The 53,804-nt window shown below is 66.3% G+C and carries 61 protein-coding genes (1 of these 61 running past the window's edge); 33 read left to right on the forward strand and 28 right to left on the reverse strand.

Annotation, left to right across the window (positions count from 1 at the left end):
• The 5 genes from DDZ14_RS12175 to folD form a co-directional block, all read left to right on the forward strand.
• On the forward strand, window positions 1–127 hold a 127-nt coding region (locus DDZ14_RS12175), incomplete at its 5' end, for a formate--tetrahydrofolate ligase (protein WP_146193132.1).
• A gap of 68 nt (window positions 128–195) precedes the next feature.
• Window positions 196–495 carry a chorismate mutase gene (locus DDZ14_RS12180; protein WP_109425358.1) on the forward strand — a complete coding sequence of 100 codons (300 nt, stop codon included), beginning with the start codon at window positions 196–198 and terminating at the stop codon, window positions 493–495.
• 48 nt (window positions 496–543) lie between these two features.
• Window positions 544–669 (forward strand): hypothetical protein, encoded by a 126-nt coding sequence (locus tag DDZ14_RS20145; RefSeq protein ID WP_255417505.1) that lies wholly within the window; start codon window positions 544–546, stop codon window positions 667–669.
• Complete coding sequence (locus DDZ14_RS12185) at window positions 666–1,217, forward strand: class I SAM-dependent methyltransferase (protein ID WP_109425261.1); 552 nt, start codon at window positions 666–668, stop codon at window positions 1,215–1,217. The genes DDZ14_RS20145 and DDZ14_RS12185 overlap by 4 nt, the downstream gene beginning before the upstream one ends.
• On the forward strand, window positions 1,214–2,107 hold the full coding sequence (gene folD / locus DDZ14_RS12190; protein WP_109425262.1) for a bifunctional methylenetetrahydrofolate dehydrogenase/methenyltetrahydrofolate cyclohydrolase FolD: 894 nt from the start codon (window positions 1,214–1,216) through the stop codon (window positions 2,105–2,107). The genes DDZ14_RS12185 and folD overlap by 4 nt, the downstream gene beginning before the upstream one ends.
• Before the next feature lie 11 nt (window positions 2,108–2,118).
• On the opposite strand, the gene DDZ14_RS12195 is transcribed toward folD, so the two are convergent.
• Window positions 2,119–2,556 carry a PaaI family thioesterase gene (locus DDZ14_RS12195; RefSeq protein ID WP_109425263.1) on the reverse strand — a complete coding sequence of 146 codons (438 nt, stop codon included), beginning with the start codon at window positions 2,554–2,556 and terminating at the stop codon, window positions 2,119–2,121.
• A gap of 175 nt (window positions 2,557–2,731) precedes the next feature.
• On the opposite strand from DDZ14_RS12195, the gene DDZ14_RS12200 reads away from it, so the two are divergent.
• Window positions 2,732–3,433, forward strand: coding sequence for a LytTR family DNA-binding domain-containing protein (locus tag DDZ14_RS12200; RefSeq protein WP_158275519.1), 702 nt, complete (start codon window positions 2,732–2,734; stop codon window positions 3,431–3,433).
• Here the strand turns inward: DDZ14_RS12200 and pdeM are convergent.
• From pdeM to DDZ14_RS12270, 14 genes are all read right to left on the reverse strand, one after another.
• Window positions 3,397–4,095, reverse strand: a complete 699-nt coding sequence (gene pdeM / locus DDZ14_RS12205) for a ligase-associated DNA damage response endonuclease PdeM (protein ID WP_109425265.1) — start codon at window positions 4,093–4,095, stop codon at window positions 3,397–3,399. The two genes, DDZ14_RS12200 and pdeM, sit on opposite strands and share 37 nt — an antisense overlap.
• A 39-nt stretch (window positions 4,096–4,134) precedes the next feature.
• A complete protein-coding gene (locus DDZ14_RS12210; RefSeq protein WP_109425266.1) occupies window positions 4,135–6,540 on the reverse strand; it encodes a ligase-associated DNA damage response DEXH box helicase in 2,406 nt (801 codons plus the stop codon).
• Between the two features lie 83 nt (window positions 6,541–6,623).
• Entirely contained in the window at window positions 6,624–7,934 is a 1,311-nt protein-coding gene (locus DDZ14_RS12215) for an ATPase (RefSeq protein ID WP_109425267.1), read from the reverse strand.
• 154 nt (window positions 7,935–8,088) lie between these two features.
• Complete coding sequence (locus DDZ14_RS12220) at window positions 8,089–8,589, reverse strand: prepilin peptidase (RefSeq protein ID WP_109425268.1); 501 nt, start codon at window positions 8,587–8,589, stop codon at window positions 8,089–8,091.
• A gap of 4 nt (window positions 8,590–8,593) precedes the next feature.
• Window positions 8,594–9,451: a lipopolysaccharide assembly protein LapB gene (locus DDZ14_RS12225; protein ID WP_109425269.1), complete on the reverse strand. Its 858-nt coding sequence runs from the start codon at window positions 9,449–9,451 to the stop codon at window positions 8,594–8,596.
• Window positions 9,452–9,469: 18 nt separating this feature from the next.
• Window positions 9,470–10,060 (reverse strand): tetratricopeptide repeat protein, encoded by a 591-nt coding sequence (locus tag DDZ14_RS12230; RefSeq protein WP_109425270.1) that lies wholly within the window; start codon window positions 10,058–10,060, stop codon window positions 9,470–9,472.
• Between the two features lie 34 nt (window positions 10,061–10,094).
• Window positions 10,095–11,102: a type II secretion system F family protein gene (locus DDZ14_RS12235; RefSeq protein WP_109425271.1), complete on the reverse strand. Its 1,008-nt coding sequence runs from the start codon at window positions 11,100–11,102 to the stop codon at window positions 10,095–10,097.
• A 7-nt stretch (window positions 11,103–11,109) separates the two neighbouring features.
• The gene (locus DDZ14_RS12240) at window positions 11,110–12,078 is read right to left on the reverse strand and encodes a type II secretion system F family protein (protein WP_109425272.1); all 969 of its coding nucleotides are present in this window, start codon (window positions 12,076–12,078) and stop codon (window positions 11,110–11,112) included.
• 5 nt (window positions 12,079–12,083) lie between these two features.
• Window positions 12,084–13,538: a CpaF family protein gene (locus DDZ14_RS12245; RefSeq protein WP_109425273.1), complete on the reverse strand. Its 1,455-nt coding sequence runs from the start codon at window positions 13,536–13,538 to the stop codon at window positions 12,084–12,086.
• Window positions 13,539–13,555: 17 nt separating this feature from the next.
• Window positions 13,556–14,800: an AAA family ATPase gene (locus tag DDZ14_RS12250; RefSeq protein WP_109425274.1), complete on the reverse strand. Its 1,245-nt coding sequence runs from the start codon at window positions 14,798–14,800 to the stop codon at window positions 13,556–13,558.
• 228 nt (window positions 14,801–15,028) lie between these two features.
• Window positions 15,029–15,679, reverse strand: a complete 651-nt coding sequence (locus tag DDZ14_RS12255; protein WP_109425275.1) for an OmpA family protein — start codon at window positions 15,677–15,679, stop codon at window positions 15,029–15,031.
• A 5-nt stretch (window positions 15,680–15,684) separates the two neighbouring features.
• On the reverse strand, window positions 15,685–17,061 hold the full coding sequence (locus DDZ14_RS12260; protein ID WP_109425276.1) for a type II and III secretion system protein family protein: 1,377 nt from the start codon (window positions 17,059–17,061) through the stop codon (window positions 15,685–15,687).
• A 190-nt stretch (window positions 17,062–17,251) separates the two neighbouring features.
• Window positions 17,252–18,094, reverse strand: a complete 843-nt coding sequence (cpaB, locus tag DDZ14_RS12265; protein ID WP_109425277.1) for a Flp pilus assembly protein CpaB — start codon at window positions 18,092–18,094, stop codon at window positions 17,252–17,254.
• 351 nt (window positions 18,095–18,445) lie between these two features.
• The gene (locus tag DDZ14_RS12270) at window positions 18,446–18,625 is read right to left on the reverse strand and encodes a hypothetical protein (protein ID WP_109425278.1); all 180 of its coding nucleotides are present in this window, start codon (window positions 18,623–18,625) and stop codon (window positions 18,446–18,448) included.
• A 363-nt stretch (window positions 18,626–18,988) separates the two neighbouring features.
• On the opposite strand from DDZ14_RS12270, the gene DDZ14_RS12275 reads away from it, so the two are divergent.
• From DDZ14_RS12275 to DDZ14_RS12310, 8 genes are all read left to right on the forward strand, one after another.
• On the forward strand, window positions 18,989–19,801 hold the full coding sequence (locus tag DDZ14_RS12275) for a lytic transglycosylase domain-containing protein (protein WP_369914967.1): 813 nt from the start codon (window positions 18,989–18,991) through the stop codon (window positions 19,799–19,801).
• 92 nt (window positions 19,802–19,893) lie between these two features.
• Window positions 19,894–20,442: a YeeE/YedE thiosulfate transporter family protein gene (locus DDZ14_RS12280; RefSeq protein ID WP_109425279.1), complete on the forward strand. Its 549-nt coding sequence runs from the start codon at window positions 19,894–19,896 to the stop codon at window positions 20,440–20,442.
• Window positions 20,443–20,445: 3 nt separating this feature from the next.
• Window positions 20,446–21,036: a DUF6691 family protein gene (locus tag DDZ14_RS12285; RefSeq protein WP_109425280.1), complete on the forward strand. Its 591-nt coding sequence runs from the start codon at window positions 20,446–20,448 to the stop codon at window positions 21,034–21,036.
• Window positions 21,037–21,151: 115 nt separating this feature from the next.
• The gene (locus DDZ14_RS12290; RefSeq protein WP_109425281.1) at window positions 21,152–22,144 is read left to right on the forward strand and encodes an XdhC family protein; all 993 of its coding nucleotides are present in this window, start codon (window positions 21,152–21,154) and stop codon (window positions 22,142–22,144) included.
• Window positions 22,144–23,145 carry a molybdopterin-binding protein gene (locus DDZ14_RS12295; protein ID WP_109425282.1) on the forward strand — a complete coding sequence of 334 codons (1,002 nt, stop codon included), beginning with the start codon at window positions 22,144–22,146 and terminating at the stop codon, window positions 23,143–23,145. Before DDZ14_RS12290 ends, DDZ14_RS12295 begins: the two co-directional genes overlap by 1 nt.
• Window positions 23,146–23,271: 126 nt before the next feature.
• The gene (locus tag DDZ14_RS12300) at window positions 23,272–23,757 is read left to right on the forward strand and encodes a (2Fe-2S)-binding protein (protein WP_109425283.1); all 486 of its coding nucleotides are present in this window, start codon (window positions 23,272–23,274) and stop codon (window positions 23,755–23,757) included.
• Between the two features lie 47 nt (window positions 23,758–23,804).
• Window positions 23,805–26,174, forward strand: coding sequence for a xanthine dehydrogenase family protein molybdopterin-binding subunit (locus tag DDZ14_RS12305; RefSeq protein WP_109425284.1), 2,370 nt, complete (start codon window positions 23,805–23,807; stop codon window positions 26,172–26,174).
• Between the two features lie 13 nt (window positions 26,175–26,187).
• The gene (locus tag DDZ14_RS12310; protein ID WP_109425285.1) at window positions 26,188–26,976 is read left to right on the forward strand and encodes a xanthine dehydrogenase family protein subunit M; all 789 of its coding nucleotides are present in this window, start codon (window positions 26,188–26,190) and stop codon (window positions 26,974–26,976) included.
• A 135-nt stretch (window positions 26,977–27,111) separates the two neighbouring features.
• Here DDZ14_RS12310 and DDZ14_RS12315 read toward each other — a convergent pair whose 3' ends face one another.
• From DDZ14_RS12315 to DDZ14_RS12325, 3 genes are read right to left on the reverse strand one after another with little or no spacing between them, the layout of a single operon-like run.
• Entirely contained in the window at window positions 27,112–27,540 is a 429-nt protein-coding gene (locus tag DDZ14_RS12315) for a DUF6691 family protein (RefSeq protein WP_109425286.1), read from the reverse strand.
• Window positions 27,540–27,965 (reverse strand): YeeE/YedE family protein, encoded by a 426-nt coding sequence (locus DDZ14_RS12320; RefSeq protein ID WP_109425360.1) that lies wholly within the window; start codon window positions 27,963–27,965, stop codon window positions 27,540–27,542. The genes DDZ14_RS12315 and DDZ14_RS12320 overlap by 1 nt, the downstream gene beginning before the upstream one ends.
• 7 nt (window positions 27,966–27,972) lie before the next feature.
• On the reverse strand, window positions 27,973–28,836 hold the full coding sequence (locus DDZ14_RS12325; RefSeq protein ID WP_109425361.1) for an MBL fold metallo-hydrolase: 864 nt from the start codon (window positions 28,834–28,836) through the stop codon (window positions 27,973–27,975).
• Between the two features lie 89 nt (window positions 28,837–28,925).
• On the opposite strand from DDZ14_RS12325, the gene DDZ14_RS12330 reads away from it, so the two are divergent.
• The 3 genes from DDZ14_RS12330 (at window position 28,926) to DDZ14_RS12340 (ending at window position 29,860) form a co-directional block, all read left to right on the forward strand.
• Entirely contained in the window at window positions 28,926–29,243 is a 318-nt protein-coding gene (locus DDZ14_RS12330) for a helix-turn-helix transcriptional regulator (protein ID WP_109425287.1), read from the forward strand.
• A 66-nt stretch (window positions 29,244–29,309) separates the two neighbouring features.
• Entirely contained in the window at window positions 29,310–29,627 is a 318-nt protein-coding gene (locus tag DDZ14_RS12335; protein WP_109425288.1) for a TraR/DksA family transcriptional regulator, read from the forward strand.
• A gap of 14 nt (window positions 29,628–29,641) precedes the next feature.
• Window positions 29,642–29,860 carry a hypothetical protein gene (locus DDZ14_RS12340; RefSeq protein WP_109425362.1) on the forward strand — a complete coding sequence of 73 codons (219 nt, stop codon included), beginning with the start codon at window positions 29,642–29,644 and terminating at the stop codon, window positions 29,858–29,860.
• Window positions 29,861–29,881: 21 nt separating this feature from the next.
• Here DDZ14_RS12340 and DDZ14_RS12345 read toward each other — a convergent pair whose 3' ends face one another.
• Window positions 29,882–31,090, reverse strand: coding sequence for an acyl-CoA dehydrogenase family protein (locus DDZ14_RS12345; protein WP_109425289.1), 1,209 nt, complete (start codon window positions 31,088–31,090; stop codon window positions 29,882–29,884).
• Between the two features lie 99 nt (window positions 31,091–31,189).
• Between DDZ14_RS12345 and DDZ14_RS12350 the strand changes: the two genes are divergently transcribed.
• Entirely contained in the window at window positions 31,190–32,221 is a 1,032-nt protein-coding gene (locus DDZ14_RS12350) for a phosphotransferase (RefSeq protein WP_109425290.1), read from the forward strand.
• A gap of 110 nt (window positions 32,222–32,331) precedes the next feature.
• Window positions 32,332–33,027 (forward strand): alpha/beta fold hydrolase, encoded by a 696-nt coding sequence (locus DDZ14_RS12355; protein ID WP_109425291.1) that lies wholly within the window; start codon window positions 32,332–32,334, stop codon window positions 33,025–33,027.
• On the opposite strand, the gene phaZ is transcribed toward DDZ14_RS12355, so the two are convergent.
• Window positions 33,024–34,298 (reverse strand): polyhydroxyalkanoate depolymerase, encoded by a 1,275-nt coding sequence (phaZ, locus tag DDZ14_RS12360; RefSeq protein ID WP_109425292.1) that lies wholly within the window; start codon window positions 34,296–34,298, stop codon window positions 33,024–33,026. The genes DDZ14_RS12355 and phaZ overlap by 4 nt on opposite strands.
• A 101-nt stretch (window positions 34,299–34,399) precedes the next feature.
• Between phaZ and DDZ14_RS12365 the strand changes: the two genes are divergently transcribed.
• The 6 genes from DDZ14_RS12365 (at window position 34,400) to DDZ14_RS12390 (ending at window position 39,692) form a co-directional block, all read left to right on the forward strand.
• Window positions 34,400–36,202 (forward strand): alpha/beta hydrolase, encoded by a 1,803-nt coding sequence (locus DDZ14_RS12365; protein ID WP_109425293.1) that lies wholly within the window; start codon window positions 34,400–34,402, stop codon window positions 36,200–36,202.
• 109 nt (window positions 36,203–36,311) lie between these two features.
• Complete coding sequence (locus DDZ14_RS12370; RefSeq protein WP_109425294.1) at window positions 36,312–36,758, forward strand: phasin family protein; 447 nt, start codon at window positions 36,312–36,314, stop codon at window positions 36,756–36,758.
• A gap of 199 nt (window positions 36,759–36,957) precedes the next feature.
• Window positions 36,958–37,413 (forward strand): phasin, PhaP, encoded by a 456-nt coding sequence (locus DDZ14_RS12375; protein WP_109425363.1) that lies wholly within the window; start codon window positions 36,958–36,960, stop codon window positions 37,411–37,413.
• Between the two features lie 187 nt (window positions 37,414–37,600).
• Window positions 37,601–38,008, forward strand: coding sequence for a phasin family protein (locus tag DDZ14_RS12380; protein WP_109425295.1), 408 nt, complete (start codon window positions 37,601–37,603; stop codon window positions 38,006–38,008).
• A 114-nt stretch (window positions 38,009–38,122) separates the two neighbouring features.
• Complete coding sequence (gene phaR / locus DDZ14_RS12385; protein ID WP_109425296.1) at window positions 38,123–38,698, forward strand: polyhydroxyalkanoate synthesis repressor PhaR; 576 nt, start codon at window positions 38,123–38,125, stop codon at window positions 38,696–38,698.
• A gap of 22 nt (window positions 38,699–38,720) precedes the next feature.
• Window positions 38,721–39,692: a LysR family transcriptional regulator gene (locus tag DDZ14_RS12390; protein WP_109425297.1), complete on the forward strand. Its 972-nt coding sequence runs from the start codon at window positions 38,721–38,723 to the stop codon at window positions 39,690–39,692.
• Window positions 39,693–39,702: 10 nt separating this feature from the next.
• Here the strand turns inward: DDZ14_RS12390 and DDZ14_RS12395 are convergent, their stop codons facing one another.
• The gene (locus DDZ14_RS12395; RefSeq protein WP_109425298.1) at window positions 39,703–40,899 is read right to left on the reverse strand and encodes a DegT/DnrJ/EryC1/StrS aminotransferase family protein; all 1,197 of its coding nucleotides are present in this window, start codon (window positions 40,897–40,899) and stop codon (window positions 39,703–39,705) included.
• A 198-nt stretch (window positions 40,900–41,097) separates the two neighbouring features.
• On the opposite strand from DDZ14_RS12395, the gene DDZ14_RS12400 reads away from it, so the two are divergent.
• Window positions 41,098–41,814 (forward strand): hypothetical protein, encoded by a 717-nt coding sequence (locus DDZ14_RS12400; RefSeq protein WP_146193133.1) that lies wholly within the window; start codon window positions 41,098–41,100, stop codon window positions 41,812–41,814.
• 10 nt (window positions 41,815–41,824) lie between these two features.
• On the opposite strand, the gene DDZ14_RS12405 is transcribed toward DDZ14_RS12400, so the two are convergent.
• Window positions 41,825–42,526 carry a TIGR04283 family arsenosugar biosynthesis glycosyltransferase gene (locus DDZ14_RS12405; protein WP_109425300.1) on the reverse strand — a complete coding sequence of 234 codons (702 nt, stop codon included), beginning with the start codon at window positions 42,524–42,526 and terminating at the stop codon, window positions 41,825–41,827.
• Between the two features lie 64 nt (window positions 42,527–42,590).
• On the opposite strand from DDZ14_RS12405, the gene DDZ14_RS12410 reads away from it, so the two are divergent.
• Complete coding sequence (locus DDZ14_RS12410; protein WP_109425301.1) at window positions 42,591–43,361, forward strand: folate-binding protein YgfZ; 771 nt, start codon at window positions 42,591–42,593, stop codon at window positions 43,359–43,361.
• A gap of 3 nt (window positions 43,362–43,364) precedes the next feature.
• Here DDZ14_RS12410 and DDZ14_RS12415 read toward each other — a convergent pair whose 3' ends face one another.
• Together DDZ14_RS12415 and DDZ14_RS12420 are read right to left on the reverse strand one after the other, a co-directional pair.
• Window positions 43,365–44,159, reverse strand: a complete 795-nt coding sequence (locus tag DDZ14_RS12415; protein ID WP_109425302.1) for an inositol monophosphatase family protein — start codon at window positions 44,157–44,159, stop codon at window positions 43,365–43,367.
• A 135-nt stretch (window positions 44,160–44,294) separates the two neighbouring features.
• Window positions 44,295–45,212 (reverse strand): LysR family transcriptional regulator, encoded by a 918-nt coding sequence (locus DDZ14_RS12420; RefSeq protein ID WP_109425303.1) that lies wholly within the window; start codon window positions 45,210–45,212, stop codon window positions 44,295–44,297.
• Window positions 45,213–45,301: 89 nt separating this feature from the next.
• Here DDZ14_RS12420 and metF point away from each other — a divergent pair, with 89 nt between their 5' ends.
• Together metF and DDZ14_RS12430 are read left to right on the forward strand one after the other, a co-directional pair.
• Entirely contained in the window at window positions 45,302–46,168 is an 867-nt protein-coding gene (gene metF, locus DDZ14_RS12425; protein ID WP_109425304.1) for a methylenetetrahydrofolate reductase [NAD(P)H], read from the forward strand.
• A gap of 155 nt (window positions 46,169–46,323) precedes the next feature.
• A complete protein-coding gene (locus DDZ14_RS12430) occupies window positions 46,324–46,749 on the forward strand; it encodes a PaaI family thioesterase (RefSeq protein WP_109425364.1) in 426 nt (141 codons plus the stop codon).
• Window positions 46,750–46,852: 103 nt separating this feature from the next.
• Here the strand turns inward: DDZ14_RS12430 and DDZ14_RS12435 are convergent, their stop codons facing one another.
• Both DDZ14_RS12435 and efp read right to left on the reverse strand, forming a co-directional pair.
• Window positions 46,853–47,416 carry a carboxymuconolactone decarboxylase family protein gene (locus DDZ14_RS12435; protein ID WP_109425305.1) on the reverse strand — a complete coding sequence of 188 codons (564 nt, stop codon included), beginning with the start codon at window positions 47,414–47,416 and terminating at the stop codon, window positions 46,853–46,855.
• A gap of 100 nt (window positions 47,417–47,516) precedes the next feature.
• On the reverse strand, window positions 47,517–48,080 hold the full coding sequence (gene efp, locus DDZ14_RS12440) for an elongation factor P (protein WP_109425306.1): 564 nt from the start codon (window positions 48,078–48,080) through the stop codon (window positions 47,517–47,519).
• Window positions 48,081–48,294: 214 nt separating this feature from the next.
• Here efp and DDZ14_RS12445 point away from each other — a divergent pair, with 214 nt between their 5' ends.
• On the forward strand, window positions 48,295–48,612 hold the full coding sequence (locus tag DDZ14_RS12445) for a DUF6280 family protein (RefSeq protein ID WP_109425307.1): 318 nt from the start codon (window positions 48,295–48,297) through the stop codon (window positions 48,610–48,612).
• Window positions 48,613–48,696: 84 nt separating this feature from the next.
• Here DDZ14_RS12445 and hrpB read toward each other — a convergent pair whose 3' ends face one another.
• Together hrpB and DDZ14_RS12455 are read right to left on the reverse strand one after the other, a co-directional pair.
• Window positions 48,697–51,165 (reverse strand): ATP-dependent helicase HrpB, encoded by a 2,469-nt coding sequence (hrpB, locus tag DDZ14_RS12450; RefSeq protein ID WP_109425308.1) that lies wholly within the window; start codon window positions 51,163–51,165, stop codon window positions 48,697–48,699.
• A 9-nt stretch (window positions 51,166–51,174) separates the two neighbouring features.
• Window positions 51,175–51,912: a DUF3108 domain-containing protein gene (locus DDZ14_RS12455; RefSeq protein ID WP_109425309.1), complete on the reverse strand. Its 738-nt coding sequence runs from the start codon at window positions 51,910–51,912 to the stop codon at window positions 51,175–51,177.
• A 118-nt stretch (window positions 51,913–52,030) separates the two neighbouring features.
• Between DDZ14_RS12455 and meaB the strand changes: the two genes are divergently transcribed.
• From meaB to DDZ14_RS12470, 3 genes are all read left to right on the forward strand, one after another.
• Window positions 52,031–53,023 carry a methylmalonyl Co-A mutase-associated GTPase MeaB gene (meaB, locus tag DDZ14_RS12460; RefSeq protein WP_109425310.1) on the forward strand — a complete coding sequence of 331 codons (993 nt, stop codon included), beginning with the start codon at window positions 52,031–52,033 and terminating at the stop codon, window positions 53,021–53,023.
• Between the two features lie 129 nt (window positions 53,024–53,152).
• Window positions 53,153–53,440: a 50S ribosomal protein L28 gene (gene rpmB, locus DDZ14_RS12465; protein ID WP_109425311.1), complete on the forward strand. Its 288-nt coding sequence runs from the start codon at window positions 53,153–53,155 to the stop codon at window positions 53,438–53,440.
• Between the two features lie 192 nt (window positions 53,441–53,632).
• A protein-coding gene (locus tag DDZ14_RS12470; RefSeq protein WP_146193134.1) for a hypothetical protein crosses the window boundary here: on the forward strand, window positions 53,633–53,804 show its 5' portion. It continues 83 nt past the right edge of the window; only the first 172 of its 255 coding nucleotides appear in the window; it begins with the start codon at window positions 53,633–53,635; its stop codon lies off the right edge, out of view.

The raw sequence follows: 53,804 nt of genomic DNA on the forward strand, positions 1-53,804 counted from the left end.
GTCCGCCGGCGCCGGCTTCGTCGTCGTCATCTGCGGCGAGATCATGACCATGCCGGGCCTCCCGCGCGTGCCCTCCGCCGAGGCGATCATGCTCAACGACCAGGGCCAAATAGAGGGGCTGTTCTGAGCGTCGCCCGATTGACCTTGGTCGCGGTCCGGGGCATCCCGGACCGCGACAGGATCAAGGGGCATGAAATGGCGGAACCGGCGAAATGCCGCTCGATGACGGAGCTGCGCGAGACGATAGACGGGCTCGATGCCGAACTGATGAGGCTTCTGGCCCGGCGCGCGGCCTGTATCGACCGCGCCATCGAGTTGAAACGCGCCGCCGGGCTGCCCGCCCGGATCGACGCGCGGGTGGAGGAAGTGGCCGCGAATGCGCGCCGCAATGCAACGGCGGCCGGGTTCGATCCGGAATTCGCCGAACGACTCTGGCGGCAATTGATCGACTGGTCCATCGCGCGCGAGGCGCGTGTCCTGGATCGGACGAAGTGAAGATGCAGGCGCGACAGTTGCGCAATGCGTGAGGGAGAAAAGACCGGCATGACGGCCAGGATCATCGACGGAAACGCCTTCGCCGCCACGGTGCGCGAGAAGGGGGCGATCATGCTCAATGTCATGGGCCAGATCGAGCGGCAGTACCGAGATATGCCGGAAAGCAGGACATGAAACACCGGCGCAGAAAATTCGTCAGTCTGATCCCCAAGAATGCCCGCATCGTCGAAGTCGGCGTTCATCTTGGGGATTTTTCGGAGAGACTGATCGAAGATTGCGCGCCGCGCGAGTTGCATCTGATCGACCCTTGGAAGATCGTCGAGAAGCCGGAATATGAAAAGGCTCTGTACGGCGGGGACACAAGCCAAGCCGAAATGGACTCCAGATATCAAAGAGTTATCGAGCGGTTCCGGGAACAGATCGGCGCAGGCCAGGTCAAGGTGCACCGGGCTGTCAGCGCCGAAGTCGAGGGCGAAATCGGCGAGGTCGATCTCGTCTATCTGGACGGCGACCACACCTATGACGGCGTGAGGTCCGATCTTGAACTGTGGTGGCCGCATCTTCCGGTCGGGGGCCGCATCGCCGGCGATGACTACGCGCTTGGCGGCTGGTGGGGGGACGGTGTGGTGCGTGCGATCGGCGAATGGTGCGCCCGCCCCGATGTTCTGATCGAATGGAAGATGAGAGATCAGATCATTCTGAAGAAAAGGAAAATGCCATGACGGCCAAGATTATCGACGGAAAAGCCTTCGCCGCCACGGTGCGCGAGAAGGTCGCGGTGCATGTCGCCCGCCTGAAGGACGAGAACGGCATCACGCCGGGTCTCGCGGTCGTGCTGGTGGGCGAGGACCCGGCCAGCCAGGTCTATGTCCGCAACAAGGGCAAGCAGACCGCCGAAGCGGGGATGGCGAGTTTCGAACACAAGCTCGATGCGGACACCGATCAGGCCACGCTGCTCAAGCTGATCGACGATCTCAACAACGATCCCGCGGTGCATGGCATCCTGGTGCAGTTACCGCTTCCGGGGCATATGGACGAGGATCTGGTGATCAACGCCATTGACCCGGCCAAGGATGTGGACGGCTTCCATATCTCCAATGTCGGGCTGCTGGGCACCGGGCAGAAGAGCATGGTGCCCTGCACCCCGCTGGGCTGCCTGATGATGCTGCGCGACCATTACGGCTCGCTCTCGGGGCTGAACGCGGTCGTGGTGGGACGCTCCAACATCGTCGGCAAGCCGATGGCCAACCTGCTCCTGCGCGACAGCTGCACGGTGACGGTCGCCCATAGCCGCACCCGCGATATCGAGGAGGTGTGCCGCCGTGCCGATATTCTGGTGGCCGCGGTCGGCCGGCCGGGAATGGTTACCGGCGACTGGGTGAAGCCCGGCGCCACGGTGATCGACGTGGGCATCAACCGCGTCGAGAAACCCGAGGGCGGAACGCGCCTGGTGGGCGATGTGGAGTTCGCCAGCGCGGTCGAGGTGGCGGGCGCGATCACCCCGGTTCCGGGCGGGGTCGGGCCGATGACCATCGCCTGCCTTCTGGCCAACACGCTGACCGCCTGCTGCCGCGCCAATGGCCTGACGGAACCCGAGGGCCTGACCGCCTGAACGCGCGCCCGTCAGGCGGCGGGGACCGGGATCATCGTGCCCAGCAGGGTCGCCACCGCCACCGCGCCGTCCGGGGTCTCGGCGCTGACATCGGCGCGCACGACCACCAGCCGCCGACCGGGCTTGACGACATGGCCCTCGGCGATAAGCAGCCTTCCCCGCGCCGGGGCCAGAAGGTGGATCTTCATCTCGCTGGTCAGCACCTCCATCCCCGGCTCCATGACGCTGAGCGCGGCATAGCCCGCGGCGCTGTCGCCAATCGCGAAGGTCAGCCCGGCATGGGCAAAGCCGTGCTGCTGCGTCGCGCCGGGGAGAATCGGTGCCGTAATGCGGCAGAACCCGTGCCGGGCCTCGGCCATTTCCGCGCCCAGGGTGGCCATCATCGCCTGTCGCGCGAAACTTTCGCGCATCACTTTTTCGAAATTCGGGTTCCGGGGCAAATTTGCCATTTATGTCCTTACTGTTTCTATTATTGCGACAATGTGTGCCAGGCGGCCGGTTCTGGATATATCGCTTGCAGGTTGTGCTCCCGGCGCACGACTATATGATTTTGACGAAGACATGTGGAGTGTTTCTGTTAGGGGTGTCATGAGTTTCCTGCACAGCCTTTTCCGGCGGTCTATCATGCCGGTGCCGTTGAGTTCCTGGCTTCTCGGGGCATTTATCGCCTCGCTGGCCGGACCTTTTGGAACCTATCACAGCCTGCCCTGGCTGGAACGCGCGGCCTACTGGTTTGCGGTGATCGGAGGGGGTATGGTCCTGGGGCGGGCACTTCTGCTCTGGACCGAGGGTTACATGCCCGACGACAGCTATTGGCGCCCGGCCCTGGCGCGGACCTTCGCTTTCACCGCCATCTACACGATGATCCTCGTCTACGTGCATCGCCATGTGATCGGCTGGCGGCCGGAGGAGACCCTGACCGTGGGCGAGATTGCAACCGTGTGTTTCACGCTTGCGTTCGGGGTGAACGTGATTCGCTTCCTGATCCTCAGCACGCAGGAACCAGAGCTTGAGGGGCCGCGGCTCCTGCGCCGGCTGGAGCCGCACATGAAGGGCACGATTCTGCGGCTCTCGGGGCGCGATCATTATGTGGACGTGCATACCGACGCGGGCGTGACGCAGATCCTGATGCGTTTCTCCGATGCGCTGGACGAACTGGACGGGATCGACGGCCACCAGGTCCACCGTTCGCATTGGGTCGCGCGCCATGCGGTGTCCGGGTCTGAAAAGGCGCAAGGACGCGATTTCCTGGTGCTGGTCGACGGCGCGCGGGTGCCGGTCAGCCGCAGCTATCGCGATTCCCTGAAGGACACGGGCCTGCTCTGAGCGCCTGGCATCGGGATCGGGCGGGGCGGGTCGCCCAGCAACACCGCCCGCGCGTCGGCGCCCATCAGTCCCGACAGGGCCGGATCGTCGCAGTGCAGCCCGCCGGTATAGGCGCCGTAGGCGGGCAGGATCAGCCGCGCTGCGTCCAGCAGGAAGCAGCGCGCCGCGATCCGCCGCCCTCCCGCCGCGATCCGTGCCTTGGGGTGATAATGGCCGGAGACCTCGGCACTGGCGCCGGGCTGCGCGATATGCCGGAAGGAGAGCGGACCGAGGCGGACCCGCGCCAGATGGGTGCCGCCCAATTCGGTCGGTCCAGGGTCGTGGTTGCCCTCGACCCAGATCCAGTGGTGGCCGGCCATCAGCCGCGCAAGCCGGTCGGCCTCGTCCTGGGGCAGTCCGCCCGCGGCCTCAAGATCGTCGAAACTGTCGCCCAGGCAGAGCACGCAGCCCGCCGCCACGGCCTCGATATCCGCCTCAAGCCGGTTCAGCGTCTCTGTCGTCTCATAGGGCGGAAGCAGCGTTCCGCCCCGGCGCGCGATCCGCTCGGCCTTGCCCAGATGCAGGTCCGAGACGACGAGCGTCGCCTGCTCCGGCCAGTGGAGCGCGCCGGAGGGCAGGGCCGTCAGGGCTGCGCCCGCGAGGATGAAATCATATCCCGCCATTGCCCCCTCAAAGCGCAGCCGGGCGCGATGCGCAAGCCCTCAGGCCAACCCGGCCTCGCGCATCAGGCGCTGTGCCTCGGCCTCCACCAGACGTGCCTCGGCCGCGCCGGAGATCGGCACGCGCCCGACCTCCAACAGCAGCGGCGCGGCGAGCGGCGTGACATGGCGCGCGCGGACATGGTCGATGCGGCCTGCAACCCGGTCGAGCATTTCCTCGATCCGGCCGAAATCCACCAGCCCGCGCATCGCCTCCTCGCGGGTGATCTTCAGCATCAGGTGGCCGGGGTCGTATTTCACCAGCGTGTCGTAGAGGATGTCCGATGAGAACGTCGCCTGCCTGCCGCTCTTGCGGCCGCCGGGCAGGTTGCGTTCGATCAGTCCGGCGATGGTGGCGGAGGCGCGAAAGGTGCGCTTCATCACCGCGTTGGAGGCCAGCCAGCCTTCCAGCGCGGCGGCCATCCCAGCCCGCGAGAAGAGTTGTGCGGGATTCTCCAGCGGCTCCAGCGCCCAGATCAGTGTGGCGTAATCGGTGGCCACGAAACCCAGCGGGGCGAGCCCGGCCTCCTCCATCCGACGGGTCAGCAGCAGGCCCAGCGTCTGCTGTGCGTTGCGTCCGGCGAAGCCGTAGACGCAGGTATGCGCGCGGCCCTCGCGCGGGAAGCTCTCGACCAGCAGCCGGCCGGGCGCCGGCAGGCGCGAGATCTCGCGTTGCCGCCGCAGCCAGTCGGCCGTGTGGGCGGGCAGCGCCGGCCAGTCGGGCTGGTCGAGAAGCCGCAGAACCCGCTCCGAGAGTTGCGTCGAGGTGGCCAGCTTCACCCCCATGAAGACCGCGACCTTCGGTTCCCGCCCGACCTGCCGCGTGACCTCCACCACCATCTCGCGCAGCCCTTCGTAGCGTACCACCTGGCCGCCGATCAGGAAGCTGTCGCCCGGCGTCAGCGAGGCCGCGAAGGCTTCCTCCACCTCGCCCAGCGGCGCGCCGCCGCGGCGGTTGCGCAGCCGGACCTTCAGCGTGTCCTGGTCGATGATCGTGCCGATATTCATGCGGATGTCGCGCGCCCGGCGCGGGTCGCGCAGCCGCCAGCGCCCGTCGGCGTCCTGCATCAGTCGCTGCCAGCGGTCATAGGCGCGCAGCGCGTAGCCGCCGGTGGCGCAAAACTCCAGGCATTCGTCGAAGGCAGGCCGGGTGAGCGCCGCATAGGGCCCCGCGCGGCGGAACTCGGCGTAAAGCGTACCGGCGTCGAACGGGCCGGCGGCGGCGCAGATCATCATATGCTGGCAGAGCACGTCACGAGGCCCCGGCCCGCGCGGCGCTCCGTCGAGATCGTTCTCGCGCACCGCGTCGAGCGCGGCGCGGCATTCCACCACCTCGAAACGGTTCGCCGGGACCAGCAGCGCCTTGGAGGGCGCGTTGTAGCGGTGGTTGGACCGCCCGATACGCTGCACCAGCCGCTTGACCGTCTTGGGCGCGCCGACCTGGATCACGAGGTCCACGTCGCCCCAATCGATCCCCAGGTCGAGCGATCCTGTGCAGACGATGGCGCGCAGCTCGCTCGCCACCATCGCGGCCTCGACCTTGCGGCGCGCCTCCAGCGAGAGCGAGCCGTGATGGATGCCGATCGGCAGGCCCTCGGTATTGGCCAGCCAGAGCGCGTGGAAGAATATCTCTGCCTGGGCGCGGGTGTTGTGGAAGATCAGCGTGGTGCGGTGGCGGCGCACCTGGTCCAGCACTGCCTCCACCGCGTAGCGCCCGCCGCCGCCGGCCCAGGGGGGCGGCTCGGCCGTCTCCAGCATGGCGATGTCGGGCGCGGGGCCGGGATCGGCCCGCACGATGTCGCAGCGCGCCGGGTGGTCGGCTATGAAGCGCGCGATGGCCTCCGGGTCCTCGACCGTGGCGGAAAGCCCGGTGCGGCGCAGCCCCGGCGCGAGGGTCTGGAGCCGCGAGAGCGCCAGCATCAACTGGTCGCCGCGTTTCGATTCCGCCAGCGCATGCACCTCGTCCAGCACCACCCGCTTCATCCCGGAAAATATCCGCGGCGCATCCTCGTAGGAGATGAGCAGGGCGAGGCTTTCGGGCGTGGTCAGCAGGATATGCGGCGGGTCGGCGCGCTGTCGGCGGCGGCGGCTCTGGGGCGTGTCGCCGGTCCGGTCCTCGACCCGGATCGGCAGGTCCATCTCCGCGATGGGGCGTGTCAGGTTGCGGCGGATGTCGGCGGCCAGCGCCTTGAGCGGCGAGATATAGAGCGTGTGAAGCCCCCGATGCCGGCCATGGGCCAGGTCCACCAGGCTGGGCAGGAAGCCCGCCAGCGTCTTGCCGCCACCGGTTGGCGCAATCAGCAGGCTCGCCGGGGCCTCTGCGCGCGCCAGCATCTCGCGCTGGTGGGGATGGACCTGCCAGCCGCGCGAGGCGAACCAGCCGGCGAAGGGGGCGGGCAGACCGGACATGGCGAGAGCCTATCGTGCGGCCCGCCGCTGGCAAGGGGCGGTGTGGGCGCGCGGCGGGCGGAAACCCGTTGCGGCGGTGGTGTTCAGTGTGCGATGGCTTCCTGCTTGACGAAGAGGTTCGCCCAGGCGCGGTCGATCAACTCGGGCGACATCTGATATTGCAGGCCCTCGTAGTCGCAGATCGCCGCCATCTGGTCGATCAGGAACTGGCCGTGGAAGTTGGCGTAGACATTGTTGATCTCGGGATACCTGTTGCGCACCAGATGGACCAGCGTGTCCTCGTCGAGCGGCATTTTCATCTTCTTTGCGACCATGGCGAAGACCTTCAGGAACTCCTGCTGGGTCGGCCCGTCGATCTTGATCTTGAAGAAGATACGGCGCAAGGCGGCGCCGTCGAACATCTCGTTGGGGTGGAAGTTGGTCGAGAAGATCACCAGCGTGTCGAAGGGCACCTCGAATTTCTCGCCCGATTGCAGGGCCAGGATGTCGTAGCTGGCTTCCATCGGAACGATCCAGCGGTTGATGATCGACTGCGGCGGTTCCTTCTGGCGGCCAAGGTCGTCCACGATGAAGACGCCGCCGGTGGCCTTGAGCTGCAGCGACGCCTGATAGGTCCGCGATGTCTTGTTATAGTTCAGGTCGAGCATGTCGAGCGTGAGTTCGCCGCCGGTCATCACCGTCGGCCGCTGGCAGAGCACGTAGCGCTGATCGAAGCGGCGCGAGGTGCGGCGCAGCGCGTTGGGATCGTCGTCCTCCATGTCGACCTTGTTATGCACGATCGGGTCGTAGACCGTGATGACCTGGCCGGCGTATTCGATCGCAATGGGGACATAGATGCGGTCGCCCAGCGCATCGCGGATACCGTTGGAGATCGCGGACTTGCCGTTGCCCGGCGGACCGTAGAGCAGGATGGACCGACCGGAACTGACCGCGGGGCCGAGGTTTTCCAGCAGCCCTTCGGGCAGGATCAGGTGCCCCATCGAACCCTTCAGCATCTCGGAATTGATCTGAATGTTGCGGACGGACTGGCGGCGGGTCTGGTCGTAGTAACGGTCGAGCGGCACCGGCATGGCGCCGTAATATTCGGACTGCGACAGCGCGTCGAGCGCGCGCGCACGGCCGGCATCGGTAAGCTGATAGGTCATCTCGGTGGTGGTACTGGCGCTGATGCTGCCCATCGACTGGATCAGCTTCTGCTGGCGCGCCATGTCGACAAGTTCCTGCGTCACGGTGTTGGGAAGGCAGATCGAGCCCGCCAGCGAGGTGACGTTCTCGAGATTCTGCCGGAACATCGTCTTCAGCAGGATGTCGCGCATCATCACCGGTGAAAGGCCGGTATCTTCCATGGACCGCGGTTGCGGAGGGGCGAGGACATCGCCGGCATGCATGTTCATTTGTTGGCCTCAATCCATCTGCATAACCCGACCCCGCCGCGTGTGCAGCCGCAAGCGGGGACCGGGCCGACTTTGCTTTGTAAGGCTCAAGCTGCCGGAATACTGTGGCAAAATAATGGATCAAGGCGGGCAGGAACGGATCCTTTGCGCCGCCTCAGCCCGCGTGTTGCATCGCCGCCAGCGCCAGATAGGCCACCAGCGCGCCGCCCAGCGCGAAGCCCATCGGGAAATCCTTCTTGCGCTCCCAGGACTGCCAGTCAGGCGTCACGCGGCGCACAAGCGGCGTGGCGCGGGCGAGCCTGTGGGTCAGGAAGGCCGCGATCATCACGATGGCCAGCACGAAGGCGAAGCCGCGCAGATCGCCCAGCGCGATGAAGGGTGCCATAGCGGCGGCGAATTTCGCGTCGCCCGCGCCGACAAGCCCCAGGACGCTCAGCAGGAAACCGGCCAGGAGCACGATGAGTATATGCGCAAGACGCCACAGATAGGCGTCGAGTGGCAATGCGACGAGCCCCAGGACAAGAAACCCGGCGGTCAGCGCCAGAACCGCCAAATTCGGGATGCGCATCGTCTTCATGTCGCTCCACGCCACCCATACCGAGATCGGCAGCGCGATGACGAGAAAGATCAGCGCCTGTTGCGCGGTGGTCTCCATCGCGTCAGTTCACGACATTTTCTTCCAGCGCGTTGAGGCTGCGCGCGGCGGCCTCGAAATGCTGGGGATGGGTGTCCACAGCGTCGCGCAGCAGTGCACGGCCGGTTGCCACATCGCCCTGCTTGATCGCGCTGAGCGCCAGCGTGTGCAAGAGCTGCGCGCGCTCGATCTGGGTCATCTGAACGACCGGCAGCGTGTAATTGCGCTGTGCGCCGCGGGCCAGGACCAGATTGTTCTTGGCGGTGAAGAGCTTTCTGTCGTTGCGCACCGCCTCGAGGAAGAGCCGCTCGGCCCCCTCGTAATCCTTGCGTATCAGCTTGGAATAACCCCAGTTGTTGAGCACGTTGGCCGGCGTCGTGGTCAGCCCCACAGCGGTTTCATAGAAGCTGTCTGCGCGCTCCCAGTCCTTGTTGGAGTCGGCGACCATTGCCTCCAGCCGGTAGCGCTGGAAGGTCTCGTAAGTGGGCGGGATCTTGTCGAGTTCGCTCTTTGCCTCGTCCCAGCGCCCGCTGCGGATAAGCGCATCGGCAAACCCGACACGGTCGTCATCGGTCACCTCGTCGGAGGCGACGACCTCGCGCCAGACGGGCAGGGCGCTCTCCGGCCGCTTGGCACGAACAAGCGATTTCGCCAGCCCGCGTTTCAGGTCGATACGCTCGGGCTTTTCCTTGGTGGCGCGGGTGAAGTAATTGACCGCCTCGTTCGGGTCGCCCACGGTGAGCATGATGTCGTTGAGATTGGTCTCGTCGATGACGTTGACGCCTTCGATGGCGCGCTCGACCTCGGCCTCTGTGCTTTTCTCACAAGCAGCCAAGACCATTGCGCCCGTGACGCAAAGCATTCCAGCTACGATATTGCGCATTTCGCCTATGCCCTCTTGCTACTCTGACCTCTGGCCCGGGGTCGGAAGCAGCAGGTAACGCCCATTGCCCCGCCTCACGAGCTCAAAATTATATTTTTCGGGTTCATCATACGTCGGTTTTTCCATTTTTGCGATAGCAAGTCGCAAATTATCGCGGATTTCTTCGGAGTTGCCGTTGTCTAGCGCGAAGGCCCGCCGGAAAACCTGGCGCGCCTCGGCGGTTTCGCCGCGTTCCATCAGCACAACGCCCAGATTGTTCCAGGCGGCGACGAAGTCCGCATCCTTCTTGACGGCGCGTCTGAGCAGGTCTTCGGCCTGGTTCAGCCGCCCCAGCCGGAGATTGGCCGAGCCCATCGCGCTCAGGACATCGGCGGTGAGACCGTGCTCAAGCGCCCCACGGGTATAGGCCTTGAGCGCAAGCTCGTACTCGCCCGCGGCCATCAGCCGGTGTCCCACCACCAGACCGTCCACCGCCTCGGTGATGGCCGGGGTGCCGGCCGGGGCCGGGGGGCCCTGGCGTTCCAGTTCGAGATACCCTTGCGGGGGGCGCGGTGCGCAGGCGGGCAACAGCGTCAGGAGAAACAGGGTTGCGACCCAGGCTGCCTTCATCGCTGCTGTCCCGCCCCCCGCGGTGATGATTGTCCTACCGTACGTTCATCGAGCCCAGCGTCTGGCCGATATCGTAGATCGACGGTCCGATCAGGATGATCAACAACGGCGGCAGTGTAAACAGCATTGTGCCCAGCGTCAGCTTGGTGGGCAGCTTGTTGGCCTTTTCCTCGGCGCGCATCACGCGCTTGTCGCGCATTTCGCTGGCGAAGACGCGCAGCGCGTCCGCGACCGAGGTGCCGAAACTGGCCGACTGGATCAGAACCGTGGTGAAGGAGGAGATGTCGGCCACGCCGGAGCGTTCGGCCATGTCGCGCAGCACGGTCGACTTGTCCTTGCCGGCCTTGACCTCCTGGGCCACGATCTCGAACTCGTCGGCCAGCGCGGGATAGCCCGCGCGGATTTCCTGCGACACGCGGATGATCGACTGGTCGAGCGACTGGCCGGCCTCGACGCAGACCAGCATCAGGTCCAGCGCATCCGGAAAGCCGTTGGTGATCTCCTCCTGCCGGGCCATGCGGCGGCGTTCGACCCAGTAGACGGGCAGGTAGTAGCCCGCCGCGCCGGGGATCAGCACCGACATGGCCATTTTCTGCATGCCCATTTCGTCGCCGCCCTGGAGAAGGGCGTAGATGATGCCGCCGATCAGGAAGAGGATGCCCAAGGCAAACTGCGCGAAATGGTAGACGCGCACGGAGTTTTTCGCGCGGTAGCCCGCCTGGAGCAACTTGAGCCGAGCCGCCGAATATTCGTCCACATCCTGGGGTTCCAGGAAGGTGGCGAAGCGGTCCAGCTTGTCGGTACCGTCCTTGGTGCGCAGTTTCTTGGCCTTGCCATCCTTGCCTGCGGCCTTGGCGGCGGGCTGATAGGTGGTCTTCGTCTGTTCGCGCAGTCGATCCATCGGATCCTGCACGCGCTTGAGCATGACCGGAAGCGCTGCCGCGATAAGCAGCAACCCGAGGAGGCCGAGCGCGATGAGCGGCCCAAGGGGGCCGAGCAACTCGATCAGCCGGTTGTTCAGGTTCTCGATAATCGCGGGCATAACCACCTCAGACCTTAATGTTGACCATGATCTTCATGTAGATGATGTTCACGACTAGGAAGACGCCCACGGCAATCGCGGCCGGCACGAAATACTGGGTTTCCTTCACTTCGTCGAAATAGTGCGGCTCGATGATGTTCAGCATGACCAGCGCGCCGATCGGGAAGGCCGACAGGAACCAGCCGGACCACTTGGCCTCGGCGGTGATCGCGCGCACCCGCCGGAAGAGGCGGAAGCGCGACCGGATCACCTTGGACAGACCGTCGAGGATCTCGGCCAGGTTGCCGCCGGATTGTTGCTGGATCGTCACCGCGACGGCCAGGAAGCGCACGTCCTGCATGTCCACGCGTTCGGCCAGGGCCTTGAGCGATTCCGAGATGCTGCCACCATAGGCCGCCTCGTCCGCGATCAGACCGAATTCGGTCCCCAGCGGGTCCGGCACTTCCTCGGCCACGATGTTCAGCGCGCTGGTGAACGGGTGGCCCACACGCAGCGACCGGACCATCAGTTCGACCGCGTCGGGAAGTTGTTCCTCGAAGAGCGCCATGCGTTTCTTGGCCTTGTTGTTGACCCAGGTGTAGACGGCGCCCACGCCGATCACCACGGCCACGCCCAGCCGCACACTCAGCGAGGCGCTGGTCAGCACGGTCAGCCCGGCGAAGGCGAAGATACCCAGCAGGATCATGATGATGATCAGCACCTTGGGGCTGAAGGCGATGTTGCCCTTCTGCGCCTTGGCCGCGATGATCGAGTAGAGCGGGATTTTCATCGCGCCGGCATACTGGTTCATCTCCTTGCGGAGCTGTTCCATGACGGCTTCGCGCGACCCGCCCTTCTCCAGCATGTCGAGCCGGCGCCCGACACGGTTGTTGAGCTTGATCGACTTTCCGAAGACCACGAGATAGAGGCCCTCGACCATCAGCAGGACGGCGATGAAGATCAGCGCATAGATGATCGGTTCGGCACTGATTTGCATTGGGTTTACTCCGCGGCCATGGGTTCGTAGATGCTGGCGGGCAGGTCATAGCCCCACTGCTTGAAGCGATCCGAGTAGTTCGACCGGATGCCCGTGGGCACGAAGCGGCCGACGATCTTTCCGTCCGGGCCGATCCCTTCGCGCTGGTAGCGGAAAATTTCCTGCATGGTGATAACGTCGCCCTCCATCCCGGTGATCTCGGTGATCGAGGTCATCCGGCGCGAGCCGTCCTGAAGGCGGCTGGCCTGCACGATGAGATGGACGGCCGACGCGATCTGCTGGCGAACCGCCTTGAGCGGCATCTCGATCCCGGCCATCGCGATCATGTTCTCCAGACGGGACGCCGCGTCGCGGGCGGAGTTCGCGTGGATCGTGGTCATCGAGCCGTCATGGCCGGTGTTCATGGCCTGAAGCATGTCGATGACCTCGTCGCCGCGCGTCTCGCCGACGATGATGCGGTCGGGACGCATCCGCAGGGCGTTGCGCAGACAGTCGCGCTGCGAGACCTCGCCGCGGCCTTCCACGTTCGCGGGACGGCTTTCCATCCGGCCCACATGGATCTGCTGAAGCTGGAGTTCCGCCGTGTCCTCGATGGTGATGATCCGCTCGGAATCGTCGATGAAGGAGGAAAGCGCGTTGAGCGTGGTCGTCTTGCCCGAGCCGGTACCGCCCGAAACGATGACGTTCAACCGGCAGCCGACGGCGGCCTGAAGATAGGCGGCCATCTCCTCGGTGAAGGCGCCGAAACGCACCAGGTCGTCGACGCCCAGCTTTTCCTTCTTGAACTTACGGATGGAGACCAGCGAGCCGTCCACCGCGATCGGCGGGACCATTGCGTTGAACCGCGACCCGTCGGCCAGGCGGGCGTCCACATAGGGATTGGATTCATCGACGCGCCGGCCCACGGCCGACACGATCTTGTCGATGATCCGCAGCAGGTGTTTTTCGTCCTTGAAGCGCACTTCCGACAGTTCCAGGTTGCCGTCGCGCTCGATGAAGACCTGCTTGGGTCCGTTTACCAGGATGTCGTTGACGGTGTCGTCCTTGAGAAGCGGCTCCAGCGGGCCCAGGCCCGTAACCTCGTCGATCAGTTCCTGGTGCAGCGTGGCGCGCTCATCCTTGTTCAACACGACGCCCATCTCGTTCAGGCTGTCGGAGGTGATCTCGATGATCTCCGCGCGCAGCTCCTTGGGCGAGGCGTGTTCGAGGGCCGACAGGTTCAGCGTCTCGAGCAGGATCTTGTGCATCTCCACGCGCACTTCCGACAGGCGCTCGCGCCGTTTCTGTTCCTTGTCGGAAATCGTGGATGCCTTGGAGATGGCCCGTTTGGGGGGAAGCGGCATAAGGGATTTCGGCGCCACTTTCGGTTCCGATGACGGCTTCGGGGCCGATTCGATCGTGGGCTTTCTGTCCTGCGCAGGTTTTGCCGGCGCATTGTCTTTGCGGTATCTGCTGAACATGTCGGACTACCTGTCTGTTACGCGGCTTCTTCCGCGGCGTTGAGTTCGAGAAGCGATTTCGCCAGCTTCATCATTTCCTTGCGCAGCGGGTTCTTGGCCGCCATCTCGGCCAGGGGCAGCCCGTGGTCGCAGCTGTTGAGCACCGGCTTGCCGCCGTCGGGCAGTTGCAGTCCAAGGTCGATATCGAGGCTTTCGGCCATCCGCTTGACGCGCGACTTGCCGGTAAGGTCGGTGAGTTTCGGCGCGCGGTTCAGCGCGTAGCGCACCTTCTCGAAGGGCAGATCCTCGGCCTTGAGCGCACGGATGAAGCGCAGCGCGTTCTGTGCCGAGCGCATGTCAAGCTCGACGACCGCGAAATAGACATGAGCGGCGTGCAGGACGGTCTCGCTCCACTGCACGAGGGTGGAGGGCATGTCGATCACGACGAAGTCGAAGCTGCGCCGGGCCTGGTCGATGATCCGGGTCACGTCCTCGGGGCCCAGGAAATCCAGCGGCAGGCTTTCATAGGGCGACGTCAGTACATGCAATTTGTCGTTGAATGGCTGCATGGCCTGGTTCAGCGCCTCGGCGTCCAGGGCGCTGGTGTCGGCCAGCAGTTCGTAGACGGACTCGCGCCGTGCAAAATCTAGGTAGGTCGATACCGAGCCGAATTGCAGGTCGAGGTCGAGAAGGCAGACGCGCGGCGCATCCTTCTTGTCGTGGGTGGCCAGTTCCCAGGCCAGGTTGACGGCGAATGTCGTGGCGCCGACACCGCCCGCCATGCCGTGGACTGCCAGTACCGCGCCGTCGCGGTCGCCGCCGGCCAGTGCCTTGCTGCCCCCCTCGCGGTCGAGCAGCATGGTCGGGGCCGCGGCGGCCTTCATCTGGCGCTCGATCGCGTCGTGAAGCGCGTTCTCGGGTAGCGGGTAGGGCACGAAATCGTCCGCGCCGAGGCGCAGCAACTGATGCAGGGCGGTCGGGCTCAGATCGTCGGCGATCAGGATCACCTTGACCTGTGCCTTCTTCGCCGCCGTGATGATCTGTCCGATGGTGGAGAACTCGCCTTCATCCTGTTCGTCCACCGCGATGGCGATGAACTTCAGGCTGCGGGCATCCGGTTCCGACAGGAACTCCAGGCCGTCATCGAAGCCCAGATCGCCCCAGCGCTCCCCAAGCTCGCCCTCCATGTCCTCGATAAGCAGATCGAAGGTCTGGATGTCGCGCGCGATCGTGCATGCTTCGATCGGCTCGGGCTCGTTTTGCAACGCAGTATCACTCGACATATTTCACGCCCCTTCCGGTTCCATTCGAACCAGGCGGGCTCTGCGATCCCTGCCGGATACTCCGCGGCATCAAAAGAAGCAGGCCACCTGTGTCCGGAGCAGCAGGAAGCCCGCAAGCTGGCTTCCGTACTTTGCTCCCATGATCACAAGGTGGCCTTGAATTTGGGCACAAATGCGGCTGAAAAAACGATATTATTGTGGAGGTTCCATTGTTTCTTCCAGCCGTCGTTATTCCTGCGCTTCGATCGTCTCGGCCTGATCGGAAATCGTCTCGCCCTCGGTATAGGTGCGATAGACGAGTTCGGCGTATTTGCCGTCCAACTCGTTCTTGCGCGCCTTCACGAAGCCCGACACATCGGTGACCGTGCGGCGGTTGCGGCGTTCGCGGCCCTCGCTGACGATCAACGGCTGCGTCTCCCCGAAGGAGGCGACGGCCTCCAGCCGCGACCGGCTGACGCCCTGCGCGGAGAGATACGCCACGGCCGCCTGCGCGCGCCGCAGGCCCAGCCGCTTGTTGTAGGTTTCCGAGCCCACAAGGTCGGTATGGCCGTAGACGCGGAAGCGCACTTCCGGGAATTGGCGGATCCAGTTGGCCTGCTCGCGCAGGTTAGCCCGCGCCGTTTCGTCCAGCTGGGCGCTGTCGAAGGCGAAGGTGATCGTACTGGGCACTTCCTCGGAGAAGCGGCGCGACAGGTCGATCATCGCGTTCTTCTGTCCGGTCATGACCAGATAGTTGTTCATGGTCGGGTTGCCGAAGCTTCCTTCATCGACGTCCGAACCGGCCTCGCGCTCCAGGAAGGAGACTTGAGCGGTATCGGAACAGCCGGCCAGCAGGGCGGCGGTTGCTACGGTGGCGACGAGAATGTGTGTGCGACGCATCTGCCTTACTCCATCACATAGCCATAGGAGCCGTTGAAGTCCTGCGAGGCAATCTCGCCGGCGGCACCTTTCTGTTGCTTCGCGCGCCCGGCCGTCTGTCCGAAGAGGAACAGTTCGTTCTCGCTGGGCGGGCGGACCCGGTCGGTCGGCAGGGCGAGTGCCTCGCCGCGCGTCGGATCGACCAGATGGGGGGTGATGATGACCACCAGTTCAGACTGGTCGCGCTCGAAGCTCGAGGAGCGGAAGAGCGCGCCCAGGATCGGCACGTCGCCAATCCACGGCACCTGGTTGGCAAGATCGTTGAAGTCGTCCTGCAGCAGGCCCGCGATTGCCAGGCTTTCACCGTCGCGCAACTCCACCGTCGTGGCGGCTTCGCGGCGGCTGAAGCCAGTCAGTTGCAGCCCGTCGATGACGATGCCGTTATCCTCGTCGATCTCGCTGACTGCGGTGGCCAGTTTGAGGTTGATCACCTCGTCATTCACGACCGTGGGCGTGAACTCGATCTCCACGCCGAAAGGCTTGAACTCGACGGTGATGCCGTCCTCGTCGCTGTCCACCGGGATCGGCACTTCGCCACCGGCCAGGAAATTCGCCGTCTCGCCCGAGAGCGCGACGATATTGGGTTCGGCCAGCGTCCGCACGAGCCCCTTGGTTTCCAGGGCTTCAAGCGTGAGGTTGAGGTTGAAGTCGCCCACGCCCAAGAGGCTGGCGCCTATGGTGCCGGTGGGGGGCTCTCCGATGCCCGACCCGAGCGCGCCGTTAACCCGGAAATCCCCGTTGGCGTCGTTGAAGGTCAGCAGGCTGCCCAGGCTCTTGCTTACCGAGCGGTTCATTTCCGCGAAGCGCACCTTCAGCATCACCTGCTGCGTGCCGCCCACGGTCATCAGGTTGGACACCCGTCCGGGCGCGTAGCGTTCGGCCAGTTCCAGCGCGCGCGAGAGCCGCTGCTTGCCGGAGACCGAGCCGCTGAGCACGATGCCGTCATTGGCGGTGCGCACCTCGATCGGCTCGCCGGGCAGGATTTCGCGCAGGCGCTCCTTGAACTCGGCGGTGTCTGGGGAAACATGCACCTCGACATTGGTGATCAGCCCCGCGTCGGGGCCGAGCAGCGTCATCGTGGTGCGTCCGGGCGCCTTGCCCAGCACGTAGATCGTCCTGTCCGACAGGCTCACGATATCCGCGATGCCGGGATTGGCCACCGAAATTTCCCCGAAGGGCACGTCGCTTTCGACGACAACCGCGCGGTTCAGGGACACCTTGATATTGGATGACGTCCCGCCACGCAGGATCCGAAGCGTCTCGTTCGCCTGGGCGTAAACGGGTTGTGTTGCAATGACGCTCAGCCCGAACAGGCTGGCGCAGAAAATGCGCTTAAGTTTCATGTGACCCTGCCTCTCTGATCACGGATTTGTACCGGGTCTCTTCATGCCCGATTGCGGTTACCATGCTCGAATTTGCGAATCATTGCAAGAATCAGTGTGTTGCGGCCGGTTATTTATGTGGATAAACAGCAACAGCCCCGAGATGGGGCTGTTGCAGCGTCCGCTCATGCCAGATGCTGTGTCCCGCGGGTCAGCTTTCATCGGGGCAGGGAATGGTGATGGTGACCACCTCGGCGCCCTTGCGTGTCCGCACGGTGCATTTCTTCTCTTCCTCGACCACCTCCGGGGCGACCTCCTCGATGCCGAGCAACTCGCGCTGGTCGATCTCGACGGTTTCCACGTGCAGATCGTCCTCGGCGCCGCGCAGCGACAGCGACAGGCTGCCGGTGGATTGCGCCTGGGCCAGGATGCCGACGGACTGCGGGTTCACTTCGACAGTGACGGTGCGGGCGATGATCGGCTTGTTGTGGTCCTGGTCGGCGATCTGGTCGATCGCGATGATCGTGACGCCGTCCAGGATCAGCTTGGTGATCTTCTGACGTTCGAGCTGGCCGCTCCAGTAGACATCGACGCGCTCGCCCGGCCGCAGGAAGCCCGACACGCCGGAGGCGACGTCGACCCGGATCGCGAAAGCCCGCATCCCCGAGGGCAGCCGCGATGTCAGGCCGGCATCCTCACCCGGACGGGTGACCTTCTGCTCCATGATCGGTTCATGCTTCTCCATCATCCGCAGCACCGACCTGAGTTTGTCCTCGTCTTCCGGCACGGGCGAATTGTCTGCCACGAAGGTGCCTTCGGGCAGGAAGTTCTCGGGCCAGGGTACGAGTTGCACGTCGTCCTTGCGCAGCCGCTCACCGTAGCGCACGTTGCGGCTTGTCACCCAAACCTGGGTCAGTTTCACGTTCTTGGCCAGTTGGGCCTCCTGTGCCGCGACCTTGGCCTGGTATTTGGAGAATTCCTTCTGCGCCACATAGACGGCGAAACCCGCTAGCCCCAGACCGAGCAATAGTACAAGTGCAAAAACCGCTCGCATCGCGAAACCCCTCGCTGATAAGTCCAACCGGTGATGTTCCGGCCCGCCGCGTTGACCCCCCCTTCCGGGTCACGGACGCTTTCAGGTGCCGTTCTCACCCATGATTAGGGCGAAACAATGGACAGCTTGTGGCTCTGACGCGAATTGTCCTCGAAATCGGGGGGCCTTCCGGACGTCAGAGCATGCTGCCATGCCGGATGGGGCTGCCGAAGCCCGGCGCCGTGCGGCGGCGCCAGCATGGCCGTTCCCAAAACGTGAAAAGGGCCGCGCAGTGAAGCGCGGCCCAATTCGGGATATGGCCGGAGTACCGGGATCCTCGCGGACCGGCCCCGGGCCGATGATCCGCCAGGATCAGTTCTCGGCCGCAGCCATGCTGGACGCGATGTTCTGCGCCAGGCTCTCGGTGGCCGGCTCGATCGCGTTCAGAACGATGATGCCCAGGCCCACAACGGCAGCCGTCAGCACAACCCAGTCCACGGTAACCGCGCCGGATTCGTCCTTGGCGAAGGTCTTGATCATGTCGATAGTCATATGTGTCCCTCCAAATGATAACACGTTTGCTTCCACTCAATGTCGAACCTGATGAGCGCCGGTCGCCAGTAATGACCACGGCCCACCTTGTCGGCATGGGCATATAAGGCTTTGGAAATGGGGCGAGAGTTTGGCGGGTTTCGTTCAATTTCTTAAAAAACGATGTGCCGACGGAAATTTTCCATAAATTTATTAAAAACAATGCCTTAAGTGGTAAAGAATCTGTGGGATCGAGCCTCTTTCGGGTGCCGTTTTCGCCGTTCTGATCCCGATTCGGAGCCAATGATGTTGCGGGGCTGGCAATGTTTACGAAATTTTGAGAGACTGATTGTCAAGGATAAAGATCAGGCAGGGCATATAGGCGTGCGTATCGGCGGTGCGGTCAATATCTTTGCGGTTGTGCTGGTTCTGGCCGTTCCCGCGAGGGGGCAGTCGGACCCGCCGCCCTTCAAGGATTTCACCTTTAAGCGCGTCACGCCGCCGAAGCCGGGCCAGGCGCGCCGTATCACCATTCAGATCGACCCCGAGGAGCAGGCGGCCGCGGTCGCGCCCCCGCCGGCGACGCCGCGCGACGACGCTTTCGAGGACGATTGGTTCTGGAAGGATATCTCGCCGGCGCTGGACGCCTCCGGTCCGGGGCGCCTGCAACAGGCGCTCAAGCTCCTGACCGCCGCGCCCATGGGGATCCGCCCCCCGGCGCCGTCGCTGGAGGTTCTGCGCGCCATCGCCGACGCGCATGGCGCCGACATCCTGCGCCGCTCGGTCGGCACGCGGGTCTCGCCGGCCCTGGTCCTGGCCGTGATCGGGGTGGAATCCTCGGGCAGGGCGGCGGCCGTCAGTACCAAGGGGGCGACCGGGCTGATGCAGCTCATGCCCGATACCGCGGCGCGGTTCGCGGTCAGGGACGCCACCGATCCGGTGCAGAACATCGCCGGCGGCGTGGCCTATCTGGACTGGCTGCTGGGCGAGTTCGGCGGCGACCCGCTGCTGGCCCTGGCCGCGTACAATGCGGGCGAGGGGGCATTACGCAGCCATGACGGCGTGCCCCCCTATTCCGAGACCCGCGCCTATGTGCCGAAGGTCCTGGCCGCCTGGCAGGTGGCGCGGCTGCTTTGCGCCACTCCGCCCGAACTGATCAGCGACGGCTGCGTCTTCTCCATCGGCGGCAAAGGCTGAACCGGCCCGCAGGCCGCAATTGATGCAGGTCAAGGCCGCGGGACCCCACAACATATTAGTGTGTCCGCATATGTCAGCTTCAGGAGGGCAAGATGACACTCTCGTGGAAAACCGGCGGGGTGCTGCTGGGCCTGGTCTTCTTCCTGGCCGTGCTCCTCGTCAAACCGATCGGCGTATCGACGCAATTCGTGATCCTCGACGGCGTCCTGTGGAACGCGGTCAGCCCCGGCGCGGTGATCGAGACCGAAACCGGCCTGACCTCGGGCAACGAGTATCTGGCCAAATCCGGCGGCAAATATGCCCAGGCGGTCGCGGACCCGCTGAACTACAGCTTCGTCTTCGTGATCGCCATGATGATCGGCGGCGGGCTGTCGGCCTGGCTGCGCGGCGGCGTCGGAGCGGCCGAGCGCCGCCTGCCCGAGATCTGGCGCAACAGCCACGGCGACAATCCGGCCATGCGGGCGCTCATAGCCTTCATCGGCGGTTTCGTCGTGCTCTACGGCGCGCGGCTGGCGGGCGGCTGCACCTCCGGGCACATGATGTCGGGCGTGATGCAGACGGCCATCTCCGGCTACGTCTTCACGCTGAGTGCCTTCGCCGCCGCCATTCCGACCGCAATTCTGATCTACAGGGAGGATTGAGCCATGACCGGGATCATCCTTGCACTTGTTATCGGCGCGGCTTTCGGGGCCGTTCTCGACCGCGTCGGCGCGTCGAACCCCAACCTGATCGGCCGGATGCTGAACCTCACCAACCTGCACCTGATGAAGACCATCCTGCTGGCGATCGGCACCGGGTCGGTGCTGATGTTCGCGGGCCAGATGCTGGGGCTGGTCGATGTCGGGCACATGTCCGTCAAGGCCGCCTATTCGGGCGTCGTATTGGGTGGGCTGCTCCTGGGCGCGGGCTGGGCTGCGTCGGGCTATTGCCCGGGCACCGGGCTCGTTGCCGCGGCGGCCGGGAGGCGCGATGCGCTCTTCTTCGTGGCCGGCGGGTTGCTGGGCGCGGCCGCCTATATGGTCAGCTACCCTTGGGTTCGCTCGACGGGCATCCTGGCGGAGATGCTGGGCGGCAAGGTGACGCTGGGCGCGGTGCCGGGGGCGGAATACGGCGCCCTGATGCCTGGCCTCGCGGGCGACATCGCGGGGATCGTCGTCGGGCTGGTCTTCGTCGCGGTGGCCTTCGCGCTGCCCGACCGGCTGGTGCACCGCGGCGAGGTCCAGAGCGCGCATTGAGCGTTGGCCCGGATGCTGTTGGAAGGGCCGCGCGCCGCCGCGGCCCTTTTCCTGTGCGCTGCCCTCTGGTCTCGGGTCGGCAATGCCGCCATATTCGGCCCAAACGGGGGAGCCTATGACCACGGCCGCATTCGACAGCATTCCCGAAACCGCGCTGGACTGGCATCGCGCAGGTCGCGGTGCGGCGCTGGCCACCGTGGTGCAGACCTGGGGATCGGCGCCGCGCCCGGTGGGCAGCCAACTTGCCATTTCGGCGGCGGGCGAGATCGCGGGGTCGGTTTCGGGCGGCTGCGTGGAGGGCGCGGTGGTCGTCGAGGCGCTGGAGGCGCTGGAGGACGGCACGCCCCGGATGCTGGAATTCGGGGTCTCCGACGACGAAGCCTTCGCCGTGGGCCTGGCCTGCGGCGGCACGATCCGCGTGATGGTCGAGCCCGTGGGCGGCGCACAGGGCCTGCCCGAGGCGATGTTGGCCGATCTGGTCGCCGCGCGCGCGGACCGCCGGGCCGTCGCCTGCCTGGTGAAGCCCGATAGCTGGGAGCGCCGGCTGACCGATGCCGCCGACGCGGAACTGGGCGAGACCATCGCGGCGCGCATGGCGGCCGACCGTTCGGGGTTTGAGGGCGACTGGTTCGTCGGCATCCACAACCCGCCGCTGCGCATGGTCGTGGTGGGGGCGGTGCATATCGCGCAGCCGCTGATGCAGATGGCACGGCTTGCGGGCTACGACGCGACGCTGGTCGATCCGCGCGAAAGCTTCGCGACCGAGGCGCGCTTTCCCGGAGAGCGGCTGGTGGATGACTGGCCCGACGCCGCGCTGCGCGACCACGGGCTGGATTCACGCACCGCGGTGGTCACGCTCACCCATGATCCCAAGCTGGACGATCCCGCAATTGCCGAGGCATTGGGCTCCGACGTCTTTTACCTGGGTTGCCTGGGCTCCACCCGGACCCATGCGCGGCGCATCGCGCGGCTGGAGGAGGCCGGTTTCACACCCGATCAGATCGCGCGGATTCACGCGCCGGTGGGGCTCGATATCGGGTCGCGCGCGCCCGCGGAGATCGCGATCGCGATCATGGCCGAGATCACCGCGACGCTGAGGCGCGGCTGATGCGCTTCGGCCCCGTCCCCTTGGCGCAGGCGCAGGGCGCCGTGCTGGCGCATTCGCTGGCCGCGGGGCCGCGCAAGCTGCGCAAGGGCCGGGCGCTGGGCGACGCCGACATCGCCGCGTTGGAGCAAGCGGGCATCGCGCAGGTGACGGTCGCGCAACTGGAGCCGGGTGATCTGGGCGAGGACGCGGCAGCGGCCCGGATCGCCGCGGCCCTGGCGCCCGATCCCGCCGCCGCTGGCCTGCGGCTCAGCACGGCGGCCACCGGGCGGGTCAACCTCTATGCTGTGCATCCCGGTGTGCTGGCGCTCGATCCTGCGGCCATCGCCCGGCTCAATGCCGTCGATCCGGCCATCACCCTGGCCACGCTGCCCACCTTCGCGCGGGTTGCAGCCGGGCAGATGGTGGCGACGGTCAAGATCATCACCTACGGCGTGCCGGGCGAGGCCGTCGCGCGCGTCCGGGCTTGCGCGGGCGATGCGCTCTCGGTGCGGCCGGTGGTGCTGCCCGATGCCGGTCTTATCCTGACCGAAGTGCCGGGCCAGAGCCGCCGCCTGCGCGACAAGGCGCGGGCCGCGATGCGCGGGCGGCTCGACGCGCTTGGCATGGCGCTGGCCGAAAGCCCCGTGGTGCCGCATGAAACCGGGGCGCTGGCCGAGGCGCTGCGCACGGTGCGCGGGGCACTGGTGCTGATCCTCACCGGCTCGGCCACCTCCGATCCGCGCGACGTGGGGCCCGAGGCGCTGCGCCGCGCGGGCGGGCGGCTTACACGGTTCGGCATGCCGGTCGATCCGGGCAATCTGGTTTTCCTGGGTGATCTCGGGGGCCGCGCCGTGATCGGCCTTCCGGGCTCGATGCGCTCGCCCGTGCCAAGCGGCGGTGACTGGGTGCTGCAACGTATCGCCTGCGGTCTGGACGTGAGCGATGCGGATATCGCCGCGATGGGCGTGGGCGGCCTGCTGAAGGAAAGCGCGGCGCGCCCGCACCCGCGCGAGCGGCGCTAGGTCGCCGCCTGCCGCGCGGAAGGCTTGGCCTCGGACACGGGGCCCAGATACGGGCCTCAGACAAAAGATCTGTTCTCAACCGGCGGTGTGCGTGTTTAAGATTGGGAAACGCTAAGGGAGGATTTCATGACATCGGTATCCATGACGGTGAACGGCAAGCCCGTTTCCGGCGAGGTGGAGGGGCGCACGCTCCTCGTTGAATTCCTGCGCGAAGGGCAGGGGCTGACCGGCACCCATGTCGGCTGCGACACCAGCCAGTGCGGCGCCTGCGTGGTGCATGTGAACGGCGAAGCGGTGAAAGCCTGCACGATCTTCGCCGCCGAGGCCGAGGGCGCTGAGGTCACGACGATCGAGGGCATGGCGGAGGCGGACGGCACGCTCCACCCGATCCAGCAGGCGTTCCAGGATCATCACGGGTTGCAATGCGGCTTCTGCACGCCGGGCATGGTGATGTCCGCGGCGGCGCTGTTGAAGGAGAATCCCCAACCCAGTCCGGCCGAGATTCGCGACTATCTGGAAGGCAATATCTGCCGCTGCACCGGGTATCACAACATAGTGAAAGCCATCCTGGCCGCGAGCGGTCAGGACGCGAACGCAATCGCCGCCGAATAAGGCGCCCGATGCGCGGGGCGCGCATCGCTCAAGGGAGGACAATCGACATGCCCAAGGACGGAGGCATCGGCGCCAGCACGAAGCGCCGCGAGGACATCCGGTTCCTGACCGGGACCGGCAACTATACCGACGACATCAACATCCGCGGTCAGGCCTATGTGCATTTCTTGCGCTCGGACGTGGCGCATGGCCGGATCAAGGGGATCGACACCGCCGAGGCGGAAAAGATGCCGGGCGTGGTGCGCATCTTCACCGGCGCGGATTTCGAGGGCGTGGGCGGGATACCCTGCGGATGGCAGGTGACCGACCGGCACGGCGCGCCGATGCAGGAGCCGGCCCACCCGGTCCTGGCGCAGGGCAAGGTGCGCCATGTGGGCGACCCGATCGCCGCCGTCGTGGCCGAGAGCCGCGAACAGGCCCGCGACGCCGCCGAGGCTATCGAGGTGGATATCGAGGATCTGCCCGCGGTAATCGACATGAAGGCGGCGCTCGAGGACGACGCGCCCAAGGTCCATGACGATCTGAGTTCCAACCTCTGTTTCGATTGGGGCTTCGTCGAGGAGAACCGGGAGGCCGTCGACAAGGCCATCAAGGAGGCCCATCACGTCACCACCCTGGAGTTGATCAACCAGCGCATGGTGGCCAACCCGATGGAGCCGCGCGTCGTGGTGGGCGACTACAAGCGTGCCAATGACGAGAGCACGCTCTACACCACTTCCCAGAACCCGCATGTGATCCGGCTTCTGATGGGGGCCTTCGTGCTGGGCATTCCCGAGCACAAGCTGCGCGTCGTGGCCCCCGATGTGGGTGGCGGCTTCGGCTCCAAGATCTTCCACTACGCGGAGGAGGCGTTCTGCACCTTCGCGGCGCGCAAGCTGGCGCGGCCGGTGAAATGGACCTGCACCCGGTCCGAGGCCTTCATGACCGACGCGCATGGCCGCGACCACGTGACGAAGATCGAACTGGCGCTCGACAAGGATGGCAAGTTCCTGGCGATCCGCACCGACACGCATGCAAATATGGGCGCCTATCTCTCGACCTTCGCGCCTTCGGTGCCGACCTGGCTGCACGGCACGCTGATGGCCGGCAACTACACCACGCCGCTGATCTATGTGAATGTGAAGGCGGTTTTCACCAACACCGTGCCGGTCGACGCCTATCGCGGCGCGGGCCGGCCCGAAGCCACGTTCCAGCTCGAGCGGGTGATCGACAAGGCGGCGCGCGAGATGGAGATCGACCCGGTGGAGCTGCGGCGCAAGAATTTCGTGCGCGAGTTTCCCTACGCCACCCCTGTGGCGGTGGAATACGACACCGGCGATTACGACGCCACGCTGGACCGGCTGCTGGAGATGATCGACCGTGACGGGTTCGCGGCACGCCGCGCCGAGGCCGCCAAGCGCGGCAAGCTGCGCGGGCTGGGCATCAACTGCTATATCGAAGCCTGCGGTATCGCGCCGTCGAACCTCGTTGGCCAGCTCGGCGCGCGCGCCGGGCTCTACGAGAGCGCGACGGTGCGGGTGAACGCCACCGGCTCGATCTCGGTCTTCACCGGCAGCCACAGCCACGGTCAGGGACACGAGACGAGTTTCGCCCAGGTCATGTCCGAGATGATCGGCATTCCTGCCGAGCAGATCGACATCGTGCATGGCGACACCGCCAATTCGCCGATGGGCATGGGCACCTACGGGTCGCGCTCGATCGCGGTGGGCGGTTCCGCTATGGTCCGCGCGACCGAGAAGATCATCGGCAAGGCCAGGAAGATCGCCGCGCATCTGATGGAAGCCGCGGAAGGCGACATCGAGTTCAAGGACGGCCAGTTCACGGTCGCGGGCACCGACAAGGCGGTGGCCTGGGGCGATGTCTGCCTGGCGGCCTATGTGCCCCACAACTACCCGCTGGAGGAGTTGGAGCCGGGGCTGGAGGAGACAGCCTTCTATGACCCGGCCAATTTCACCTATCCCGCCGGCGCCTATGCCGCGGAGGTCGAGGTCGATCCGGAGACCGGCAAGGTGACGGTCTGCGGCTTTGCCGCCGCCGACGATTTCGGAAATGTCATCAACCCGATGATCGTCGAGGGCCAGGTGCATGGCGGGCTGGCGCAGGGGATCGGGCAGGCGCTGCTGGAGGGCTGCGTCTATGACGAGAGCGGCCAGTTGATCAGCGGCTCCTACATGGATTACGCGATGCCGCGCGCCGATGATTTCCCCGCCTTCCGGGTGGATCATTCCTGCGCCACGCCCTGCACTCACAACCCGCTGGGCGTGAAGGGCTGTGGCGAGGCCGGCGCCATCGGCTCGCCGCCCGCGATCGTCAACGCGGTGGTGGACGCGCTCCAGGGCGGGGGCATCGACGTCACCCATATCGACATGCCGCTGTCGCCGGGCCGGGTCTGGCAGGCGATCCAGGGCGCGAACTGAGGAGGAACGGCAGATGTATAATTTCGAGTTCGAACGGCCCTCCACGGTCGAGGATGCGGTCCGGGCCCTCGCGGGCGACGAGGCGCAGGCGCTGGGCGGCGGGCAGACGCTGATCCCGACGCTCAAGCAGCGGCTCGCCATGCCGTCGAAACTGGTCAGCCTGACCGGTATCGACTCGATCCGGGGGGTCTGCGTGGCCGATGACGGAGCGGTCTGCGTCGGCGGCGCGACGACCCATGCAACCGTGGCGCGCGAGGCCGCAGCGGCCTATCCGGCGCTGGCTGCGCTGGCCGGGCAGATCGGTGACCCGGCGGTCCGCAACCGCGGCACGATTGGCGGCAGCCTGGCCAATAACGACCCCTCCGCCTGCTATCCGGCGGCGGCGCTGGGCTCGGGCGCGACGATCGTGACGAATGCGCGCGAGATCGCCGCGGACGACTATTTCCAGGGCATGTTCGAGACCGCGCTGGAAGAAGGCGAGATCATCACCGAGGTCCGGTTCCCCGTACCGCAGGCCGCGAGCTACCAGAAGTTCGACCAGCCGGCGTCGCGTTTTGCGCTCGTGGGCGTCTTCGTCGCGCGCTTCGCCGAGGGGGTGCGCGTGGCCGTGACCGGCGCGTCGGCGGAGGGCGTTTTCCGCTGGCACGAGGCCGAGGCGGCGCTGGCGAAGAATTTCGCGGCGGATGCGCTCAAGGGCCTGTCCCTGTCGGCCGACGGCATGATCGGCGACATGCACGGAACGCCGGAATACCGCGCCCATCTGGCGGGCGTGCTAGCCGCGCGGGCGGTCGCGGCGGCCTGAGTGCGGTCCGGGCAGGTCAGTAAGACGGGGCCGCTCCCGGCAGGGTGCGGCCCTTGCTCGTGCCGGGCGCACGCCTGGCCGGCGAAGCGTGCCTCCGGCGGGGATATTTGGAGCAAGAAGAAAGGGGCGCGGCGCTCAGGCCGGTTCGGCCAGGCGCAGCTTGACGGGCACGGCCGCCTTCATGCCCGCAGCCATCGCGGCGAGGAAGACGAGGCCCCCCAGCCCGTTATAACTGAGCGAGGCCATTGCGGGGCCGGGGCAGAGCCCGGAGAGCCCCCAGCCCATGCCGAAAAGCACCGAGCCCAGCATCAGGTTCCGGCCGAGCCGCGGATCGGGCTTGTCGGGGAAGGCGGTGCCCAGCGCGGCATGGCCGCGCGCCGCCGTAATGCGCCAGGCCAGCGCCATCGGCAGGATCGCCCCGCCCAGGACGAAGGCCAGCGTCGGATCCCAGTCGCCGAAGACGTCGAGCCATCCGCGCACTTTGGCGGTGTCGGTCATGCCCGAGAGCATCAGGCCGAGCCCGAAGAGCGATCCGGCCAGCAGGGCGAAGAGGTTGCGCGCCATCAGATCACCCCCAGGAGATGCTTGAAGATCACCACGCTGAGTCCGCCCGCGCCGATATAGAAGACCGTGGCGACGATCCCGCGCAGCGACAGGCGCGAGATGCCGCAGACACCGTGCCCGGAGGTGCAGCCATTCGCGAGCCGCGTGCCGAGCCCGACCAGAAGCCCCGCGCCGATCAGCACCGCCCAGTTGCCGCTCAGATGCGTCTGCGGGGCGCCGAAGGTCAGCATGGCGAGTGCCGGTGCGCCGACCAGCCCGGCGACGAAGGCAGCGCGTTCGGACGCGGTGGCGCGGCCCGAGCCGTCCACGAGCCCGCCCAGGATGCCGCTCGCCCCCATGATACGGCCATTGACGAGCAGGTAGAGCGCCGCGGCGCATCCAATGACGAGGCCGCCCAGCGCCCCCAGTATCCAGTCGGTTTCGATCATGATGTCAGAGCCTGTTGATGGGTATCTTGAGATAAGAGATGCCGTTGTCTTCCGGCTCGGGCAGGTCGCCGGCGCGCATGTTCACCTGAATCGAGGGCAGAATCAGCCGGGGCATGCCCAGCGTCGCGTCCCGGCTCTCGCGCAGCGCCACGAATTCGGCGCAGCTTCGCCCGGCACCGACATGCACATTCTTCGCCTTCTGCTCGGCCACGGTGCTCTCCCACGCGTAGGCGTCGCGGCCTGGCGCCTTGTAGTCGTGGCAGGTGAAGAGCCGCGTCGCGTCGGGCAGCGCCAGGATACGCTGGACCGAGGCATACATCTGTTCCGCGGACCCGCCGGGGAAATCGCAGCGCGCGGTGCCGAAATCCGGCATGAAGAGCGTGTCACCCACGAAGGCCGCATCGCCGATGACATAGGTCAGGCAGGCCGGGGTGTGGCCCGGCGTGTGCATCACGTCGCCACGCAACTGCCCGATATGGACCGAGTCGCCGTCCTCGAAGAGCGCATCGAACTGGCTGCCGTCGCGCTGGAAAGCGGTGCCTTCGTTGAAGATCTTGCCGAAGGTCTCCTGCACGACGGTGATTCTGGCGCCGATACCCAGCTTGCCGCCCAGTTCCTGTTGCAGGTAGGGCGCGGCGGAAAGGTGGTCGGCATGGACATGGGTTTCGAGGATCCATTCCACCCGCAGACCGGCCTGCCGGACGAAGGAAATGATCGCGTCGGCAGAGGCTGTGTCGGTGCGCCCCGAGGCCTGGTCGAAATCCAGCACCGAATCGACGATCGCGCAGGCCAGCCCGGCGGGGTCGCGCACGACATAGGAGACGGTATTGGTGGCCGCGTCGAAAAAGGCGGTGACTTCGGGGGACATCGGGGCTCCGCTGATATATAGGATTTCGCGAATATATATGACCGCCATTGGTTTTGCCAAGGTCGCAGGGTCATGCTAGGACATGCCCCATGCCGTTCGACCGGGAAGACGATTTCGCTGCCGAGATGAAGGCCGGGGCCGCCGAGGCCGCCGCGCTGATGAAGACCTTGTCCAATCCGTCACGTCTGATGATCATCTGCCTGCTTGTCGAGGGCGAGAAAAGCGTGGCGGAACTGGCGCGCGCACTGGGCGACAAGCAGCCCAGCGTCTCGCAGCATCTTGCCCGGCTCAGGGCAGAGGGGCTGGTCGTTCCGCGGCGCGCGGGGCGGATGATCTTCTATGCCCTCAACGACAATCGCGTGCGCCCGATCCTCGAGGCGCTGCACGCTGCCTATTGCCCGCGCTGACTTGACCTGTATCAATGTACCTGGGCCGCCGCGCGGCCTAGTGTGATCCGGCAAGGAGGACCGCCCATGATCCCCGTATCCGAGCGCAAGGCGCAACTGGAAGCCCGCAAGGCCGAGCTGGAGACCAGTCTCGACCGGATCGAGAATACGCTCGACGAGACGCCCAATGCGGATGCCGAGGAACGCGCGACCGAGCGCGAGGGCGACGAGGTACTCGAAGGTCTGGGCGCGGTGGAACTTCGCGAGTTGACGATGATCCGGGCAGCGCTGAAACGGATCGAGGCGGGGGAGTACGGCTATTGCACCAAATGCGGGGAGCAGGTTTCCGAAGAACGGCTCGATCTGCTACCCTATACCCCGTTCTGCCGCAAATGCGCGACCTGAGGGAGGACCGTGACATGTCGTTCGAGAACCTGAAAGCCGGGATCGACCTGCTGATGCAGGAAATCGTTGAGCGTCCGGAAGATGCGCATGTCCTGCAGGAGCAGCTTCGCGAGAAGCTGGCGGAAATGCGCGATCTCGGTCTGCCGCTGCCCGACGATCTGGTCCGCCTGGAGAGATATCTCGAGGAGCGGGAAGAAGGCGACGGGCCGTCCTTCGAGAACATGCCCGTTTGATGTATGGGCCGGCGGGCGCTATCAGCCCCCGGCCTGCCGGCGCAACTCGTGGCGTGCGACCTGGCGGCGATGCACCGCGTCGGGTCCGTCGGCTAGGCGCAGCGTGCGCAGATGGGTCCATTGCCGGGCCAGCGGCGTGTCTTGGCTTATGCCCTGCGCGCCGAACATCTGGACAGCCTGATCCGTCACCTCCAGGGCCACCTCGGGCGCCACCACCTTGATCTGACTGATCCAGGGTGCCGCGGCGCGGGCATCGCCCCGATCCATCATCCAGGCGGCCTTGAGGCACAGGAGCCTCGCCATTTCGATCTTCATGCGCGCATCGGCGATGATGTCGTGGTTGGCACCCAGCGCCGCGAGCGGCTTGCCGAAGGCGTCGCGCGTCTGCGCGCGCCCGCACATCAGCGCCAGCGCCCGTTCCGCCTGGCCGATGGCGCGCATGCAGTGATGAATGCGGCCCGGCCCCAACCGGCCTTGCGCGATCTCGAAGCCGCGGCCTTCGCCCAGCAGCATGTTCTCGGCCGCAACCCGGACTTCGGCGAAGCGGATATGCATGTGCCCGTGCGGCGCGTCGTCATGGCCGTAGACTTCCATCGCGCGCAGCGTCTCGATGCCGGGTGTGTCGGCGGGCACCACGATCATCGAATGGCGGCCATGTTTCGGGGCCTCGCCCCCGCCGGTGCGGACCATCACGATATAGACCGCGCAACGCGGATCGCCCGCCCCGGTGGCCCACCATTTCTCGCCGTTCAGGACGTAGCAGTCACCGTCGCGCCGGCAGCTCATCGCGATATTCGTGGCGTCGGAGGAGGCGACAGCGGGCTCCGTCATCAGGTAGGCGGAGCGGATCTCGCCGGCCATCAGCGGCTCCAGCCAGCGGGCCTGCATCGCGGCGTCGCCGTAGCGCGCGAAAACCTCCATGTTGCCGGTGTCGGGCGCGTTGCAGTTGAAGACCTCGGCGGCCAGGTGGGACTTGCCCATTTCCTCGGCCAAGTAGGCGTATTCCACCGTGCTGAGCCCCGGCCCGTCGGCGAAGGTCTTCCAGAAGTTCCAGAGCCCGGCGGTGCGGGCCCGCGCCTTGAGCCCCTCCAGAATCTCGGTCTGGCGCGGTGTGAAGGCCCAGCGGTTCCCCACGTCGACCTCGGCCAGGTACTCCGCGTCGAGCGGGGCGATCTCCTCGGCCACCATTCGGGCCACCGCGTCGTGGATCGGGCGGAGCCGTTCCGTCATGCCAAGATCCACCGGTCTCACCTCCGCCTTCCGTTGTCCCGTGACAGAACCAGCGCCCCGGCGGCTTGTCAATTGCGGCGGGTCGCGTAGAACGGGGGCATGGCCCCGCTCGATCCCGCGCTCGACACGACGGTTCTGATCCCCTGGCTGGAACGCCACGTGCCGGGGTTCCGCGGGTTTCGCGGGATCGAGAAATTCGGCACCGGCCAGTCGAACCCGACCTATCGTATCTTTGCTGAGAGCGGGGATTGTGTGCTGCGCGCCAAGCCGCCCGGAAAGTTGCTGAAATCCGCGCATCAAGTGGAGCGCGAATACCGCGTGATGGCGGCGCTTGAGGACAGCGCGGTGGCGGTGCCGAAGATGCAGGCGCTGGCCGAGGACGCCGACTCGCCCCTGGGGCGGGCTTTCTTCGTGATGGAACATGTCGCTGGGCGGATATTCTGGGACCCCGCCTTGCCTGAACTGGCGCGGGCGGACCGTGCCCCGATCTATACCGCGATGGCGGACACGCTGGCGGCGCTGCACGCGATCGATCCGGATGCGGCGGGGCTGTCGGATTTCGGGCGGCCGGGGAATTATTTCGCCCGCCAGACGGACCGCTGGGCGGGGCAGTACCGGGCCGCGCGGGTGACGTCGAACGCCGATATGGACTGGCTGGCGCAGTGGCTGCCGGGGCATCTGCCGCCCGATGACGGGCAGGTGGCGCTGGTGCATGGGGACTACCGGCTGGACAACATGATCTTCGCCCCCGACGCGCCGCGCGTCGCCGCGCTGCTGGACTGGGAGCTTTCCACGCTGGGCCATCCGTTTGCCGATCTCGCCTATCAATGCATGCAGTGGCGGCTGCCGCACGATGCCGGGATGCGCGGGCTGGGTGGGTTGGAGCGCGCCGCGCTGGGCCTGCCGGAGGAAGCCGATTACGTGGCGGCCTATTGCGAACGGCGCGGGATCGGCGGCATCGACGGCTGGCCGGTTCTTCTGGCTTTCAGCTTCTTCCGGCTGGCCGCGATCCTGGAGGGCGTCGTGCGCCGCGCCAGAGACGGCAACGCGTCCAACCCGGATGCCGCGCGGCGCTATGCCACCGCGATCCCGGTGCTGGCGCGGATGGGACGGGATTGCGTCGATGGCTGAGCGGGCGAAGGATTGCCGGTGGCCGCGCTTTGGGGTTTCCAAAACAGACACAATTATGTCAAATCATGTGGTATTGTGCGTCCATACCACGAAATCTGCGATCGGCCTGAATGACTGACCCGCTTCTCCTCCTGCCCGGCATGATCTGCGACGCGCGCCTGTTCGGCCCGCAGATCGCCGCGCTCTCCTCGCTCTTCACACTGCAGATCGGCCGGATCACAAAATCCGAATCGATCGAACGGATCGCGCTCGACGTGCTCAGGGACGCGCCGGAACGGTTCGCGTTGGCGGGCGCGGGTATGGGGGGCTCGGTCGCGATGGAGGTTCTGCGGCGCGCACCCGAGCGGGTCAGCCGCCTGGCGCTGATCGACACCGATCCCTTCGCCGAAAGCTCGGCCGCCGCGGCCGATCGCGACCCGCAGATCGCGCGGGTGCGCGCCGGCGGGCTGGCCGAGGTCGCGCGGGAACTGGTCGGGCTGGAACATCTGGCGCCGGGGCCCCGGCGCGACGAGGTGCAGGCGCTGGTCGTGGACATGGCCTGCCGTATCGGCGAGGCCGCATTCATCCGCCAGTCGCGCGCCATGCAGCGCCGCCCCGACCAGCAGGCGCTGCTGCGCCGCGTCAAGGTGCCCGCGCTGGTGCTTTGCGGGGAACTCGACACGCTCTGCCCGGTGCGGCGGCACGAGCTGATGGCCACGCTCATTCCCGAGGCCCGGCTCGTCACCGTGCCCGAGGCCGGCCACATGCCGTCGCTGGAACACCCCGCCGCGGTGACCGAGGCGCTGGGCGACTGGCTCTATACCTAACCGTCGTTGGCAGCCGGTTTCGGGCTGACCACGCGCAGCCTCCCACCCGAATTGGCGTCGATGAAATCGAGAACCAGCGGCCGGATGTTGTTGCGCCAGGATTTGCCCGCGAAGATGCCGTAATGCCCGGCGCCGGGTTCCAGATGGCTGGCCTTCTTGTCGTCGGAAAGCCCGGTCAGTAGGTCGAGCGCCGCGACGCATTGCCCCGGCGCCGAGATGTCGTCCTCGGCCCCTTCGACGGTCTTGACGGCGGTTCGCGTGATCTTCGAGAGGTCGATGCGCTTGCCGCGCACGGTGAATTCGTTGCGCGCGATCTCGCGATTCTTGAAGATCCGCTCCACCGTGGAAAGGTAGAATTCGGCGGTCATGTCCATCACCGCCAGGTACTCGTCATAGAAGGTGTTGTGGCGGTCGTGATCGGCGGCCTCGCCCTTGGAGACGCGGATGATCTGGTCGCGGAAGGCCTGGCTGTGGGTCTCGGCGTTCATCGACATGAAGGAGGCCAGTTGCAGCAGTCCGGGATAGACCATCCGCCCGACGCCCGCGTAATTGAAACCGACCCGCTGGATGACCATGTGCTCGAGTTGGCCCATCGTCACCCGGCGGCCGAAATCGGTGACTTCTGTGGCGTTCGCGTCCGGGTCCACCGGGCCGCCGATCAGGGTCAGCGTGCGGGGCTGATCGTCGGGGTGTTCCTCGGCCAGCCATGCGGTGGCGGCCAAGGTCAATGGCACCGGCTGGCAGACCGAGATGACATGGGTGTCCGGACCCAGTTCGCGCATGAACTCCGCGATGTAGAGCGTGTAATCCTCGACATCGAATTTTCCTTTTGAAACAGGGATATCGCGCGCATTGTGCCAGTCGGTGATGAAGATCTCGCAATTGGGCAGGAGGCTCAGCACGGTCTTGCGCAGCAGCGTCCCGTAATGGCCCGACATCGGCGCGACCAGAAAGACCCGCCGCGTCATCGTCTTGCGGTCGTTCACGCGGAAATGGATCAGGTCGCCGAAGGGACGCTCCACGATCCTGGCGGGGCTGACCACGTATTCGCGCCCCCCCGTCACCACCGTGTCGATGCCCCAGTCCGGTTTCGCGACCATGCGCGAGAAGCTGCGTTCCGTGACCTCGCCCCAGGCCGCCACGGAGGCAAGGAAGGGGTTCGGGATCAGGCCCATGTTCGGATAAGAGCAGATGGCCTTGGCGGTTGCGCCCAACCACTGGTTGGTGATGCGCGCGCTTTCCATCAGATCATAGGTTGCGAGATATTTCATCTGTCGCCTCGTGATGCGGATCGGTGGGCCGACCCTGTCAATTCGTCGCTTTGCCCGACGCTTTATCGCGGTTATAGTGCAGGTGCAGCAATTTGGGGTCAATGGTCATAATGTCTGAGGGCAAATCGCCGAAATCGGTCGACCAGGCGCGGTTGAACGCGAATCTCGCCAGGATGGAGGAGCTTTCCAAACGGCTCGTGTCGGCGATGTCCAATCGCGAGGGCCACCCTTCCGGGGTCAGCGGGCCGGGGCCGGATGTCTATTCCAAGGCGACCGCGGCCTACATGGCCGAGATGATGGCCAACCCCGCCAAGATGCTGGAACATCAGGTCGCCTATTGGGGCAAGTCGCTGACCCATTGGCTGGAAGCGCAGCAGGCGCTGGGCAGCGGCCAGTTCCGCGCGCCCGAGGACGACACGCCCGGCGACCGGCGCTTCCAGAACGAGTTGTGGCGGACTCATCCCTATTTCAATTTCGTCAAACAGCAGTATCTGCTGACCTCCCAGGCCATCGAGGCGACGCTGAACGACCTGGAGGGGCTGGATGAGGTCGACCGGCGCAGGGTCAATTTCTTTGCCCGGCAGATGATCGACCTCATGTCGCCGACCAACTACCTGGCGACCAATCCGGATGCGCTGGAACGGGCGGTGGAAACCGACGGGCAGTCGCTGGTGGATGGGCTGGAAAACCTGGTGCGCGATATCGAATCGCATGGCGGCGAGTTGCTGGTCACGCTCTCGGACCCGGACGCGTTCGAGGTGGGTGGCAACATAGCCACGAGCGAGGGCTCGGTTGTCTATCGCAACCGGATGTTCGAGTTGATCCAGTACGCCCCGAAGACCGAGACGGTTCACACAACGCCGCTGGTCATCTTCCCGCCCTGGATCAACAAATATTACATCATGGACCTTAAACCCCAGAACAGCCTGATCAACTGGCTGGTGGAGCAGGGGTTCACGCTATTCGTGGTGAGTTGGGTCAATCCCGACGCCAGCTATGCCGATGTCGGCATCGACACCTATGTCGAGGAAGGCTACCTGCCCGCGATCGAAGAGGTGAAGTCGATCACCGGCCAGGACAAGATCAACGTCGTCGGTTATTGCATCGCCGGCACGACCTTGGCGATCGCGCTGGCCTATATGGCGCGCAAGGGCGACAAGTCGGTCCGTTCGGCGACCTTCTTCACCTCGCTGACCGATTTCAGCGACGTGGGCGAGATGGAGGTCTTCCTGACCGACGATTTCGTCGATGGCATCGGCGAGGAGATCGAGAACAAGGGGTACCTCCATTCGTTCTTCATGTCGCGCACCTTCACCTATCTGCGCGCCAATGACCTGGTCTATGGGCCCGCGATCCGCTCCTACATGCTGGGAGAGACGCCGCCGGCCTTCGACCTGCTCTACTGGAACGGCGACAACACCAACCTGCCGGGGCGCATGACGATGGAATATCTGCGCCGCCTCTGCCAGAAGGACGAACTGGCGCGCGGCACGTTCGATCTCCTGGGCGAGTCGGTCACGCTGGGCGACATCAAGCTGCCGGTCTGCGCGGTGGCCTGCGAAACCGATCACATCGCGCCCTGGAAGGCGTCCTTCAACGGGTTCAAGACCTTCGGCAGCCGCGAAAAGACGTTCATCCTCTCGGAGTCCGGCCATATTGCGGGCGTGGTCAACCCGCCCTCGAAGAACAAATATGGCCATTACACCAGCGACGCAAAGCTGGAGGCGCCGGAAAGCTGGCAGGCCGGGGCGGATTTCACGCAAGGCTCGTGGTGGCCGCGCTGGCGCGACTGGCTCAAACGGCGGTCCGGCAAGCAGGTGCCGGCGCGCAGTCCCGGTGATGATGGGCATCCGGTGCTCTGCCCAGCGCCCGGAACCTATGTGAAGGCCGTCCCGGACAGCTGAGCGGAAATCCGTGCATTTCTGCGCTGCAATGCTGAAGAATCCTTGAAATGCTGCATTGCAGCAGTTATGTTTCTGCAATCGCAAAAGCACCCCCTCTGGAGATACCCCGATGACCAAAGCGACCGACTACACCAAAGCCTTCAGCGACATGATGAGCACCTTCCCGGCCGATTTCTCGGTCTACCAGGACGCGATGCAGAACAGCGCCGCGCTGGGCGAGAAACTCGCCAAGGTGGCGCTGACCGCCGCCGAGCAGTCCGCCGACATTTCCAGCAAGTGGACCAAGGACACGCTGGGCAAGATGGGCGCCGTCGCCAAGGTGCAGAAGGACCCGGCCGACTATTCCAAGGTTGCCACGGATTTCGCTTCCGCTTCGGTCGAGATGACGACCGAGAACCTGGCCGCTTTCGCCGAGGTTGCCAAGCGCGCCCAGATGGAGGCTTTTGAGCTGCTGATGGCATCCGGCAAGGACGCGACCGAAGAGATGACCGCGGCGATGAAGAAAGCCACCACGGACGCGACCGCCGCGACCAAGAAAGCCGCGAAAGCCGCCTGATCGCGTGACGCTGCGACATGTGCGCCGCGGGCCTTGCCCGATGTGCGGAAAGGGAGTGGGCCCGGGGCCTGCTCCCTTTTTCGTTCCGGCACTGGTCAAGAATGCCGCAGCGCAGAAAAAGATCTTGAAATGCTGCGCCGCAGCATGTACATATCGGATCAGAAATTCCGCATAGCCAATCAGCCAAGGAGCAATGGCCATGACCAAAGCACAAGACTACACCAAGGCTTTCACCGACATGATGGAAGCAATCCCGATGGACTTCAGCGCAGTTGAGAGCGCCATGAAAAGCAGCGCCGTTCTGGGCGAAAAGCTTTCCAAGGTCGCACTGATCGCCGCCGAGCAGTCGCTGGACATCCAGACCGCCTGGACCAAGGACACGCTGGGCAAGCTGAGCACCGCGACGAAGGCACAGAAGGAGCCGGCCGACTATACCAAGGTGGCGTCCGATTTCGTGCAGTCCTCGTCCGAAGCGGCGGCCGAACAACTGGCCGCCTTCGCCGAGGTTGCCAAGAAGGCGCAGATGGAGACCGTCGAGTTGCTGCTGGCCTCCGGCAAGGAAGCGACCGAGGAAGCTACCGCGGCAGTGAAGAAGGCGACGGCCGAGTTCGCCCCGGCCGGTGGTGCGAAGAAGACCGCGAAAACCGCGGCCTGACACGAACGTCTTGACGATGACCGGGCTCCTCCCTCCCGGCATCGACGGTAAAGGAGCAGACCCCGGTCTGCTCCTTTGTCGTTTCCGGCGCAGGAAAATTATGCCGCAATGCAGAAGAGTGACTTGAAATGCTGCGGTGCAGCATTTATATGGGTGTCAGAGTTCAACACGATCCGGAGATCATGAAATGAGCAAGCAACAGCAAGACTACACCAAGGCTTTCAGCGACCTGATGGAAAGCTTCCCCACCGATTTCAGCGCGCTGCAGGATGCGTTCCGCAATTCTGCTGAACTGGGCGAGAAGATGACGAGCGTGGCGCTGGCCGCGGCCGAACAGTCCGCCGAACTGTCAAACAAATGGACCAAGGAGACGCTCAGCCGCGTGGGCGAGGCCACGACCGCCAAGACGGACCCGGCCGACTATACGCGCGCCGCGTCCGACCTGGCTTCCTCCTCGGTCGAGAGCGCCTCGGAAAACCTGGCCGCCTTCGCCGAGATCGCGAAGCGCGTGCAGATGGAAACCATCGAGCTGATGCTGGCCGCGGGCCGCGATGCGGCGCAGTCCGCAACGCCCGGCACCAAGAAGGCGAAGTAAGCCGGCGTTCCCGGTTTCGCCGGGAATTGCCATGACGGGGCGGGCCTTTGCCCGCCCTTTCCTTTTTCTGCGGACTGGCCTACGCTCGCTGCACTGCAACAGCGCGAGGCGCACATGTCCGACACCACCAAACCGCTTCTGATCAAGCGCTACGCCAGCCGGCGGCTCTACAACACCGAGACCAGCGATTACGTCACGCTGGAGGATGTGGCAGGCTTCATCCGCGCGGGCCGCGAGGTGCAGATCGTCGATCTGAAAACCGGCGACGACCTGACCCGGCAGTACCTTCTCCAGATAATCGCCGAACATGAGAGCCGTGGCGAGCATGTGCTGCCGGTCAACGTGCTGACCGATCTCGTGCGCAGCTATACCAGCCAGGCGTCTTCCATTGTGCCGCAATTCCTCGCCGGATCCTTCGAGATGCTGCGCGAGAGCCAGGAACAGATGATGGAGAATCTCAAGACGATGCCCAACCCGATGTCCTCGGCGATGGGCGGTTTTGAGGAAATGCAGCGCCGCCAGCAGGAATTCCTGTCCTCGATCATGGGCGGCTTCACAGGGGCAGGCGGCGCCGCGCACCCCGAGGAGCGGGCCGAACGCCCGAAATCCGCGAAAGGCTCCGACGACCTGGAGGACATCAAGAAGCAGCTTTCCGAGTTGCAGTCAAAGCTGAACAAGCTACAGAAGTAACCCCGAGGCCGGGAGGACGGCCATGCCCGACATTGCCGGACGCATCACGCTTTGGGGGGTGGAGGTCTTCGTGGCCGTCGCCGAGGAGCGGTCGGTTTCCGCCGCGGCGCGGCGACTGGACGCCAGCCCGTCGGCCGTCAGCCAGCAGATCACCAATCTGGAGACCGCGATCGGCGCCCGGCTGGTCGATCGCAGCGGTCGGCCCATGGCGCTGACCGGCGCGGGGGAGCTGTTCTTGCGCCGCGCGCAATCCATCCTCAACGAAGCCGCGCAAGCGCGCGCCGAACTGGCCATGCAGGATCTCAGCCGCCTGACGCGCCTGCGGCTGGGCATGATCGAGGATTTCGACGCCGAGGTGACGCCGCGGCTTTTGGGCGACATGGCGGAGGAACTCAAGGGCTGCCATTTCCTGCTCGAGACCGGCGCCAGCCACGACCTCCTGGACAAGCTGGAGGCGCGGGCGCTCGACGTGGTGGCCGCGGCGCGCAGCGGTCCGGCGCCCGATTGGGTGGAATACTGGCCGCTGCTGACCGAGCCCTTCATCGCCGCCGCGCCGCGCGGCTGGGGCGGCGGCGGCACCGGGCTGCGCAAGCGGCTTCTGAAGCGGCCCTTCATCCATTACACGGCGCGCCACATGATGGGCCGGCTGATCGAGACGCATCTGGGCCGCCAGAACATCACCCTCCCGCACCGGTTCGAGCTGGACAGCTATCACGCGATCATGGCGATGGTCGCGGCCGGTGCGGGCTGGACGATCATCACGCCGCTGGGCTACATGGCCGCGCATCGCTTCCGGGGCGAGGTGGACGTCTTCCCGCTGCCCTTCGCGCCCATGGAGCGCACCATCGCGCTGCATGCCCGGCGCGATGTGCTGGGCGACATGCCGGGACGGATTGCGGCGCGTATGCGCCCGCTGCTGGAAGCCCGCGTCGTGGGTCCTGCCGTTCAGGAAATGCCGTTCCTCGAAGGCCAGATGCGGGTGCTGGAGGGCTGAGCCCCGCGCCTCAGGTGCCGTAGGCGGCGACGGGGCCCTTCACCTCTTCGGCGGCGGCCAGGAAGACCGCGGCGATCTGATCGCATTCCGCGCGCGTCAGCCGGGCGGGCAGCCGTGCGTCGCAGGCGCGCATCAGCATGGCGCGGGTCTTGGGCAGATCCGGCGTCTCGCCGATGAATTTCCAGTTCCAGAAGGCCCGTGCGTTATCCGCCGACATGCCGAAGACCTGCACGGCGACGCCCATGCGGGCGCTGGCCTCCATGAAGGCGCGCGTCTCCGAATCCGAGAAACCCAGCAGGTTGAACTGGATCGAATCGGGCGCGCGCCGCTCGGGCGCCAGCGGCGGCGGCACCTCCAGCCAGGGTGAGGCATTAAGCAGGCCCGCCACATGGTCGTGATTGGCGCGCCCGTCGCGCACCCGTCGCGGCACCTCGGCAATCTGCGGGCGCACCACGGCCGCCGACAGGTTGGACATGCGCATGTTGTAGAGCGGCAGCCGATTCTGCCAGCGCGCGAAGCTCTCGTGCAGGACCGGATGTTTCTTCCAGTTGTGCTCATAGGCGCCGGACATGATGACCGCGCGGGCGATAATGTCGGGATCGTCGGTGATCATCATCCCGCCCTCGCCGCCATTCATCAGCTTGTAGGACTGGAAGGAGAAACAGCCGATCCGGGCGATCGTGCCGATATTGCGCCCGCCCCAGGTCGTGCCCAGCGAATGTGCCGCGTCCTCGATCACCGGCACGCCGCGCGCCTCGGCCAATGCCATGATCGCGTCCATGTCCGAGGTCTGCCCGCGCATGTGGCTGATGATGATCGCCTTGACGTCGGGGGTGAGCTTGGCCTCGAAATCCGCCATGTCGATCCGGAAATCGGTCCCGACCTCGACCAGCACGGGCTGCGCTTCGGCATGTACCACGGCGGAGGGGACGGCGGCGAAGGTGAAGGCGGGGATCAGCACCTTGTCGCCGGGCCCCACGCCCAGCGCCTTTAACGACAGGAACAAGGCCCCCGAGCAGGAGGAGACAGCCAGCGCGTAGCGCGCCCCGATGAATTGCGCGAACTCCGCCTCCAGCCTGGAGACCGGCGCATCCGACGCGGCGGTGTAGCGGAAGAGATCGCCCGAGGCCAGCAAGGCCGCGATTTCCTCGCGCGCGGCTTCGGGGATGGGTTCGGCGTCATAAACGGAGGCGTTGATCTGGGCCATCTTTTCAACTTTCCCGAATTGTAATTTCAGCTTTTCTTACAATATTTGCGGCCCGATCACTACTTCTTTCTAGGGGCAGGGCGAACTCCGCGTTCGGGTCGGCAAGAATCCTCCGGTCCCGCGACGGAATCCCGGTGCAAGGTCGTATCATGGCAAACGGCGGTTCGTGACCCGCCGCCGATGAGTGAAAGGAAAGCCATGTACAGACGTGATTTTTTTCTCAGGCTTCTATCCGGCGGCGCGATGGCCGGCTCCGCCCTCGCTCTCTCGGGTTGCGTGCCGACCGACAGCTATGCGCGAGCGGACCCGTACTATTATCCCGATCCGTCGTACCGCTACTTCTACTACCCCAGCTCGAACGTTTATTATAACGAGATTTCAGGCTATTATTACTATCTGGACGGCAGCCGCTGGCGCCGCGACCGACGGCTTCCGCGCCACTACAGGCTGAACCGTGCCGAACGCCGCTTCTTGCGCTATCGCGGCGACCGGCCCTTCGACCATAACCGCGATCACCGCCGGGGCTTCTTCGATGACGACGACCGCCGGCACGACCGCCGCCGCCGGGAGGAGGAGTTGCGCCGCCGCGACCGCCAGCGCGAGATCGAACAGCGCCGCCGCGACCGGCGCCGCGATGAGGAGGCGGAGCGCCGCCGCGAGGCCGATGAGCGCCGCCGCCGCGACGAGTTGGAGAGCCGCCGCCGGGATGAGGAACGCCGTCGCCGCGAGGCCGAGGAGCGTCGCCGCCGTGACGACGACCGCCGCCGTGACGACCGCCGCTCCGAGCCTGTCTACAGGGGCGGCCAGGGCAGTGACCGCTCGGGCCGGATCACCGGGCTGGGCAAATCGGGCGAGGGCAGCATCCCCGATCCCAACTATTACGAGAACGAGCGCAACCGCCGCTTCGGCTACTGACGTGAGGAAGCTATCTGCGCGCCGGGCCGCCGCGTCCGTACCGTGCCGCCAGATCGGCCGGGTCGGCCCCGGCCAGGTAGCGCGCAAGCGTGCCCACGTTGCGCGCCCCGCGCCTGAACCACCCCTCGGCCAGGTAACGCTCCGCTCCGGTGCGCGCCACGGCGTCCAACGGTCGCATCCGCCGCCCGATCCTGCGCGCCAGCGCCACGTCCTCCATCAGCGGGATATCCGGAAAGCCGCCGCAGGCGTCGTAAAGCGCGCGCGGCACCAGCAGCCCCTGGTCGCCATAGGGCAGCCGCAGGAGGCGCGCGCGCAGATTGGCCCAGCACGCGACCCAGCGCGGTGCCGGGCCCGGCGCGTCGAAGGTCAGGCGGAACCAGCCCGCCCGGTCGGGATGGTCGCGCATATGAGCGCGCGCGGCCGCGGCCCATCCGGGCAGGAGCACCGTGTCGGCATGCACGAAGAGTAGCCATTCGCCGCCCGCCGCCGCTGCTCCGCGTGCCAGTTGTCCGCCGCGCCCGGCGCGTCCCGTGACCCAGATGGCGCCTGCCTGCCGCGCGATCTCCGCCGTGGCGTCGTCCGACCCGCCGTCGCTGACGACCACCTCGCGGATCAGCCCGGTCTCCATCCCCTCCCAGAGCGCACCCAGCGCCGGACCCAGTGTGGCCGACGCGTCGAGCGTGGGAATAATGATCGAAACGGGCGCGCGCATCTCATGCCTTTCGTATCGCGTATCCCGGCCTATATTACGCCCGAGGCGCAAAGGGGAGAGGGCAATGACCGCCACGGGCGACAGCGGCCGCAGCATTCTTGAAATCACGGGCGATGACCGGGTCGCCTTCCTGCAAGGTCTGGTGACCAACGATCTCTCCCGGCTGGCCGAGGGGCCAGTCTATGCGGCGCTGCTGACACCGCAGGGCAAATATCTGGCGGATTTTTTCCTGGTTGCGGACGGGGACAGGGTACTTCTCGACACCGCCGCCGGGCTGGCGCCCGATCTGCTCCGACGGCTCGGCCTTTACAGGCTGCGCGCCGATGTGGCCATTGCCAAGACCGGCCTGACTGTCACGCGCGGGTTGGGCGGACGGCCCGCCGGCGCCGTCGCCGTCGCCGACCCGCGGCACCCGGCGCTGGGCTGGCGCGCCTATACCGCGCCGGAGGCGGCCCCCGAGGCTGCGCCGCAGGACTGGGACGCGATCCGCGTGACGCATTGCATCCCGGAATACCCGCAGGAATTGCAGCCGGGCGAGAGCTTCATTCTGGAGGCCGGGTTCGAGCGGCTCCATGGCGTCGATCACCGCAAGGGCTGCTATGTAGGGCAGGAGGTGACCGCGCGCATGAAGCACAAAACCGAATTGCGCAAGGGCTTTGCGACCGTGACGGTGGAAGGCGAGGCCGAACCGGGCACGGAGATAACCGCCGACGGCAAACCCGTGGGGAGGCTTTGCACCCGCTCGCGCGGCCAGGCCATCGCCTATCTGCGCTTCGACCGCGCCGGGCCGGACATGCGGGCGGGCGGCGCACGGGTCGGCTGGCAGGGCGGCTGAGCCTCAGCCGGGCTCGCGCAGCGTGCCGGCGAACTTGTCGAAAATGTCGGGATTGGCGGCGATGATCTTGCCATCCTCAAGGATGTCGAAGCCCGGCACCAGCGGCTCGACCAGCCCGCCCGCCTCGCGCACCAGCAAGAGCCCGGCCGCCATGTCCCAGGGCTCCAGCCCGCGCTCCCAGAACCCGTCGTAGCGTCCCGCGGCAACATAGGCCAGGTCGAGCGACGCCGCCCCCCATCGCCGCACCCCCGCGCAGCCCGGCAGCAGCCGGCCCAGGTCGCGGATCGTCGCGGGAAGGTCGGCGCGCCCGCCATAGGGCAGGCCGGTCGCGAAGATGCTCTCGATCATCCGCCCGCGTCCCGAGACCCGCATCCGCGTGTCGTTCATCCAGGCGCCGCCGCCCTTCTCGGCCACGAACAACTCGTCCTTGGCCGGGTCGTAAACCACCGCCGCCACGACCTCGCCCTTGTGCTCCAGCGCGATGGAGACCGCCCAATGCGGCAGCCCGTGCAGGAAATTCGTGGTGCCGTCCAGCGGGTCCACGATCCATCGCCGGGTCGGGTCCTTGCCGTCCGCACCGCCGCCTTCCTCGGCCAGCCAGCCGTAATTCGGCCGCGCCTCCATCAATTCGGTGCGGATCACCTGCTCGGCGCGGGTGTCGGCGCGGGTGACGAAATCGCCCGGCCCCTTCACCGCGACCTGGAGCTTTTCCACCTCGCCGAAATCGCGCACCAGACCGCGGCCCGCCTTGCGCGCGGCCTTGACCATGACGTTGAGATTGGCGCTGCCCTGAAACATGTTCCGCTCCGATGATGAAGCCCGCTCTATAAGCCCCAGCCCGCGGAGTGCCAAGCGGGTTTTCGCGCCCCTTCTTCTTGCGTCAAATATCCCCGCCGGAGGCATGATCCCGCGGCCCGCAGGGCCGCCGCCCGCTCATCCGTCGCGCTGCAGTTTCACCGGCTCGCTGCGCATCAGCTTCAGGACATGGGCCATGAAGGGCTTGGCGGCATCGTCGCTGCGCGTCGCGGCATAGAGCCGCTTGGTCATACCCTCCGGACCCAGCGGCCGCGTCACGTAATCGGAATTGTAGCGCACCTGCCGCACCACCCAGTCGGGCAGCACCGCCACCCCGCGGTTGGAGGCCACCAGCAGCAGGATCACCGCCGACAATTCCACCTGCCGCACGGCCCGCGGCTCCACCCCGCCCGGCGTCAGCAGCAGGCTGAACACGTCGAGCCGCGCACGGTCCACCGGATAGGTGATGAGCGTGACATCGCGGAAATCTTCGGCCACCACAAAGGGCTTTTGGGCCAGCGGATGCTGCGATGAGGCCACGAAAACCGGCTCGTAGTCGAAGAGGGGCCGGAAGGTGATCCCGGCCATCTCCTCGGGGTCGGAGGAGACGACAAGGTCGATCTCCTCGCGTGCCAGTGCCGGCAGAGCCTCGAAACTCAGCCCCGGCCGGATATCGACATCGACCTCCGGCCAGGCGCGGCGGAACTGTTCGAGCACCGGAAAGAGCCACTCGAAACAGGCATGGCATTCGATCGCGATATGCAACCGGCCCGTGCGGCCCTGGCGCAGGGCGTCGAACTCGTCCTCCAGCCCCTCGATCTCCGGCAGGATGCGCTCGGCCAGTTTCAGCAGCCGATGCCCCGCGGGCGAGAGTTTCATGGGCTTGGAGCGGCGCACGAAAAGCTCCACCCCGATCTGGTCCTCCAGACCCTTGATCTGGTGGCTCAGCGCGGATTGCGTGATGTTGAGCATCGCCGCCGCACGCGCCAGCCCGCCCGCCTGGTGGATGGCGCGGATCGTGCGCAGGTGCCGGAATTCAAGATGTAACTTCGACATGGCTCATAACGTTGATGAATATTATGAGTTTGTCTCACAAGCGCGCGCGTGGCACAAGGGGCTCAACACAGTCTCGAGAGGCACAGGCCATGACACCGAACGTATCATTCGAATTCTTCCCGCCCAAGACCCTGGATGCGAGCTTCCGGCTCTGGGATGCGGTGCAGACGCTGGCGCCGCTCAATCCCGCCTTCGTGTCGGTCACCTACGGTGCGGGCGGCACCACCCGCAAACTGACCCATGAGGCGGTGGAGGCGATCCACGGCAATACCGGGCTCAATGTCGCGGCGCATCTGACCTGTGTCGACGCCACCCGCGAGGAGACGCTGGAGATCGCCCGCGGCTATGCCCGGCTGGGCGTGTCCGATTTGGTCGCGCTGCGCGGCGACCCGCCGAAGGGGCAGGGGCGCTTTCGCGCCGCGCCCGACGGATTCGCCTCGTCGGTGGAGCTGATCGAGGGGCTGAAGGAGGCCGGCGATTTCACCATCCGGGTCGGCGCCTATCCCGATCCGCATCCCGATGCCGCCGATGTCGATGCCGACGTCTCCTGGCTCAAGCGCAAGTTCGAAGCCGGCGCCGACTACGCTATCACGCAGTTCTTCTTCGAGGCCGAGAACTTCTTCCGCTTCCGGGATCGCGCCGAAAAGGCGGGGATCGACGGTGCGCGGCTCATCCCTGGCGTGCTGCCGGTCGAGGACTGGGCCAAGGCCAGTCGTTTCGCCGCCGCTTGCGGCGCGCATGTCCCCCGCGAGATCGACACGGCCTTCCGCCGGGCGGTCCGCGATGGCCGCGAGGAGTTGATGGCGATCGCCGTCTGCTCGGAGCTTTGCGCCGATCTGGTCGAGGGCGGGGCGGAGAACCTGCATTTCTACACGCTCAACAAGCCGCATCTGACGCGCGAGGTCTGCGGCGCGTTGGGCATCTCCCCGAAAGTGGAGCTCTCGCAGGTCGCCTGACCCGCATCCCGCTTATGTACCGGCGCGCGGCGCTTGCTCGCCCCGTGCGCCCGATCTAGGCTCCCCGCAACTTGAAAGGGGGAGCCTTTTTCGTGGACGAGTTCAACTTCGCGACCGGACCCGAAGATCTTGCCAGCCGCGAAACGCTGCTTTCGATGTCGGGGCTCGATTTCATGGAGGCGATCCTCGACGGACGCCTGCCGCAGCCGCCCATCGCGCGGCTGATGGGCTACCGCCTGCACGAGGTCGCGCCAGGCCGGGTCGTGTTCCGCGGCGTACCGGAATTCGACGTGGCCAATCCTATGGGCACTGTGCATGGCGGTTGGTACGGCACGCTGCTGGACAGCGCGATGGCTTGCGCGGTGATGACGCGCGTGCCCCGCGGCAGTGTCTACACGACGCTGGAATACAAGGTAAACGTGATCCGCCCGATCCCGCTGGGCACCGAGATCGCCGCAACCGGCACAACCAGCCACGCGGGCCGCTCCACCGGGGTCGCCGAGGGGCGGATCGAGGGCGTTGCCGACGGCCGGCTCTACGCGACAGGCTCCACCACCTGCATCATCATGCAGGCGGGTTAGAATCCTGTCCCTGCGCCCTTGAACGACGCGGCGGGTTTCGCCCTCGATCCCGCGCGGGGGGCAACGGTCGATGTCTCACTCACGGCCGTATGGGGCAGGCCGGCTAGGCGCTCTTTGCGCGCGCCGGGTCGAGCATCCGGATGAGCGGCGTGTAGCCATGCCGGGCCACCATCGGGCCACGCTCGCGGAACATTGCGTCGTTGCCCTCCACCCCGTGGCCTTCGAGCAGGCGATTCATGAAGTTGAAACAGCAGGCCACCATGATCGCATCGTTGAGTGCCTGTTCGTCCCAGTCCGCGTCGTAGACGGCGCGCGCATCGTCCTCGGTCGCACCATCGGCGCGTTCGGTTATCTTGCGCACGTAATGCAAGATCGGCTTCAACGCCGGCCGGACATCGGCGCTGTCGATATCCGCCAAAACGCCGCGGATCGTCGCTTCCGGCACGCCATGGGCCATGGCGGCTTCGGCATGCATTCCATAGCAGTAGTGGCAGTTGTTGAGCGCCGAGACCTGCGCGGCGATCAACTCGCGTTCGCCCTGGCTGAGCGCCGATGGGCCGCGCATCACCGCCTCGTGCAATTCCATCAACGCGACGCCCGCATCGGGCCGCATCCTCAGGATATCGGGGACATTGGCGTTCTCGCCGAGGCTGGGAAACTTGCTCATGGGATCATCTCCGCTCCGGGGCGGGCAGCCCGGTGGGGGCCGCCCCTGACCGGGGCCGAGACTGCGCAGCCCCCGCCGCGCGCGTCAATTCACGAGCGCGTCAGGCGCGCTCGGCGTAGTCCATCGTCTCGGTATTGACGATGATGGCCTCTTCCTGGGCGACGAAGGGCGGCACCATGACGCGCACGCCATTGTCCAGAAGCGCGGGCTTGAAACTGTTGGCGGCGGTCTGTCCTTTCACCACCGGCTCGGTCTCGACCACGGTGCATGTCACCTTCTGGGGCAGCGTGACATTGAGCGCCTCATCGCCGAAATACTCGATCGTGACCATCATGCCGTCCTGCAGGAACGGCCGCCGCTCGCCGAGGATGTCGGCGGGCAGCTCGATCTGCTCGAAGCTCTCCATATCCATGAAGACCAGCATCCCGTCGTTTTCAAAGAGGAACTGCTGGTCCTTCTGCTCCAGCCGCGCGCGTTCCACCTTGTCGTCGGAGCGGAACCGCTCGTTGAGCTTGGTGTTGTTGCGCAGGTTCTTCATCTCGACCTGCGCGAAGGCGCCGCCCTTGCCGGGCTTCACATGGTTGACCTTCACCGCGACCCACAGGCCGCCATTATGTTCCAGCACATTTCCGGGCCGGATTTCGTTTCCGTTGATCTTGGGCATGGAATTTCCTCGTTTGAGGTTGCTGGGAGCGTCGGGCGATCCTATATCTTGCGGACATGCGGCTGACAAGGCGACAAGATACGGTGAATCAGACGACAAGCTATGCGTCTGGTGCATGGGTGTCATGCAATATGAGCCATACCGAATCGTCACAAATGCGCCATATTGGGCCGCAAACCGAAAATGACAAGACCCATTATACAAGGACAACGTGATGCGCGATTACGTTGACGGATCGGCTTTCAACTTCGAGCAGGGGCAGCGTGCGCGCAAGCTCTTCGCCGCCGTCGTTCTGGCGGCGCTCGACGATGCGATTGCCGATGACAAGAAATACGGCAACGGCCCGGACCAAATCGCCCGCTGGGCGCGGTCTCGGGACGGTCGCGAAGTTCTGTCCTGTGCCGGGATCGACCCCAACGAGCGCGTCGTCACCGGACTGATGAATTTCGTCGAATGCGGCGTGCGCACCTCGGTCGCGCTGTCGCGCGAGGAAAGCGAGCGCCGCAACCAGGCCCAGGCCGAGGCGGCCTGACGAACACGGGGACACTCCAAGTCTGAGTGTGAGTGAAGTCAGCGCGTCCCTGCGGGGCGCGCTTTCTTTTTCGCGCGCGGCGGCTCAGGCTCCGCGGGGTTTGACGCGGCGCGTGGGCACGGCAGCCAGCGGATCTTTGGGCCAGGGGTGGCGCGGGTAGCGGCCGCGCATGTCGCGGCGCACGTCGGCATAGGAATTTGCCCAGAAGCCCGGCAGGTCCGACGTGGTTTGCACCGGCCGCTGAGCGGGCGAAAGCAGCGTGATGCGTAGCGGCCGGCGCGCCGGCCCGACGGCGGGGTGGGTGGCCTGCCCGAACATCTCCTGCAGGCGGATTGCTATCTCCGGCGTCTCGGCGCCGTAGTCGATGGCTACGCGGCTGCCCGTGGGCGCGGTGAACTGCGCGGGCGCCAGCCGGTCGAGCGTCTGCCGCTCGGTATGGTTGAGCAGCGCCAGAAGCGGCTCCAGAAGGTCGAGCGCCTTCAGATCGGCGGCGCTGCGCCGCCCGGTAAGCCAGGGCAGCAGCCAGTCTCCGGCTGCCTCCAGCAGCCCCGCGTCGGAAAAATCGGGCAGAGCGGCGCCTTCGGCGCGCAGGAACTCCACACGCGCCTGAAGAAGCCTTGCCTTGCGCGAGAAACCCAGCGCCTCCAGCCCCAACTCCCGCACGCCGTCGAGCGCAGCCCGCGCGATCCTCTCCGGCGGGCAATCGCGCCAGGACCGATCCGCAAGGACGAGCGCGCCGAAACGCTCCTGCCGGCGGGTCTGGACCGCGCGTGCGCGTCGCGACCAGCGGCAGATGTCTTCCCATTCAATCCGGTCGGCATAGAGCCCGCGCAACTCCGCCTCGGTGATCGCCACGGCCAGCCGCACGCGTGCCTCGCGCGCGTCGCCGTCGAGATCGGTGGCCACGATCAGCCGCGCACCCGCCAGCGTGTCGCCGGGATCCAGCACCGCGCCCTTGCCGCCCGACAGGATGAAGCGCGCCGCGTCGCCGGGCCGGCGCAGTCCGATCCGGTCGGGATAGGCGAGCGCGGCCATCTCCGCCAGGCTGCGGTCAGGGCCGCGCCCACGCGGCAGGCGTCGGGCCTCGGCGCGGATGCGTTCCAACCGGGCGCGGTTGATGCCGTAGGGCCGTTCGGCGGCGAAACGTTTCGGGTCGCGCAGCGCCTCGATGCGGCGCGTGAGATCGGCCGGCGCGCCGGTCAGCGGATCGCGTTCGGCCAGAAGTGCGGCCAGGCGCGGCCCCTCCGCGCCGCTCCGGCGCAGCATATGCGCCAGGCGCGGGTGCATCGGCAATCCGGCCATCTCCCGCCCATGTGCGGTGATCGCCCCGGCCGCATCGAGCGCACCCAGATCGGTCAGGAGCCGCCCCGCCTCGGCCAGCGCGCCAGGATTGGGCGGGGTGAGAAAGGGCAGGTCGGCCGCGTCCCTCACCCCCCAGAGCGCCAGTTCCAGCGCCAGCCCGGCCAGGTCGGCGGCCTCGATCTCGGCTGGGGGATGGGCGGCCAGCGCGCCGTCCTCGCCCGGCGTCCACATCCGGTAGCAGATGCCCGGCGCCACGCGCCCGGCCCGGCCCCGGCGCTGCTCCGCCTCGGCGCGGGTGACGCGTTCGGTCACCAGCCGGGTCATGCCTGATCCCGGATCGAAGCGCGCGCGGCGGGCGCGGCCGGCATCCACGACCACGCGGATATCCTCGATGGTGAGCGATGTCTCGGCGATGGCGGTGGCCAGCACCACCTTGCGCCCCTCCGCCGCCGGGGCGATGGCGGCGCGCTGCGCGGCAAGATCCATCGCGCCAAAGAGCGGGCGGATCGCGCAGCCCGTGGGCAGGCGGCCGGCCAGCCGGGCCTCTGTCTGGCGTATCTCGCCCTCGCCGGGCAGGAATACGAGCACGCCGCCCGCGCTTTCCGCCAGGGCGCGCGCGGTCAGGTCGGCGGCGGCTTCGGCCAGCCGCGGGTCGCGCTCGCCGGGCCGCCGCCAGGGCCGCTCGAGATAGCGGGTCTCCACCGGATGGGCCCGGCCTTCGGAGGTCACGACCGGCGCGCCGCCCATCAGTGCTGCGACGGGTGCCGTGTCAAGCGTGGCCGACATCACCAGCAGCTTCAGGTCCGGGCGAAGTGCGCCGCGCAGCTCCAGGCTGAGCGCGAGGCCCAGATCGGCGTTGAGCGAACGTTCGTGAAACTCGTCGAAGACCAGCGCGCCGATGCCCGCAAGCTCGGGGTCGGACTGGATCATCCGCGTCAGGATACCCTCGGTCACGACCTCGATGCGCGTCGCCCCGCTGCGGCGCGTCTCGCCGCGGATGCGGTAGCCCACGGTTTGCCCGGTTTCCTCGCCCAGCGTCTCGGCCATGCGCGCCGCGGCGGCGCGCGCGGCCAGCCGCCGCGGCTCCAGCATTACCAGACGGCCGTGGAAGGCGCCGGCCTCCAGCAGGGCCAGCGGTACGCGCGTGGTCTTGCCCGCACCCGGCGGCGCCTGAAGCACGGCCTGGCCGTCCTGGCGCAGCGCGCCCAGAAGGGCGGGCAGCGCTTCGTCTATGGGAAGGTCCGCCGGCACGCGCCCCGGTCAGCGCCGTATCAGCCGGCCGATGCCGACATCGGTGGTCAGCACCAGTTCCTGCACCTGGTAGCGGTCATCGGGCTGGCGGATGTATTCCAACCGGAACGGGTAGCGCTGGCGCTTGGCCATCTCTTTCTCCGAGAAGCCCGCGATACGGCGGTAAAGCCCGTTGCAGATTATCTGCCCGTCCTTTTCAACCGGCCCCGACAGCGTCACGCGCGACCGCCGCTTACCGTCGAAGACCGGTTCATCGAGCTTGCAGAGCTCGTCGCCGTTCACCGTGCGCAGCCCAAGGTAGATCACCGACATCGGATCGAGCGTGCCGCCCTGCGTTGCGGGTTCCACCGTGCCCTTGGAGGACTTGCGCGGCGGGTTGTACTTTTTCACCTGCGGCACGCCGTGGCGATACTCGATCTCGGCCTCCGAGACCCGGCTGCCGGTGTCAGCGCTTTCGGTGTATCTGCCGGGAACGAGGCCGCGGCGCGTGACGCGGCCGCGCACGCTGGCGTCGTAGCGCGCATCGACGAAAAGCGCGAGAATGCCGCCGGTCTCCACCTTGCCCGAGGCGGCGTAGCTGTGCCCCTCGGTCACGCCGGAAAAGCTCAGCGTGCCCGCGCGGATGCCGCGCAGGTAGACGTCGAACACCGCGCTGTCGCGCCGCGCGTCGGCCACCGCCGCAACCGGCAGGCAGAGCAGCACGAGAAGGGCATTGAGGCCGTATTTCAGGCGGGAAACCGGAGCCATTCGGACATGCCTTTCAGCACTCTGTCGATCCCACTGGACATAGGGGGTTCAGACAGGCCACATAACCCCTGAAAATTCAAGAAATGTGTCATATGTGTCAACAAGGGACCCGCAAGCCTTGACCGATATACCCGAGCTTGCCCGCCAGATTGCCGAAGGCAACCGCCGCGCACTGGCCCGCGCCGTCACCCTGATCGAAAGCACCCGGCCCGATCACCGCAAACAGGCGATCGCTTTGATGGAGGCACTGCGCCGTGCCACCCCGCGCGAGGCCTTGCGCATCGGGCTCTCGGGCACGCCGGGTGTCGGCAAATCCACCTTCATCGAGAGTTTCGGGATGATGCTGACCGGGCAGGGGCTGCGGATCGCGGTCTTGGCTGTGGACCCGTCCTCGGCGCGTTCGGGCGGCTCGATCCTGGGCGACAAGACGCGGATGGAGCGACTGACCCGCGAGCCCGGCGTCTTCATCCGGCCCTCGCCATCGGCTTCGGCCCTGGGCGGCGTGGCGCGCCGCACGCGCGAGGCGATCGCGCTGTGCGAGGCGGCGGGGTTCGACGTGATCATCGTGGAGACGGTGGGCGTCGGCCAGTCGGAGACGATGGTGGCCGAGATGACCGACATCTTCCTGCTGCTGCTGGCACCCGCGGGCGGGGACGAGTTGCAGGGTGTCAAGCGCGGCATCATGGAGATCGCCGACCTGATCGTCGTCAACAAGGCCGACGGCCCCCTGCACGAGACGGCGCGGCGCACCTGCGCGGATTACGCCGGTGCGCTGCGGCTCCTGCGCAAGCGGCCCCAGGATCCGGAGGGTTATCCCAAGGCGCTGATGGTCTCGGCGGTCGAGGAGACCGGGTTGGAAGAGGTCTGGACGGAGATCGGGACGCTGGCCGAGTGGCGGCGCGACAAGGGCCACTGGGCCGAGGCGCGCGCCGGGCAGGCCGAACGCTGGTTCGAGGCGGAGGTGCGCGCGGGCCTGCTGGCGCAGCTCGAACGCAGCCCCGATCTGAAGGCGCGGATGGCGGAACTTGGGGCGGAGGTCGCCGCCAAGCGCCGCTCGCCCGAAGCTGCGGCGCAGGAGATGCTCGACTGCCTCGGCGTTGCCCGGTCCTGACCGGGGCCGCGCCACCAAGCCGGCGATGAATCGCTTGACGCCCCGCCGGATTCTGCCTAAGACCGCGATCCGAACCATTCGGTGCCGCGCTGCGGCGCCAAGACCCTTATTTGCCCGAGGACCGAATCCATGTCGCGCCGTTGTGAACTGACAGGTAAAGGCGTCATGGTTGGCAACAATGTCAGCCACGCCAACAACAAGACCAAGCGCCGTTTCCTGCCGAATCTGAATGACGTCACGCTGGTGTCGGACGCGCTCGACCGTTCCTTCCAGCTTCGCGTTTCGGCCTCGGCGCTGCGCACCGTGGACCACCGCGGCGGGCTCGACGCCTTCCTGGCCAAGGCCAGCGACGGCGACCTGTCGCCGCGCGCGCTGAAGATCAAGCGAGATATCGCCAAGGCGCAGGCCGCGGCCTGATCCGCTGCGCACCGCGCAGGACGTGACCCCGCCGGGACCGGCGGGGTTTTTCTTTTTTGCCGCTTGGCAGGGGCGCGGGTTGCGGTCTAGACTTCGCGGATGAGGACTTACCGCGCTCTCATAGGCCTGCCACTCGTCCTGCTCGTTGCGCTCGCCAGCGTCTCGATGTCGTCGGCGCGTGGACAGGCGGCCTTGGCGCGTCAGATCGTCATCTGCTCGGGCACGACCGTCACGGTCATCACGCTCGACGCGGAAGGCAACCCGGTGGAACACCGCGAGGTTTGCCCCGACTACGGTCTGACGCTGTTCTCCGCCACGGCCGCTGCACTGCCGGACCACTCACCACTCACGGTAGCTGCATCCA

The organism is Maritimibacter sp. 55A14, assembly GCF_003122205.1.
In the GTDB taxonomy this organism is placed as follows: Bacteria; Pseudomonadota; Alphaproteobacteria; order Rhodobacterales; family Rhodobacteraceae; genus QEYE01.

Bases quoted from the DNA above. Each gene is read 5' to 3' on its own strand.
- DDZ14_RS12375 (WP_109425363.1), top strand. From the start codon at position 36,958: ATGACCAAAGCACAAGACTACACCAAGGCTTTCACCGACATGATGGAA.
- DDZ14_RS12355 (WP_109425291.1), top strand. From the start codon at position 32,332: ATGACTGACCCGCTTCTCCTCCTGCCCGGCATGATCTGCGACGCGCGC.
- DDZ14_RS12405 (WP_109425300.1), bottom strand. From the start codon at position 42,526: ATGCGCGCGCCCGTTTCGATCATTATTCCCACGCTCGACGCGTCGGCC.
- efp (WP_109425306.1), bottom strand. From the start codon at position 48,080: ATGCCCAAGATCAACGGAAACGAAATCCGGCCCGGAAATGTGCTGGAA.
- DDZ14_RS12395 (WP_109425298.1), bottom strand. From the start codon at position 40,899: ATGGCCCAGATCAACGCCTCCGTTTATGACGCCGAACCCATCCCCGAA.
- DDZ14_RS12400 (WP_146193133.1), top strand. From the start codon at position 41,098: ATGTACAGACGTGATTTTTTTCTCAGGCTTCTATCCGGCGGCGCGATG.
- DDZ14_RS12345 (WP_109425289.1), bottom strand. From the start codon at position 31,090: ATGACGGAACGGCTCCGCCCGATCCACGACGCGGTGGCCCGAATGGTG.
- DDZ14_RS12390 (WP_109425297.1), top strand. From the start codon at position 38,721: ATGCCCGACATTGCCGGACGCATCACGCTTTGGGGGGTGGAGGTCTTC.
- DDZ14_RS12305 (WP_109425284.1), top strand. From the start codon at position 23,805: ATGCCCAAGGACGGAGGCATCGGCGCCAGCACGAAGCGCCGCGAGGAC.
- phaR (WP_109425296.1), top strand. From the start codon at position 38,123: ATGTCCGACACCACCAAACCGCTTCTGATCAAGCGCTACGCCAGCCGG.
- DDZ14_RS12415 (WP_109425302.1), bottom strand. From the start codon at position 44,159: ATGTTTCAGGGCAGCGCCAATCTCAACGTCATGGTCAAGGCCGCGCGC.
- DDZ14_RS12220 (WP_109425268.1), bottom strand. From the start codon at position 8,589: ATGGAGACCACCGCGCAACAGGCGCTGATCTTTCTCGTCATCGCGCTG.
- DDZ14_RS12215 (WP_109425267.1), bottom strand. From the start codon at position 7,934: ATGAACATGCATGCCGGCGATGTCCTCGCCCCTCCGCAACCGCGGTCC.
- DDZ14_RS12260 (WP_109425276.1), bottom strand. From the start codon at position 17,061: ATGAAACTTAAGCGCATTTTCTGCGCCAGCCTGTTCGGGCTGAGCGTC.
- DDZ14_RS12435 (WP_109425305.1), bottom strand. From the start codon at position 47,416: ATGAGCAAGTTTCCCAGCCTCGGCGAGAACGCCAATGTCCCCGATATC.
- cpaB (WP_109425277.1), bottom strand. From the start codon at position 18,094: ATGCGAGCGGTTTTTGCACTTGTACTATTGCTCGGTCTGGGGCTAGCG.
- DDZ14_RS12365 (WP_109425293.1), top strand. From the start codon at position 34,400: ATGGTCATAATGTCTGAGGGCAAATCGCCGAAATCGGTCGACCAGGCG.
- DDZ14_RS12420 (WP_109425303.1), bottom strand. From the start codon at position 45,212: ATGTCGAAGTTACATCTTGAATTCCGGCACCTGCGCACGATCCGCGCC.
- DDZ14_RS12315 (WP_109425286.1), bottom strand. From the start codon at position 27,540: ATGGCGCGCAACCTCTTCGCCCTGCTGGCCGGATCGCTCTTCGGGCTC.
- DDZ14_RS12335 (WP_109425288.1), top strand. From the start codon at position 29,310: ATGATCCCCGTATCCGAGCGCAAGGCGCAACTGGAAGCCCGCAAGGCC.
- DDZ14_RS12430 (WP_109425364.1), top strand. From the start codon at position 46,324: ATGTCGGGGCTCGATTTCATGGAGGCGATCCTCGACGGACGCCTGCCG.
- DDZ14_RS12350 (WP_109425290.1), top strand. From the start codon at position 31,190: ATGGCCCCGCTCGATCCCGCGCTCGACACGACGGTTCTGATCCCCTGG.
- DDZ14_RS12225 (WP_109425269.1), bottom strand. From the start codon at position 9,451: ATGCGCAATATCGTAGCTGGAATGCTTTGCGTCACGGGCGCAATGGTC.
- DDZ14_RS12270 (WP_109425278.1), bottom strand. From the start codon at position 18,625: ATGACTATCGACATGATCAAGACCTTCGCCAAGGACGAATCCGGCGCG.
- DDZ14_RS12295 (WP_109425282.1), top strand. From the start codon at position 22,144: ATGCGCTTCGGCCCCGTCCCCTTGGCGCAGGCGCAGGGCGCCGTGCTG.
- DDZ14_RS12230 (WP_109425270.1), bottom strand. From the start codon at position 10,060: ATGAAGGCAGCCTGGGTCGCAACCCTGTTTCTCCTGACGCTGTTGCCC.
- DDZ14_RS12210 (WP_109425266.1), bottom strand. From the start codon at position 6,540: ATGTCCGGTCTGCCCGCCCCCTTCGCCGGCTGGTTCGCCTCGCGCGGC.
- DDZ14_RS12410 (WP_109425301.1), top strand. From the start codon at position 42,591: ATGACCGCCACGGGCGACAGCGGCCGCAGCATTCTTGAAATCACGGGC.
- DDZ14_RS12455 (WP_109425309.1), bottom strand. From the start codon at position 51,912: ATGGCTCCGGTTTCCCGCCTGAAATACGGCCTCAATGCCCTTCTCGTG.
- rpmB (WP_109425311.1), top strand. From the start codon at position 53,153: ATGTCGCGCCGTTGTGAACTGACAGGTAAAGGCGTCATGGTTGGCAAC.
- DDZ14_RS12290 (WP_109425281.1), top strand. From the start codon at position 21,152: ATGACCACGGCCGCATTCGACAGCATTCCCGAAACCGCGCTGGACTGG.
- pdeM (WP_109425265.1), bottom strand. From the start codon at position 4,095: ATGGCGGGATATGATTTCATCCTCGCGGGCGCAGCCCTGACGGCCCTG.
- DDZ14_RS12240 (WP_109425272.1), bottom strand. From the start codon at position 12,078: ATGCAAATCAGTGCCGAACCGATCATCTATGCGCTGATCTTCATCGCC.
- DDZ14_RS12380 (WP_109425295.1), top strand. From the start codon at position 37,601: ATGAGCAAGCAACAGCAAGACTACACCAAGGCTTTCAGCGACCTGATG.
- DDZ14_RS12195 (WP_109425263.1), bottom strand. From the start codon at position 2,556: ATGGCAAATTTGCCCCGGAACCCGAATTTCGAAAAAGTGATGCGCGAA.
- DDZ14_RS12250 (WP_109425274.1), bottom strand. From the start codon at position 14,800: ATGTCGAGTGATACTGCGTTGCAAAACGAGCCCGAGCCGATCGAAGCA.
- phaZ (WP_109425292.1), bottom strand. From the start codon at position 34,298: ATGAAATATCTCGCAACCTATGATCTGATGGAAAGCGCGCGCATCACC.
- DDZ14_RS12245 (WP_109425273.1), bottom strand. From the start codon at position 13,538: ATGTTCAGCAGATACCGCAAAGACAATGCGCCGGCAAAACCTGCGCAG.
- folD (WP_109425262.1), top strand. From the start codon at position 1,214: ATGACGGCCAAGATTATCGACGGAAAAGCCTTCGCCGCCACGGTGCGC.
- DDZ14_RS12255 (WP_109425275.1), bottom strand. From the start codon at position 15,679: ATGCGTCGCACACACATTCTCGTCGCCACCGTAGCAACCGCCGCCCTG.
- DDZ14_RS12235 (WP_109425271.1), bottom strand. From the start codon at position 11,102: ATGCCCGCGATTATCGAGAACCTGAACAACCGGCTGATCGAGTTGCTC.
- metF (WP_109425304.1), top strand. From the start codon at position 45,302: ATGACACCGAACGTATCATTCGAATTCTTCCCGCCCAAGACCCTGGAT.
- DDZ14_RS20145 (WP_255417505.1), top strand. From the start codon at position 544: ATGACGGCCAGGATCATCGACGGAAACGCCTTCGCCGCCACGGTGCGC.
- DDZ14_RS12285 (WP_109425280.1), top strand. From the start codon at position 20,446: ATGACCGGGATCATCCTTGCACTTGTTATCGGCGCGGCTTTCGGGGCC.
- DDZ14_RS12280 (WP_109425279.1), top strand. From the start codon at position 19,894: ATGACACTCTCGTGGAAAACCGGCGGGGTGCTGCTGGGCCTGGTCTTC.
- DDZ14_RS12310 (WP_109425285.1), top strand. From the start codon at position 26,188: ATGTATAATTTCGAGTTCGAACGGCCCTCCACGGTCGAGGATGCGGTC.
- DDZ14_RS12200 (WP_158275519.1), top strand. From the start codon at position 2,732: ATGCCGGTGCCGTTGAGTTCCTGGCTTCTCGGGGCATTTATCGCCTCG.
- DDZ14_RS12325 (WP_109425361.1), bottom strand. From the start codon at position 28,836: ATGTCCCCCGAAGTCACCGCCTTTTTCGACGCGGCCACCAATACCGTC.
- DDZ14_RS12330 (WP_109425287.1), top strand. From the start codon at position 28,926: ATGCCGTTCGACCGGGAAGACGATTTCGCTGCCGAGATGAAGGCCGGG.
- DDZ14_RS12300 (WP_109425283.1), top strand. From the start codon at position 23,272: ATGACATCGGTATCCATGACGGTGAACGGCAAGCCCGTTTCCGGCGAG.
- DDZ14_RS12370 (WP_109425294.1), top strand. From the start codon at position 36,312: ATGACCAAAGCGACCGACTACACCAAAGCCTTCAGCGACATGATGAGC.
- DDZ14_RS12180 (WP_109425358.1), top strand. From the start codon at position 196: ATGGCGGAACCGGCGAAATGCCGCTCGATGACGGAGCTGCGCGAGACG.
- DDZ14_RS12340 (WP_109425362.1), top strand. From the start codon at position 29,642: ATGTCGTTCGAGAACCTGAAAGCCGGGATCGACCTGCTGATGCAGGAA.
- DDZ14_RS12185 (WP_109425261.1), top strand. From the start codon at position 666: ATGAAACACCGGCGCAGAAAATTCGTCAGTCTGATCCCCAAGAATGCC.
- DDZ14_RS12445 (WP_109425307.1), top strand. From the start codon at position 48,295: ATGCGCGATTACGTTGACGGATCGGCTTTCAACTTCGAGCAGGGGCAG.